The following is a 55,822-nucleotide window of genomic DNA, read 5'->3' as shown; positions in this document are numbered from 1 at the left end:
TCCAGCAACGGCAAGAACGCCTTGCAGCCCTTGACCACGCCCATCAGGTTGATTGCGATCTGCCAGTCCCAGTCTTCCAGGGACAGTTCGCTGAAGAACCCGCCCGAGGCCACGCCCGCGTTATTGACGATGATGTCGATGCCGCCGAACTTCTCTTCGCAGGCCTGGGCGAAGGCCGTCAGTTGGCTGTAGTCGCGCACATCGCAACGTTGGATGAAACCGTCGCCACCTGCCTCGCGCACCAACCTCAGGGTTTCCACCAGGCCGGGCTCACTGACATCCGACAAGGCCAGGCGCCAGCCTTCGCGGGCCCAGCGCAACGCGATTTCGCGGCCCAGGCCAGAGCCGGCCCCAGTGATCATCATGCGATTTTGCATAGCAGACAGCCTTGTTGTTCCGGGAGAGATAGGCCGAGTGTAGCGAAGGACCCGGCCGTCCCCACGCTCCATCAGATTGCTGAATGGCGAGGGCAAACCATGGCGGGATGTGAAGGGCCCCGTGGCGGCTTGCACACTTTGTAGCGGGTACTAAAAAACATTGAATTTTTTACAGGACGTTACGGTCGGACCTATTAAGCCGCCCGGATTTAATGCATGCGCGCTGGCAGTCAAAAGTTGCATCAACCCAGAACTGACCAATAAGGAAATCTACAATGGGCACAATTCTTATCATTATCCTGATCCTCCTGCTGATCGGTGGTCTGCCGGTCTTCCCGCACTCCAGAAGTTGGGGTTACGGCCCGTCCGGTATTATCGGTGTGGTGTTGGTGGTGCTGTTGGTCCTGCTACTACTGGGCAAGATATGAACCACTAAGAACAAAAAAAGAGGCCCTTACGGGCCTCTTTTTTTATGCTCGCCGATAATCAGTCCGGCTTGCCGTCGATAACACCGGCGGTGTTATCCAACAAGCTCTTGGTGGCCGTCTGCAGGAACGACTCGAGCTTGAGTTTCATCGCTGCGGTGTCCGGTGCATCCGGGACGATCTCCGCACGGGGGTTGGCACCCAGTTCATAGCGATACATCTTTGGCGGCATTTCCTTTTCCTTCGGCAGCACCAGGATCTGGTCGTCCTTGATGATCGCCGTGGTCTGTTCGCTGCCCGATGGCTTGATCACGCCAAAACCGGTATCGCCCTGCGGCAGGTTCAAAAGGTCACGCCCCCAGCACTGGTTGCGCACCTGACCGCCGATCCGGCCCATGATGGTCGGCACGATATCGACCTGGGTACCCACGGTGTGGCTGCGCTGGCCGAACTTCTCCTGGACGCCCGGGCCGATCAGCAGCAACGGCACGTTGAAGCGGCCCAGGTCCATTTCGGTGATCTGGCGTTCGTTGCCGAAGCCATGGTCGCCCACCACCACAAACAGGGTTTCCTTGAAATACGGTTCCTTGCGGGCCTTCTCGAAGAACTGGCCCAGGGCCCAGTCGGCGTAGCGCATGGCGGTCAGGTGTTCGTTCAGGCTGCCACGGTCGGTCACCCGCTCCACTGGCAACGGTGTCGGCAGCGCATACGGCGTGTGGTTCGACAGGGTCTGCAGCAAGGCGTAGAACGGCTTGCCGTTTTCCCGCGCCTTGAGCTCGATCAGGCCACGGTCGAACATGTCCTGGTCGGACACGCCCCAGGTCGGATCGGAGAACACCGGGTTGACGAAGTCGTTACGCCCGATGAAGTTGGTCATGCCCTGGCTGCTGAAGAACCCCGACTGGTTGTCCCAGGCAAAGTCGCCGTTGTAGACGTACACGTCGTCGTAGTCACGGGCACTGAGCAACTGCGGCAGGCCCGACAGCTTGTGGCTGCCTTCCGGCGTCTGCATCAGGTATTCGAAACCGGGCAGGTTCGGGAAGCACGCCATGGTGGCGAACATGCCCTGGTGGGTGTGGGTGCCGTTGGAGAAGAAGCGGTCGAACAGCAGGCCTTCCTTGGACAGCTTGTCCAGGTAAGGCGTGATGTTGCCCGATGCGCCCAGGGCGCCCACCGAGTGACCGGCCATGCTTTCCATGAGGATCACCACCACATTTTTGATGGGCAGCGTCTTGTCGGTCGGCGGCGTGTAGTCGCGGCGCACGGCGGCGGTCTCGGTGTCCACCAGCTTGTCGTCGGGCATGACCAGCATGTCGCGCACGGTCTGCTGGGCCAACGGTTGTTCGAGGGTGGCTTTCCAGATGTTGTCACGGTCTTCGGACATCCGGCTCTTGGCCGCCGCCACCAGCGACAGCGTGCCGTTGAGGCCCAGCTGGTTGGCGAAGTTCGAGTCGGTGGTGTACACGTCGCCCCAACGCAGCGGCGGGCCCTGGCGCAGAGTGCCACGGGCGGCGACCACGGCCACCAGCAGGCAGACCATGAACACCGCTACACGTCCGTACCACGGGGCGATCTGGCGCGTGCCGATGCTGCCACCGCTGAACGGGCCGCGCGGACGGGTCGCCCGGTCGGCGCCCTTGAACGCCAGGCTCAGGATGATCGTGCCGCCGACCCAGGCCAGCAGGTAGCGCACCACCGGGAAGCCGTACCAGAGCATGCTCATCACGGTCTTCGGGTCTTCCTTTACATACTGGAAGACCAGGCCGTTGAGACGCTGGTGGAATTCACGGTAGAAGTCCATCTCCATCAGGCCCAGGAACAAGGCGATGCTGGAGGTGACCGTCAGCCAGAAACGAAAGAACCCACGTGCCGCCATGGCCCTGGCGCTGAACAACGCCAGCAGCAATGGAATGCAGAGGTAGACCACCAGGCGCAGGTCGAATCGCAAGCCGTTGACGAACGCTTCGACAAAGGTAGAGGCCGGGGTGTCGAGGATCATCTCGCGGTTGTAGACCAGCAGCGCCACGCGCAGCAGGCTGAACATGACCATCATCACCAGGGCGCAAAGCAGGGTGTAGGCCAGGTGCGATTTGACGGTCGGTTGCAGCAGGCGATGCGTAGTGCGCTGCTGACTCAGGGCGTCCGGGATTGCCATGTCGTTTTAGGACCTATTGGAGTTTGAGTGACAAAAAGGAACAACGGCGCGCCCTCTGTTGGCCAATGCCTGGCCCCGGGGCTTGCGCGAGTGCGCAAATGTTTGCACGAACGGCCATGGCATTGCCATTAAATAACCGGCCGCGATAAAAGCGCGGGGGATTGTCCGCAAGGTTTTGTGAAAATTTTGTTCAATGAATATTCAGAAACACAAAATCCCCGGTGCTACGCATAGGCGAGACGAACTCATTGTGGCGAAGGAACTTGCTCGCGCGAAGCTGCGCGGCAGTCGCAAAACCGACCAAATGAGACATGCCTGATCAAGCGCGGTGACTGGATTGGGCTGCTTCGCCGCCCAGCGGGAGCAAGCTCCCTCGCCACAGAATGCACCTTTGCCTCAGAAAGCTCTCCCCAGAGGGATTCTTAGCGATTAGTGAAACTGCCGCCCCAACCCCGCCGGCACGCCTTCGATGGTGGTGTCTTCCCACGGGCCGTTCGGGCTGACGGAGCGGCTCCAGCCGTTGTTCCAGCGGTAGTAGGTGCGTTGGCGATAGAAGGTGTTGGTCTGGTTATCCAGCACATACACCCCCAGCTTGGCATCCCAATGGCTGTTGCCGCCCGGCGGCGGGGCGAAGCTGGCGGAGGTGCGTGGTACAGGCTTGGCCGGTTTGCTCGGGGTGGCCGGTTTGCCCGGCGGCGTGGACGGGCCAGGCTTGGTGGTCGGGGTCGACGGCGGAATCGGCGGCAGTGGCGTCGAAGGCTCCGGCGGACGCTGGACCGCACAAGCGCTCAGGCCCAGGACGAGCGTGAGCAAGGTGATGCGAGCGATGGCGGTCATGGTGCGAATTCCTGTTATTGGTCCGGGCTGTCGATGGTCAGGTGCTGCGACGCGGTGGTGCTGCTCGCCAGGGGTTGGCTGCGGCCGATCCATTCACCGGCGGTGGGTTGACCGGCACGGGAGATCCGCGCCACCAGTTGGACTTCAGGGAAGTTCGACAGTTTCAGCTGCGGCATCATCGCGTCCGCATCCCCCAGCTCTACGGTCACCGGCAGGTCGGCGACGGTCAGGCGCTTGGCCGCCAGCGGGGCCGGCGGGCCGGACGCGGCGCGGGCGAAGATGAACACGCTGTCGCCTGGCTGCACCTTGGCCTTGAGCGCCGGCGCCAGCTCGACACGCACCTTGAGCACGGCGGCCGCCTTGGCGGCAGGTGCCTGGGTCTGAGCCTGGGCCGGCGCAACCTGGCCGCCAGCGGCCTGAAGCTTCTCGGTGGCGCGGGCGATACCGCCCTGCAACGCCTCGCGGGACTTGTCACCCTCCGGTAGCTCCACCAACAGGCGGCTCCAGTAATCGATCGCGTCCTGGTAACGTTCGCCCTCGAACGCGGCGATGCCCAGCAGGCCGAGGCTGGTGACCTCCTTGGGATCGAGCTTCAGCGCTTCGTCGGTCAGGGCCTGGACCTGGTCCGACCATTTCTTGCCGTCGGCGAAGTACTGCGCCTGGGCCCACTGGCCCAGCAGTTCGGGTTGGCGGCCCGCCACCGCCACGGTGCGCTGGAAGATCTTCGCTGCATCCGCGGGCCGATCCTGGGCCATGTACGTACGGCCAAGGAAATACAGGCCCTCGGCGTTGTCCGGTTGCGCCGCCACCGCCCGCTCCAGGCGTTGGGTCATTTCTTCCATCGACTGCGGCGCCTGGGCGAACTCACGGGTCAGTTCGACCTTGTCGCTGGCACCGAAATGCAGGTACAGCCCCAAGCCCAGCAACGGTACCAGCACGGCGGCGAGCAACGGCAAGGGCTTGCCCAGGCGCGACTCGCGCGGCGCATCGGCGCCCTCGGTGTCGGCCAGCAGCTCACGGGCGGCTTCGGCGCGGCCGGTGTCCAACTGCGCGGCGTTGAGCACGCCCTCCTCCCGCTCGGCCTGCAGTTGAGCGACGCGCTCCTGGTACAGCGCCACGTTGAGCGCGGTACGGTCCTCTTCGCGCTGGGCACGGCGACCACGCAACACAGGAATCAACAGAAAACTCAGGGCAATCAGGAGCAGCAGACCTGCGGCGAGCCAGAAATCAATCATGCTTGGTTGTATCCAACAGTTGGTCGAGGCGCTGGCGCTCTTCGACGGAAAGCGTGTCCGGGGCGGCCGTACGCTGCACCCGACGGCGGCGAACGATCACGGCGATGACCACGAAGCCACCGAGCAACAGCCCGGCGGGGCCGAACCAGAGCAGCGCGGTCTTGGAGGACAAGGCGGGGTTGTAGCGCACGAACTCACCGTAGCGGTCCACCATGAAGTCGATGATCTGCTGGTTGTCCTTGCCCTCGCCGAGCATGCGGAAGATTTCCTTGCGCAGGTCAGCGGCAATCGGTGCGTTGGAGTCGGCGATGTCCTGGTTCTGGCACTTGGGGCAGCGCAGTTCCTTGGTCAGCTCGCGAAACCGCTCGCGCTCGCCCTCGTTGGCGAATTCGTACGTGTCGATGGCGGCGTGGGCCACCCCCACCAGGCTCAACCCGAGCATGGCGGCTGCCAGCCAGCGCCTCATGGCTTGGCCTCGTCAACCAGTGCCTGGTATTTGGCGGCCAACTTCTCGCGCCAGACCTGTTCGTCGATCACCCCGACAAACTTGTCGCGGATGATGCCCTTGGCGTCGATGAAGAAGGTTTCCGGCGCCCCATAGACCCCCAGGTTCAGGCCCAGGGAACCCTCCTCGTCGCGAATATCCAACTGGTAAGGGTTATGGAACTCGGCGAGCCATTTCAGCGCGTCGGCGTTGACGTCCTTGTAATTGACGCCGTAGATCACCACGCCGTTCTGCGCCAGTTTGTTCAGCACCGGGTGCTCGACCCGGCAAGAGATGCACCAGGTGCCCCACACATTGACCAGCGCCGGCTTGCCCAGCAGGTCGGCGCGGGTCAGGGTCTTGTCACCCTGCACCGACGGCAGGGAAAACTCCGGGAACGGCTTGCCGATCATCGCCGAGGGCAGCTCGGCCGGGTTCAGGTAAAGCCCCCGGTACAGAAACACCGCCACCACCAGGAACAGCGCCAGCGGCAACACCATCATCCAACGTCTCATGCAGTGGCTCCCGTCACGCCCAGGGCTTCGCGCACCCGGGTTTTCACCTTGACCCGATAACGCCGATCCAGCGCCGCCAGGACCCCGCCAAGACCGGTGAGCAGGCCACCGAACCAGATCCAGCGCACGAACGGCTTGACGTGCACCCGCACGGCCCAGGCGCCATCGCCCAGGGATTCACCCAGTGCCACATACAGGTCGCGGGTGAAACCGGCATCGATGCCGGCCTCGGTCATCACCGAGTTCTGCACGGTGTACAGGCGTTTTTCCGGGTGCAGGACCGTCACTTCCCGGCCGTCGCGAATGACCCGCACGGTGCCTTTGTCGGAGGTGAAGTTCGGGCCTTCGAAATGCTTGGCGCCCTCGAACACGAACTGATACCCGGCCAGCTCCATGGACTCTCCCGGGGCCAGGCGCAGGTCGCGCTCGGCGCTGTTCTGGCTGGACAGCACCACGCCCAGGGCGCAGACGGCGATGCCCAGGTGGGCGATCTGCATGCCCCAGTAGCTGCGGGTCAGGGTTGGCAGGCCCTTGACCAGGCCTTTGTGGCGGGTCTTGTCGAGAATGTCTCGGACACCGGCCAGCAGCACCCAGGCCGCCAGCACGAAAGTGGCCAGCACCGCCCAGTTGAAGTCGCCATAGGCCACCCCGGCCACCACGGCCAGGGCCGCCGTGCCCAGCAGCACCGGCGTCAGCATGCCCAGCAACCACTTGACCGGCGTGTCTTTCCAGCGCACCAGTACGCCGATGGCCATCACCACCATCAGGATCCCCATCAGCGGGATGAACAAGGCGTTGAAGTACGGCGGACCGACCGACAGCTTGGCCCCGGACAACGCATCGAGCACCAGCGGGTACAGCGTCCCCAGCAGGATCATCGACGCGGCCACCACCAGCACCAGGTTGTTGCCCAGCAACAGGGTTTCCCGCGACCAGAGGTTGAAGCCCACCTGGCTTTTCACCACCGGCGCGCGCAGGGCGAACAACGTCAGCGAACCGCCGACCACGCACAACAGGAACATCAGGATGAACACGCCGCGCTCAGGGTCCGAGGCGAAGGCATGCACCGAAGTCAGGACACCGGAGCGCACCAGAAACGTCCCGAGCAGGCTCAGGGAAAACGCCGCGATGGCCAGCAGCACGGTCCAGCTCTTGAACACGCCACGTTTTTCCGTGACGGCCAGGGAATGGATCAGTGCCGTGCCCACCAGCCAGGGCATGAACGAGGCGTTTTCCACAGGATCCCAGAACCACCAGCCGCCCCAGCCGAGTTCGTAGTAGGCCCACCACGAACCGAGGGTGATGCCGATGCCGAGGAAGGCCCAGGCGACAATGGTCCAGGGCCGCGACCAGCGAGCCCAGGCGGCATCCAGGCGTCCGCCGAGCAAGGCCGCGATGGCGAAGGCGAAGGCCACGGAGAAGCCGACGTACCCCATGTACAGCATGGGTGGGTGCACGATCAGGCCGATGTCTTGCAACAGCGGATTGAGGTCGCGGCCATCGCTGGGCATCTGCGGCAGGATGCGCTCGAACGGGTTGGAGGTGACGATCAGGAACAGCAGGAAGCCGGTACTGATCATGCCCATCACCGCCAGTACCCGGGCCAGCATCACCTGGGGCAACTGCCGGGAGAACACCGAGACGGCGAAGGTCCAGCCGGCCAGGATCAATGCCCAGAGCAGCAGCGAACCTTCATGGGCACCCCACACCGCACTGAACTTGTAATACCAGGGCAACGCGCTGTTGGAGTTGCTGGCGACGTAGGCCACGGAAAAATCGTCGGTCATGAAGGCGTAGGTCAGGCAACCGAAGGCGAACACCATGAAGGCGAACTGGCCCCACGCCGCCGGCTGGGCCAGGCTCATCCACAGGCGGTCGCCGCGCCAGGCACCGAGCAACGGCACCACGGCCTGCACTAGGGCAAAGCAGAGGGCCAGGATCATCGCCAGGTGGCCCAACTCGGGAATAAAGATACCGGTGCTCATCGATCAGCCCTCCTTCACGGGAGCAGGCGCCGACTGACCGCTGTCTTTCAGGGCCTTGGTCACTTCCGGCGGCATGTATTTTTCATCGTGCTTGGCCAGCACTTCATCGGCCACCACCACGCCACTGGCGTTGAGCTTGCCCAGGGCGACGATGCCCTGCCCCTCGCGGAACAGATCCGGGAGGATGCCGCGATAGGTGATGGTGACGGTCTTGTTGAAATCAGTGACGTTGAAGGTCACGTCCAGCGAATCCCCGGAACGCACCAGCGACCCCTTTTCCACCATGCCACCGGCGCGGATGCGTGTGTCATGGGGCGCTTCGCCGTTGGCAATCTGGGTCGGGGTGTAGAACAGGTTGATGTTCTGCTGCAAGGCACTGAGCGCCAGGCCGACCGCGGCACCGACACCCACCAGGATCGCCAGAATGATGACAAGACGTTTTTTGCGCAGCGGATTCACTGACCGTTCTCCCGGCGCAGACGACGCGCCTCCTGTTGCAGATACCGCTTGCGGGCCAGGATCGGCACCGCCACGTTGAGGGCCAGTACCGCCAGGCAAATGCCATAGGCTGACCAGACATACAGGCCATGATGGCCCATGGCGAGGAAATCGCCGAATGAAGCGAAACTCATCGAGCGGCCTCCAGGCTGTTCTGTACTTCGGCCTTCACCCAACTGGCGCGGGCTTCGCGCTTGAGCACTTCGAGGCGCATGCGCAGCAGCAGCACCGCGCCGAAGAAACAATAGAACCCCAGCACCGTCAGCAGCAGCGGCAGCCACATTTCCACCGGCATCGCCGGCTTTTCGGTGAGGGTGAACGTCGCGCCCTGGTGCAGGGTGTTCCACCACTCCACCGAGTACTTGATGATCGGGATGTTGATCACGCCGACGATCGCCAGCACCGCGCACGCCTTGGCGGCGCTGTCACGATTGCTGATGGCGTTGCCCAGCGCAATAAGACCGAAGTACAGGAACAGCAGGATCAGCATCGACGTCAGTCGGGCATCCCAGACCCACCATGAACCCCAGGTCGGCTTGCCCCAGATGGCACCGGTGACCAGCGCAACGGCGGTCATCCAGGCGCCGATGGGCGCCGCGCATTGCAGGGCCACGTCGGCCAGCTTCATCTTCCACACCAGCCCGACCACCCCGCACACCGCCAGCATCACGTAGACGGACTGGGCCAGCATCGCCGTGGGCACATGAATGTAGATGATGCGGAAGCTGTTGCCCTGCTGGTAATCCGGCGGGGCGAAGGCCAGGCCCCAGACGATGCCGGAACCGATCAGCAGCAGAGCGGCGATGCTCAGCCAGGGCAGCAGCCTGCCGCTGATGCCATAGAACCACTTGGGTGAGCCGAGCTTGTGAAACCAGGTCCAGTTCATTGCTGTTTCCATCACGGTTGCGGCTCGCCATCACGAACCGCCGGGGCGGCCTTGACTTCCAGGGAAGTGGTCAGTTTTTGACCAGGCCTCATTATTATTCGCCGACGCTGATCTTCAGGCCAGCGGCTATTGCAAAGGGTGTCAGGGTTATCGCCAGGGCGGTCAGGCTCCCAAGCCACAGCAGATAACCCGTCGCCGGCATGCCCTGCAAAGCCGCCTGCAAGGCGCCACTGCCGAGGATCAACACCGGGATATACAGCGGCAGGATCAACAATGCCAGCAGCAGGCCGCCGCGCTTCAAACCCACCGTCAACGCCGCGCCCACCGCACCGAGCAAGCTCAGCACCGGCGTACCCAGCAGCAGCGACACCAGCAGCACCGGCATGCACGCGCTGGGCAAGCCAAGCATCATGGCCAGCAGCGGCGAGAGCAGCACCAGCGCCAACCCGGAAAAAACCCAGTGTGCCAGTACCTTGGCCAAAACCAGAAGGGCCAGGGGGTGCGACGAAAGGACCCACTGCTCGAGGGAACCGTCCTCGAAATCACTGCGGAAAAGCCCGTCCAGCGAGAGCAGGACCGATAAAAGCGCCGCCACCCAGACCAGTCCTGGCGACAAGGTTTGCAACAATTGAGTCTCCGGGCCGACGGCCAACGGGAACAATGCAATCACGATCGCGAAGAACACCAGCGGATTGGCCAATTCGGCCGGACGACGAAACAACAGCCGAGCCTCGCGGGCCAACAACAAACCGAACACACTCATACCGCCCAGGTCCCCAGGTCAATGCTGCGATAACCGGATGGCATCCGCGCCAGCGTGTGGTGAGTGGTCAACAGCACCGTGCCACCGCGCTCGCAGTGTCCGGCCAGGTGTTCCTCGAGCTGCGCCACGCCCTGCTTGTCCAGGGCGGTGAAGGGTTCGTCGAGGATCCACAGCGGCGGGCTGTCCAGATACAGCCGGGCCAGGGCCACGCGACGCTGCTGGCCGGCGGACAGGGTGTGACACGGTACGTCTTCAAAACCGCGCAAGCCCACCGTGGCCAACGCCTGCCAGATCGCCTCGCGTCCGGCCGGGCGATGCAAGGCGCAGAGCCAACTGAGGTTTTCTTCCGGGGTGAGCAGATCCTTGATCCCGGCGGCATGGCCGATCCAGAGCAGGTTGCGCGCCAGTTCGCTGCGCTGGCTCTGCAACGGCTGGCCATTGAGCAGCACCTGGCCGGCGGTGGGCTGCATCAACCCGGCCAGCAGCCGCAGCAAGCTGGTCTTGCCGCTGCCGTTGGGGCCACTGACCTGCACCATATCGCCGGGCGAGAGTCTCAATTCGAGATGTTCGAACAGCAGCCGCAAGTCTCGCTCACAAGCGAGGCCGACGGTTTGCAAAAGAGGACTGGTCAAGGGATCGCGGGCCTTATACGGTTCAAGTCGGCGGTGCAGCGGCCGTTAAAGAGATGCAGCATAGATGCATTGACGGCCTGTTCCACAGAGCTGCGTCAAACAATTGCAAGGTTTTCGCCACTCCCTGTAAGACGGGCGGCATTATACATGTCGTGCCCTGCGCGAAAGAGGGCTTTTTCCCAAGGTAAGACTGCTGATGACAGGTGACATGAACATTCAGCCGCTGCCTCAGCCCACGGCGACGACGCGTACGCCCGTGGTCAGTGGCGAGCTGCTCAAACTGCTGACGCCGGTCGAGGGCCTGATCGGTGCCGGCCAGACGGCGAGTGCCGAAGTCCTTTCGCTCAAGCAGGCCGACCAGACATTCCAGCTATTGCTCAAGGTCACCCTGGAAAGCGGCCGCCAGACCACGGTCCAGGCCACCAGCATGCAGCCGCTGCCCCAGGGCACCAGCCTGGCCGTGACCCAGCCCTCGGCCACCAACCTGGCCGTGACGGTGCAACAGGCCATCGCCTCCAGCGTCGCCACACTGACCCGCATCGACACCGCGCAAATGCCGGTCGGGACCCTGCTGCAAGGCAAGGTGCTGACCAGCCAGGCCCTGCCGCAACTGCCGGGGCAGCCGGTGGTGTACCGGTCGTTGGTGAGCCTGCTCAACACCGCCCAGGCAGGGGCCACCCTCGACATCGACAGCTCGCAGCCGCTGCGCATCGGCACATTGTTGAGCGCCCAGGTGCAAGACGCCCAGACCCTGAAGTTCGTGCCATTGAGCAACCACCAGGAGCAACTGGCGGTAAGCCAGCAACTGGCCACCCAAGTGAGCCGCCAAGGCTCGCTGGACAGCCTGATCAGCGCCTTGCAGAACCTCCCGGCCACTGACGACACCGGTGCCGAGCTGCGCGCAGCCGTGACGCGGCTGTTGGCCGGCCTGCCGGATGTCCAACAATTGAGCACGCCCAAAGGCCTGGCCCAGGCCATGGTGGCCAGCGGGGTGTTCCTGGAAAGCAAACTGCTTGCCGGGCCTGCGCTGGGTCCGGCGGCAGACATGAAAGGCGACCTGTTGAAGCTGATCGCCCAACTGACCCCGTCGCTGCCCGCCTCCACCAACCTGGGCGCCATCATCGCCGCCAACACCTTGGCCCAGGCCTTGCCCACCTTTGTGCGCAGCGCCCTGGGGATGCTCGGCCAGGTCAGCGCCAAGCCGCAACCGACCAATTTCCCCCTGCCCTCGCGGCTGCTGAAGGAGCAGGATGACGAAGGCGACCTCGAGCACCTGCTGCGCCTGGCCGCCGCTGCCGTGTCGCGCCTGCAAAGCCATCAGCTGTCGAGCCTGGAACAAACGGGGCTGACCCCCGACGGCAGGCTGATGAGCACCTGGCAACTGGAGATCCCCATGCGCAACCTGCAGGACATCGTGCCCTTGCAGGTCAAGTTTCAGCGCGAGGAAACCCCGCCTCGGGAACAACCTGACGAGCGCCGGGAAGAACGTGAACCGAAGCAGCAACTCTGGCGGGTCGAACTGGCGTTCGACATGGAGCCGCTGGGCCCCTTGCAGGTCCAGGCCCAACTGCTCAGCGGTAGCCTGTCGAGCCAGTTGTGGGCGCAGCGGCCGTACACCGCGAGCCTGATCGAGAGCAACCTGGCGACCTTGCGTGAACGCCTGCTGGACTGCGGCTTGAACGTCAGCGACCTGGACTGCCACCTCGGCATCCCGCCCCAAGGGCCCAAGACCCGACTCGAACAACGCTGGGTGGATGAAACCGCATGACAACCCACACCGAACCGCGCCAGGCCATCGCCCTCAAATACGACGGCCACCACGCCCCGACCCTCACCGCCAAGGGCGACGAAGCCCTGGCCGAGGAAATCCTGCGGATCGCCCGGGACAGCGAAGTACCGATCTATGAAAATGCCGAATTGGTGAAACTGCTGGCCAGGCTGGAACTGGGCGACAGCATCCCGGAGGAGCTGTACCGCACGATCGCCGAGATCATCGCGTTCGCCTGGAACCTGAAAGGCAAGTTCCCCAAGGGCTACGACCCGAATGCGCCGAGCCTCGAGAAAGATGTGACGGAGCGCGGGGACGACTACTGATCGACCGTGGCGAGGGAGCTTGCTCCCGCTCCGCCGGGCTGGCGCTCCAGTGCGCAGCAGCCGCAAAAAAGCGAGGGCCGCTGCGCTGCCCTGCGGCAACGATCGCCCTCGCCATGGTGATGGTGCTGGGCGCCGAACGGCTCAGCCGCCCTTGTGCAACTTGCTCATCAACTCCGCTTCGGCCTGGGTCAGGCCGCAGGCTTGGGTCAGTTCGTCGATGCTGGCACCCATGCCTACCAGGCGGGCGGCTTGGGCGAACGAGAGGGTGGAAGGGTCACGCTGCTCCAGCTGGGCGAGTTTGTCCGGCAACGGCGCGACCACGGCCCGCAGCTCATGGAGCGCTTCGCCCATGCGCACGGTGCCGTTCTGATAGTCGTCGACGCGCTTGGCCAGCTCCTTGATGCGCTGGTCACGCAGCGCATCGCCTTGGGCCTGCTGAGCAGCAACTTGTCGCTGGTCGCGTATGTACGCCACGAACATTGCCAGCGTGCCTGCCCAAAACAGGAACAGGACAATGACTGCTACCTCAAGAATCAAATCAGATACTCTCCAGTTCCGACCACTCTTCTTCGCTCATCATTTTTTCCAGCTCGACCAGGATTAGCAACTCATTGTTCTTGTTGCAGACGCCCTGGATGAACTTGGCCGACTCTTCGTTACCGACGTTAGGCGCGGTTTCGATTTCCGACTGACGCAAGTAAACCACTTCGGCCACGCTGTCGACCAGGATACCGACCACTTGCTTGTCAGCCTCGATGATCACGATACGGGTGTTGTCGTTGACCTCGGTGGAATTCAGGCCGAAACGCTGGCGGGTGTCGATCACCGTGACCACGTTGCCGCGCAGGTTGATGATCCCCAGCACGTAGCTTGGCGCACCCGGAACCGGAGCGATCTCGGTATAGCGCAGCACTTCCTGGACCCGCATCACGTTGATGCCATAGGTTTCGTTATCGAGCTTGAAGGTCACCCATTGCAAAATCGGATCTTCGGAACCCTTGAGAGACGACGCCTTATCATTCATACCCTGACCCCTCGAAAAACCGCCTTGTGGCGGCGTGTATTCTGTCCAGCGACGCTGTGCGCCACCGGTTGTGTTATTTCGGTTTCTGGACCGGCAGGCTGCCATCCAGGTGTTTTGCCCCGCCGCTGGCGATCAGCTCTGCCAGCTCGGAAACGTCCAGCAAGGCGCACATGTGCTCGATCACCGTACCGGCCAGCCATGGCCGTTGCCCTCGATGGCTGCGCCACTTGATCTCGTTCGGATCCAGGCGCAGCGAACGGCTGACCTGGTGAACCGCCAATCCCCACTCGTACCCCTGCACCGAAATCACGTATTGCAGGCCCTGGCGAAAATCGTCGCGATAACGGTCCGGCATCACCCAGCGCGCGGTATCGAGCACCTTCAGGTTACCGGCCTGGCTCGGCAGGATCCCAAGGAACCATTGCGGCTGGCCAAACAACGGCGTCAATTCCTGCCCGGCCAGGGAGTAGATCGACCCCAGGCACACCAGCGGCACCGCCAGGGTCAACCCGGCCACATCGAACAACAGGCACTCGAACGGCTCGGCGGCCCAGCTCGGGCGGTCATCGGTCGGCTCCGGCGGCGGCGGGCTGCTCGGCGGCAGGTGGACTTCCACCACCGGCGTCACCAGCCCCTGCAACAGCGGTGCAACCGTCGACACCGGCGCAAGGATCGGCGCGGGTGCGTCCATGACCTTCAGCGACGGCTTGACGAACGGTGCCTCGACCGCTGCGGCAACCACCGACGTACGGGCGTCACGAGCCTGCTCTTCGAGCACGGCCGCTTGAAACTCATCCAGCACACCTTCGGCTTCGACAGGCTCGGGCTCGGGCAACGCCTCGATCACACTCGGCGACGGTGGTAATTCTTCGGTCGCTTCCTGCAACAGCCCGTCCAGGTAGGACTGCAGGGCCAGTTGGGGACGCGAGGTCGTCTTTATCGGGCGGTTCATTGGAAAAGTCCGCCACTTGAAAAGGTTATCGGCATGAATGCTGTAGGACTTGAGCGCTCACGAGTCGGCGCAATGCCTGTAGGAAACCTCGTCACGTTAAGCCACCTGCTGCGAAACGAGTTGCTGGGCCAACAAGTGCTTGAGCAGCGCCCGGTAAGCCAGCACACCGCGGCTCTTGCCATCGAACTGCGACGGGGTCACGCCGACGCGGCTGGCGTCCCGCAAGCGCGTATCGACGGGGATGTAGCCTTGCCAGATGTCATCCGGGTACTTGTCCCGCAGAACGCGCAGCGTCCCCAGGGACGCCTGGGTACGGCGGTCGAACAGGGTCGGCACGATGTTGAACGCCAGCGATTGCTTGCGTGAGCGGTTGACCATCGCCAACGTATTGACCATGCGCTCCAGGCCCTTGACCGCCAGGTGCTCGGTTTGCACCGGGATCACCAATTGCTGGCTCGCGGCCAAGGCGTTGACCATCAACAGGCCCAGCAACGGCGGGCTGTCGATGATGGCGTAATCGAAATCCTGCCACAGCTGCGCCAGACTCTTGGCGATCACCAGGCCCAGGCCACTCTGGCCCGGCGACTGGCGCTCCAGCGTGGCCAGGGCGGTGCTCGATGGCAACAGCGAGATGCTTTCGTGGCTGGTGGACAACAGCAACTGCCCCGGCAAGCCCTCGGGCACGGTGCCCTTGTGCAGGAACAGGTCGAAGTTGCTGTGCTCCAGGCTATCGGGATCGTAGCCGAAATAGCTGGTCATCGAGCCATGGGGGTCCAGGTCGACGATGACCACGCGCTTGCCCGCCTCGGCCAGCAAGCCAGCTAGAGCGATGGAAGATGTGGTTTTACCCACACCACCTTTTTGATTGGCGACTGCCCAGACTCTCATTCGGATCGTTCCTCCCGGCCGAAACAGGCTCGACCGAGAAATAGCTCGGTTATAAAGCGGGTGACGGAGAATTGACGGCGCTCCGCTGTCCCGGCGACTTGACCGCAGCCGGTGCAGTTTGTGTGCCAGCACGCTTCAACGCCGCATCCGGTGTTGCGTTGGCCGTCCCTGTACCGGTCAGGCTACGGCGCACATCAAGGTTGCGCGACACCACCAGCACCACGCGACGGTTGCGCGCACGGCCTTCGGCGGTGGCGTTGTTGGCCACCGGCTGGAACTCGCCATAGCCCACCGACGCCAGGCGACCGGGGTTCACGCCCTGCATCGCCAGCATGCGGACAATGCTGGCCGAACGGGCCGAGGACAGCTCCCAGTTGGTCGGGTACTGCGCGGTCCGGATCGGCTGGTCGTCCGTAAAGCCTTCGACATGGACCGGGTTGTCGAACGGCTTCAGGATCGCCGCCACCTTGTCGATGATGTTGAAGGCCATGTCGCTGGGCATTGCGTCGCCGCTGCCGAACAACAGGCTGGAATTGAGTTCGATCTCGACCCACAACTCGTTGCCGCGCACGGTCATCTGATTGGAATTGATCAGGTCACCGAATGCCGCGCTGATGTCGTCGGCAATGCTTTTCAATGGATCGCTGCCACCGGCGATGCCGGCATCGACCTGCTCGGAATCCTTGACCAGCGGCTGGGCCGGGGTCGTGGTCTTGGGCCGCTCTTCGCCAATGGGGATGGGCTTGAGGGCGCGATCAGAGTCGGTGAAGACGCCGATCAGGGCCTCGGAAATGACCTTGTACTTGCCTTCGTTGACCGACGAGATCGAATACATGACCACGAAAAAGGCGAACAGCAGCGTGATGAAGTCAGCGTAGGAAACCAGCCAGCGTTCATGGTTGACGTGTTCTTCAGTGTGCCTGCGACGGGCCATGGTCCATTACCCCCATTAATCCATGAAGCCCTGGAGCTTCAACTCAATGGAGCGTGGGTTTTCACCCTCGGCGATCGACAGGATCCCTTCCAGCAGCATTTCGCGGTAGCGCGACTGGCGCAATGCGATGGACTTGAGCTTGGCGGCAATCGGCAGCAACACCAGGTTGGCGCTCGCCACGCCGTAGATCGTGGCAACGAAGGCCACGGCGATGCCGCTGCCCAGTTGCGATGGGTCGGCCAGATTGCCCATCACGTGGATCAAGCCCATCACCGCACCGATGATGCCGATGGTCGGCGCGTAGCCGCCCATGCTTTCGAACACCTTGGCCGCTTCGATGTCGCGGGCTTCCTGGGTGTAGAAATCCACCTCCAGGATGCTGCGGATGGCTTCCGGCTCGGCACCGTCCACCAGCAATTGCAGGCCTTTGCGCGAGTAGCTGTCGGGTTCGGCGTCGGCCACCCCTTCCAGGCCCAGCAAGCCTTCCTTGCGCGCGGTCAGGCTCCAGTTCACCACCCGGTCGATGCCGCCGGCCAGGTCGACACGCGGCGGAAACAGGATCCAGACCAGCACCTGAATCGCCCGTTTGAATGCACTCATGGGCGATTGCAGCAGCGCCGCGCCAATGGTGCCACCGAGCACGATCAACGCAGCCGGGCCATTGGCCAGGGCACCGAGATGCCCGCCTTCCAGGTAGTTGCCACCGATGATGGCGACGAACGCCATGATGATGCCGATCAGGCTGAGCACATCCATTACAGGCATGCCTCGACCAGGTGTCGACCTATGTCATCCAGGCTGTACACCGCGTCGGCGAGATCGGCTTTCACGATGGCCATCGGCATGCCGTAGATCACGCAACTGGCTTCGTCCTGGGCCCAGATCGCACTGCCGCCCTGTTTGAGCAGGCGTGCGCCCTCGCGCCCGTCGGCGCCCATGCCGGTGAGCACCACCGCCAGAACTTTGTCACCGTAGGACTTGGCCGCCGAACCGAAGGTAATGTCCACGCACGGCTTGTAGTTCAGCCGCTCGTCGCCCGGCAGGATTTTCACCGCGCCACGCCCGTCGACCATCATCTGTTTGCCACCCGGCGCCAGCAACGCCAGGCCTGGACGCAGGATGTCACCATCCTCGGCTTCCTTGACGCTGATGTTGCACAGCTTGTCCAGGCGCTCCGCGAAGGCCTTGGTGAACGCCGCGGGCATGTGCTGGATCAGCACGATGGGGGCCGGGAAATTGGCCGGCAATTGGGTCAGGACCCGTTGCAGCGCCACCGGGCCGCCCGTAGACGTACCGATCGCGACCAGCTTGTAGGCTTTGCGCTTGGGCGCCGCCGAAGAGGCGCTGGCCGGGGCCGAACGAGTGGGGGCCGGTGCCGGTGCACTGCGCACCGGTGGCGGGTTGAAGCTGCTCGAAGCGCTTGGCGTCGGCGCAGGGCTTGGCGCGGCGACAGCGGCCGGTGCCGGGGCGCTGTAGCCACCGACGCGGCGGTTGCTGCGCGAAATGCTGTGGACCTTCTCGCACAGCAACTGCCGGACCTTGTCGGGGTTGCGCGAGATGTCTTCGAAGTTTTTCGGCAGGAAATCCACGGCCCCGGCGTCCAGCGCATCGAGGGTCACCCGGGCGCCTTCGTGGGTCAGGGACGAGAACATCAATACCGGAGTCGGGCAGCGCTGCATGATGTGGCGCACGGCCGTGATGCCATCCATCATCGGCATCTCGTAGTCCATGGTGATCACATCCGGCTTGAGTGCCAGGGCCTGATCGATCGCCTCTTTGCCGTTGGTTGCCGTACCGACAACCTGGATACTCGTATCAGCCGAAAGAATTTCCGAGACGCGGCGGCGAAAAAAACCCGAATCGTCCACCACCAGGACTTTAACTACCATAAACACTCCGTTAGACGAGGCGCGGCCATGGACCGCCCTCCTCCAGAATCAAATACGCCGGGCGGCGTAGCGCTTGAGCATGCTGGGCACATCGAGAATCAGTGCGATACGGCCGTCGCCGGTGATGGTGGCGCCGGACATGCCCGGGGTGCCCTGGAGCATCTTGCCCAACGGCTTGATGACCACTTCTTCCTGGCCCACCAACTGATCGACGACGAAGCCGATCCGCTGGGTGCCCACCGAAAGGATCACCACGTGGCCTTCGCCCTGCTCCTCGTGCGCCGCCGAACTGACCAGCCAGCGCTTGAGGTAGAACAGCGGCAATGCCTTGTCCCGTACGATCACCACTTCCTGGCCGTCCACCACGTTGGTGCGCGACAGGTCGAGGTGGAAGATTTCGTTGACGTTCACCAGCGGGAAGGCGAACGCCTGGTTGCCCAGCATCACCATCAGGGTCGGCATGATCGCCAGGGTCAACGGGACCTTGATGACGATCTTCGAGCCCTGGCCCTTGGTCGAGTAGATATTGATCGAACCGTTGAGCTGGGAAATCTTGGTTTTCACCACGTCCATGCCCACGCCACGGCCCGACACGTCGGAGATCTCGGTCTTGGTGGAGAAGCCCGGGGCAAAGATCAGGTTGTAGCACTCGGTGTCGCTGAGGCGGTCGGCGGCATCCTTGTCCATCACGCCGCGTTTCACCGCGATGGAGCGCAACACGTTCGGGTCCATGCCCTTGCCGTCGTCGGAGATCGACAACAGGATGTGGTCGCCCTCCTGCTCGGCGGCCAGGATCACCCTGCCACTGCGGACCTTGCCCGCTTCTTCTCGCTCCTGCGGCGACTCGATACCGTGGTCGACCGCGTTGCGCACCAAGTGAACCAGCGGGTCGGCCAGGGCCTCGACAAGGTTCTTGTCGAGGTCGGTTTCTTCACCCACCAGTTCCAGGTTGATTTCTTTCTTGAGCTGTCGCGCCAGGTCGCGAACCAGGCGCGGGAAGCGCCCGAAGACTTTCTTGATCGGCTGCATCCGGGTCTTCATGACCGCGGTCTGCAGGTCGGCCGTGACCACGTCGAGGTTCGACACGGCCTTGGACATGGCTTCGTCCTGGCTGTTGAGGCCCAGGCGCACCAGGCGGTTACGCACCAGCACCAGTTCGCCGACCATGTTCATGATCTCGTCCAGGCGTGCGGTGTCGACCCGAACGGTGGTCTCGGCTTCGCTGGCTGGTTTTTCCGCTGGCGGCGCCGACGCGGCACGAGCCGGTGCTGGCGCGGCCGCAGCGGCTGGCTTGGCCGCGGGCGCAGGTGTCTCGGCCTTTGGCTCCGGCGCCTTGGCAGCCGGTTTCGGCGCGGCCTTGGCCACCGGTGCAGCCGTCGCAGCGCCAGCCCCCGTAGCGGAAGCCGTGCCGACTTCGGTGAATTTGCCTTTGCCGTGCAACTCGTCCAGCAGCGACTCGAATTCGTGGTCGCTGATCAGGTCGCTGCCGGCCGCAGCGGCGGCAGGTTGCGCCGGGCTTGGCGCCGAAGCGATGGCCGAATCCAGGGCGTCGACGGCAAAGGTACCCTTGCCATGCAACTGATCGAGCAAGGCTTCGAATTCGTCGTCGGTGATGTCCGAGTTGTCGCCCGCCGCTTTCGGGGCGGCCGGGGCCGCCGCAGGCGCGACGGCATCGACGGCGAACTGGCCCTTGCCATGCAACTGGTCGAGCAACGACTCGAACTCGGCGTCGGTGATTTCATCGCTGGCAGCGGCATCGCCCGCCGGTGCGGCAGCCGGAGCCGCCGGCGCCTCGGCCTGGGCCTTGGCGGCGCTCAGGGAGTCCAGCAGTTGTTCGAATTCGTTATCGGTGATGTCGCCCGATTCCTCGGCGACGGGTTCCTCGACGGCCGGTTCTTCAATGACCGGCTCGGCCACGGCAGCGGTTTCATCCGCCGACTGAGGCTCGGCCAGGCGCGACAGCGCAGCGAGCAGCTCAGGCGTGGCAGGGGTAATCGGCGAGCGCTCGCGCACTTCGCTGAACATGCTGTTGACCGCATCCAGCGCTTCAAGCACCACGTCCATCAGCTCCGAATCAACGCGACGCTCACCCTTGCGCAGGATGTCGAACACGTTTTCGGCAATGTGACAGCACTCCACCAGCTCGTTGAGCTGGAGGAAGCCGGCGCCTCCTTTTACAGTGTGGAAACCGCGAAAAATTGCGTTGAGCAGATCCGCATCATCCGGCCGGCTTTCCAGCTCGACCAATTGCTCGGACAGTTGCTCAAGAATCTCGCCAGCCTCAACCAGGAAATCCTGAAGGATCTCTTCATCGGCGCCGAAGCTCATTAATGGGGTGCTCCTAAAACAGGCTAAAATCCAAGGCTGGACAGCAAATCGTCCACATCGTCCTGACCGGACACAACGTCTTCTCTTTTATCGGCATGAATTTGCGGACCTTCACCCTGAGAGAGATGTTTTTGTGGATCTTTTTCAGCAAGCATCGCTTCACGGTCGTGTTCGATGCCCGCAAAGCGGTCGACTTGGCTGGCCATCAACACCAGCTTGAGCAAATTGCTTTCCACTTCGGTAACCAGTTGGGTCACGCGCTTGATCACCTGGCCGGTCAGGTCCTGATAGTCCTGGGCCAACAAGATGTCGTTGAGGTTGCTGGCGACGGCGCGGTTTTCGCTGCTGCTGCGCGTCAGGAAACCGTCGACCCGGCGGGCCAACTCGCGAAACTCCTCGGCCCCCACCTCGCGACGCATGAACCGACCCCAGTCGGTGCTCAAGGCCTGGGCTTCCTCGCTCAGGCCATTGACCAGCGGCGTGGCGCTCTCCACCAAATCCATGGTGCGGTTGGCCGCCGCTTCGGTCAGCTTGACCACATACCCCAGGCGCTCGGTGGCGTCGGTGATCTGCGAGACTTCCTCGGCCTGCGGCATGCGCGGGTCGATCTGGAAATTGACAATCGCGCTGTGCAATTCACGCGTGAGCTTGCCCACTTCCAGATACAGACCACGGTCACGGGTCTGGTTGAGCTCATGGATCATTTGAACCGCATCGCCAAAACGGCCTTTTTCGAGGCTTTCGACCAGTTCACGGGCATGTTTTTTCAGGGTCGATTCGAAATCGCCCATTGAAGATTCGTTATCCATAGCTCCCCCCGGGGCGCCGTTAGCCGATGCGTTCGAAGATTTTTTCGATCTTCTCTTTCAACGCCTGGGCCGTGAAGGGTTTGACCACGTAGCCGTTCACACCGGCCTGGGCCGCTTCGATGATCTGCTCGCGCTTGGCTTCGGCGGTGACCATCAGCACGGGAAGGTGCTTGAGTTTTTCATCAGCGCGCACCTGGCGCAGCAGGTCGATGCCGGTCATGCCGGGCATGTTCCAGTCGGTGACCAGAAAATCGAAGTTGCCACTGTGCAACATCGGGAGCGCAGTGGTCCCGTCATCTGCTTCGGCCGTGTTGGTGAACCCAAGGTCACGCAACAGGTTTTTAATGATCCGCCGCATCGTTGAGAAGTCATCAACGATGAGGATTTTCATGTTCTTGTCCAATTCGACCTCCAAGCAGTCTTAAACGCGTCCAGCACCTGAACGCGCCATTTCAATCAATCCGGCACAACGCTCGACAACAGCGCGCAGCACAACGGGTGAGACCGTGCAGTACCTGCCAGCCTCGTTCGCAGCGCCCCCGCACTGCGTATCAGCGCGCTCGCCATTCCCCCAAACGCCCCCGCAAACGGGCTGCGCACTGGCTGTGTAACTGGCTGACCCGCGATTCGCTGACCCCCAGGACCTCACCGATTTCCTTGAGGTTCAGCTCTTCGTCGTAGTACAGCGCCAAGACCAGTCGCTCACGCTCCGGCAAATTGGCAATCGCTTCGGCCAGCGCGCTCTGGAAGCGTTCATCTTCCAGGTCACGCGATGGCTCCATGTGAGCACTCGCGCCATCCTCGTGCAGCCCTTCATGCTCGCCGTCCTGCAACAGGTCGTCGAAACTGAACAGGCGGCTGCCCAAGGTATCGTTCAAAATCCCGTAATAATCATCGAGACTCAACTGGAGTTCGGCCGCAACCTCGTGATCTTTAGCGTCACGCCCGGTTTTAGCTTCAATCGCACGGATCGCATCGCTCACCATGCGGGTGTTGCGGTGCACCGAACGCGGTGCCCAATCGCCCTTGCGGACCTCATCGAGCATCGCGCCGCGGATACGGATACCGGCGTAGGTCTCGAAACTGGCGCCCTTGCTCGCGTCGTATTTGTTCGACACTTCGAGCAGGCCGATCATGCCGGCCTGGATCAGGTCCTCGACCTGGACACTGGCCGGCAGCCGCGCCAGCAAGTGATAGGCGATACGCTTGACCAGGGGCGCGTAACGCTCGATCAACTCGTACTGGGCGTCCCGTGCCGATTTCTTGTAGAGGTGGTTGTAACTGCTGGCTGTCATAGCACGGGCCCTGCTGTTTGTTGCACGAGACGCTCGACGAAAAATTCCAGATGCCCGCGCGGGTTGGCCGGCAGCGGCCAGCTATCGACCTTCTGGGCGATTGCCTTGAACGCCAGCGCACATTTGGAACGTGGAAAAGCTTCATAGACGGCACGTTGCTTCTGGACGGCCTTGCGGACACTTTCGTCGTAGGGCACGGCGCCGACGTATTGTAGGGCGACATCCAGGAAGCGATCCGTGACCTTGGTCAGCTTGGCGAACAGATTGCGTCCCTCCTGCGGGCTCTGCGCCATGTTGGCCAGGACGCGGAAGCGGTTCATGCCGTAGTCGCGGTTCAGCAGCTTGATCAGGGCATAGGCGTCGGTGATGGAAGTCGGTTCATCGCAGACCACCAGCAGCACTTCCTGGGCGGCCCGCACGAAACTGACGACCGAGTCACCGATGCCGGCCGCGGTGTCGATTACCAGCACATCGAGGTTGTCGCCGATGTCGCTGAACGCCTGGATCAGGCCCGCGTGCTGGGCCGGGGTCAGGTGAACCATGCTCTGGGTGCCGGAGGCGGCCGGCACGATGCGAATCCCGCCAGGCCCTTGCAACAGTACGTCGCGCAGTTCACAGCGGCCTTCGATCACGTCCGCCAGCGTGCGCTTTGGGGTTAGCCCCAGCAACACGTCGACGTTCGCCAGGCCCAGGTCGGCGTCCAGCAGCATGACCCGTCGGCCAAGCTCTGCCAGAGCCAGGGACAAGTTCACTGACACGTTAGTCTTCCCGACGCCACCTTTGCCGCCGGTCACCGCGATCACCTGTACGGGATGCATGCTGCCCATGTTCGTTCTTTACCTTGTCTTACTTAGACGGAGGCCACATTACTGGCTGCGCGTTCACACGGAACAATGCATGGCAGACCATCGATGTAGGTACAAAAAATACTCATGATAACCTCAGCCGACCTGTTTGGATGGGCTGTGGTAGATATCAGCGAACATGTCAGCCATGGCTTCTTCGCTGGGTTCTTCCTGCATTTGCACACTCACGGCACGACTGACCAGTTGATGACGGCGCGGCAGATGCAGATCATCCGGGATCCGCGGCCCGTCGGTCAGGTAGGCCACCGGCAGTTCATGACCGATCGCCAGGCTCAACACCTCGCCCAGGCTTGCCGTTTCGTCCAGCTTAGTCAGGATGCAGCCGGCCAGCCCGCAGCGCTTGTAGCTGTGGTATGCGGCGGTTAGAACCTGTTTCTGGCTGGTGGTTGCCAACACGAGATAATTTTTTGACTTGATACCGCGCCCGGCCAGGCTCTCGAGCTGCAGGCGCAGGGCCGGATCGCTGGCTTGCAGGCCGGCGGTATCGATCAGCACGACGCGCTTGCGCAGCAAAGGCTCCAGCGCCTGGGCCAGGGACTGGCCCGGGTCCACGTGGGTCACCGACACATTGAGGATACGGCCCAGGGTCTTGAGTTGCTCCTGGGCTCCGATGCGGAAGCTGTCCATGCTCACCAGCGCAATGCTCTGGGCACCGTACTTGAGTACATAACGGGCGGCGAGCTTGGCCAGGGTGGTGGTCTTGCCCATGCCGGCAGGACCGACCATGGCAATCACCCCGCCCTCTTCCAGTGGCTCGACGTCCGGCGTGGCGATCATACGCGCCAGGTGTGCCAACAGCATGCGCCAAGCCTGGCGAGGCTCTTCGATCCCATTGATCAGTGCCAGCAGGTCGCGGGACAACGGACCGGACAGACCGATGCGTTGCAGGCGACGCCACAGGTTGGCCTGGGCCGGACGGCTGCCTTGCAACTGGTTCCAGGCCAGGGAGCCGAGCTGGACTTCCATCAGTTCGCGCAGGCTGTTGAGTTCAAAGCGCATCGAGTCCAGGGCACGCGGGTCGACCCCACGGGCTGGCGCGGCGGGCGCTGGCGCCGGCCGACGCGGCTCGGCCTGGGTAGGCTCGATCAGCGGTTCAGCGGCAGTCAGCGGCAGGCCGGCGGTCAGTGGCTGACCGGCGAACAATTGACGATTGGTGCCTGGCGCGGCCTCGCCTTCGCTGCTGCGCAGGCTCAGTTCGGCCTGGGCACTGGCGATGCGCGATTGGGTCTTGCGCAGCTCGTCCTCGAGTTCCATGTTCGGAACACGCGGGGCCAGCGCCGACAATTTGTAGTCCAGAGCCGCTGTCAGCTCGACACCGCCGGCGATCCGGCGATTACCGATGATGGCTGCTTCGGCGCCCAGCTCGTCACGAACCAGCTTCATGGCCTGACGCATATCGGCGGCGAAAAAACGCTTCACTTGCATAAACCACTACCTCAGCCGTTGGGCCCTACTGTCGCAACGATGGTCACTTGCTTGTTGTCCGGTATTTCCTGGTAAGCCAGCACATGCAGCCCCGGGACCGCGAGGCGCCCGAACCGCGAGAGCATCGCGCGAATCGGACCGGCCACCAGCAGGATCACCGGTTGCCCTTGCATCTCTTGCCGCTGGGCTGCTTCGATCAACGAACGCTGCAGCTTCTCGGCCATGCTTGGCTCCAGCAGAACACCCTCTTCCGAACCTTGTCCTGCCTTCTGCAAACTATTGAGCAATATCTGTTCCAACCTTGGCTCCAAGGTGATCACAGGCAGCTCGGACTCAGTACCTACAATGCTTTGGACGATTGCGCGGGATACACCGACCCGCACCGCCGCCACCATCGCGGCGGTATCTTGACTCTTGGAAGCGTTATTGGCGATGGCTTCGGCGATGCTGCGAATGTCGCGCACTGGCACTTGCTCGGCCAGGAGCGCCTGCAGGATCTTGAGCAGTTGCGACAGCGAAACCACCCCCGGCACCAACTCTTCGGCCAGCTTCGGCGAGCCCTTGGCCAGCACTTGCAGCAATTGCTGGACTTCTTCGTGACCGATCAGCTCGCTGGAGTGCTTGTACAGAATCTGGTTCAAGTGGGTGGCAACCACGGTGCTGGCGTCCACCACGGTATAGCCGAGAGACTGCGCTTGCGCCCGCTGGCTGATTTCGATCCACACCGCTTCCAGGCCGAAAGCCGGATCTTTGGCGGTGATGCCGTTGAGCGAACCGTAGACCTGTCCCGGATTGATCGCCAGCTCGCGATCCGGGTAGATCTCGGCTTCGGCCAGGATCACCCCCATCAGTGTCAGGCGATAGGCACTCGGCGCCAGGTCGAGGTTGTCACGGATATGCACGGTCGGCATCAGGAAGCCCAAATCCTGGGACAGCTTCTTGCGCACGCCCTTGATCCGCGCCAGCAACTGGCCGCCCTGGTTGCGATCGACCAATGGAATCAGGCGGTAGCCGACTTCCAGGCCGATCATGTCGATCGGGGTCACGTCGTCCCAGCCCAGTTCCTTGGTCTCCAGTGCGCGAGCCGGCGACGGCAGCAGTTCCTGCTGGCGCTTGACCTCTTGCAGGGCCTGGATTTTCTGGGCGTTCTGTTTTTTCCAGAACAGGTAGGCACCACCCGCCGCCAATGCGGCCATGCTCAGGAAGGAGACATGGGGCATGCCCGGCACCAGGCCCATCACCGCCATCAGGCCAGCGGCCACGGCCAGGGCCTTGGGCGAGGCGAACATCTGCCGACCGATCTGCTTGCCCATGTCCTCGGAACCCGATGCACGGGTCACCATGATCGCGGCCGCTGTGGATAACAACAGTGATGGCAATTGCGCCACCAAACCGTCACCGATGGTCAGCAAGGCGTAGACCCGGCCCGCATCGCCAAAGCTCATGCCGTGCTGGAAGATACCGACCGCCATGCCGCCGATCAGGTTGATGAACAGGATCAGCAGGCCGGCGATGGCGTCACCGCGCACGAACTTGCTGGCGCCGTCCATGGAACCGTAGAACTCGGCTTCCTGGGCCACTTCCAGGCGTCGCGTCTTGGCTTGGTTCTGATCGATCAGGCCGGCGTTGAGGTCGGCGTCGATCGCCATTTGCTTGCCGGGCATCGCGTCGAGGGTAAAACGCGCGCTCACCTCGGAAATCCGCCCGGCACCCTTGGTCACCACGACGAAGTTGATGATCATCAAGATGGCGAAAACCACGATACCCACCACGTAGTTACCGCCAATCACCACCTCGCCGAAGGCCTGGATCACCTTACCGGCGGCGGCATGACCGTCCTGGCCGTGGAGCATGACCACCCGGGTGGACGCCACGTTCAGCGCCAGGCGCAGCAACGTCGCCACCAGCAGGATGGTGGGGAACACCGCGAAATCCAGGGGGCGCAGGGCGTAGACGCAGACCAGCAACACCACGATCGACAGGGCGATGTTGAATGTGAAGAACACGTCCAGCAGGAACGGCGGCACGGGCAGCATCATCATGGCAAGCATGACCATCAGCAGCAGCGGCACCCCGAGGTTGCCTTGGCTGAGAGTCACAGCGTTGCTGCGCGCGGTGCTGAGTAGCTGAGAGCGATTCACCGATATTCCCCGTTTCTGTGAAGCAAACTTTTGACGCTGGCAGCGTCTTGGGAGCTGCTTTTGCAAAAAGCCGTCCAACTTTGGGGAGACGCGAAAATTGAGACAAAGCCAAGTGACAGGCCAGAAGTTGCGCATACCGCCAGCACCGAACGAGCGAAACGTCAACCTGGCACATCTGAGAGTGGTTAAGACTGGCAACGGGGTGTTGAATGAATGCGCAATGGATGTGGCGCTAGCGAAAACCGCAGCGCACTTGGCGGAGGCTTGTCATGATCGATAATACTTCCCTTGCCGAACAAATGGGCGTGCATCCGGACCACCTGGACGGACAGGGCGTACTGAAACCTTACGTTCAGCCTGATTTCGCGCCCTTCCCTTACGAACCATACCCCGACACCGAACAGGCGACCCACTGTGAATCCACCCCTGGTGAGGAGGAGCTTTCAGCACCCAGGGTAGGCTGGTGCCCGAACGGCAGTATCAGCGGCGGTATTTGCTCACCTTTCAATAATGTTCGCCCCAACTGGATGGGCTACTACCCCGGCGTTACCGGGAGCTTGCGCATCGATGAAATGATCCTGCCCGGCACGCACAACTCGGCGATGGATAAGCAAGCGGGTTACAGCAACAGCCTTGAGACCTGCCAAGACGTATCACCTCATAGTCAATTACATACAGGTATCCGGGTGCTCGATCTGAGGATCCAGTTTTACTGGGGACTGGCGCAGTCAGACCCTAGAAGATTTTCTATCTTCCACAGCGGCAACTCTGGCAGGACCGTCTCAGGCGACTGCCTGCAAGCGGCTATCAACCTCTATACCGCCCACGATAAAGAAGTGATGATCCTCGATTTCCATGGATTCAAAGACTTTACCGACGCAGCACATCGGGAGTTAGCCACGATCATAAAAAACCGGCTGGGCAACCGATTGATCGAACCCAGGTGGAACATGCTGGTACTCAGGCAGTTGTGGGCCTTGCAGAAGAATGTGGTGATCGCCTACAACAGCAGCCAGCGCGATCCGCTGTTCTGGCCAGGGGTCAATCAACGCTGGATAGGCAAGGACCGGCCTTCCAGCAGCGAACTGAAGAACTTCATCGATCAGGTGGGTAACGAACCCAAACCCGACTATGAGCTACGCGCCATCCAGGCACACAAATACACTCAGGTCTTTCAACCTGACGACATGTCCTCGGACGTCATGAACTGGTTCGCAGCGGGCGCTGCAAATTCACCGATCATGAAGTATCACATCATCAATACGGATTGGTCCCTGCGACATCGGCATATCGACAACTGCATTCATGCCAACAGCTTCAGAAGCAAGCAATGGAGCGCCCTTTCGCTAACCCCTCTGGAACTTACCAACGGCTTCATACCTCCTGGACACCGGGCAATCGTCCTGGACATATACGACGGCAATTGGCGGGACACGCTGCACCTGCCTTCCTATGCGACGCCCGATGGCACGGTGCTCATCATCCATAAGGCTGCATGGAATACAACCCTGAAGGTAGACACAAGTAATATTCCAACCGATCACATAATTCTAACGAAAGGTGATGTAGTGCTATTCACCTACAACGCCGAGCAAACCAAATGGACCGTGCACCCCGAGATTGTCCACTCCCCCAATACCTCAGGCGATACGGTCCCGGACATAGGTGCCGAAGAGAAATTCGTCCGTTACAGGACCGCGGATTACAACTGGACAGACCATATCTACCTGCCAGGCACCGCACCCGCCTATAGGTATCTCGAGATAGCGTCCGAAATAACGGCCGCCGAAGGCTGGCACAGCCATATCCATCGTCGTTCCGGCGACAGGGTCTATCGCTGCCAGCGGGGCGATCAGTATCTCTTCATGTTCAACCAAGGCACCTGGCAGTTGGTAAAGGCGGCCATACACAGCTATGGCGCGGCCCAGGCGGGCGCCCAGATGGCAGATACCGGCACCGAAGAAACCCAGGTGCATTTCAGGAACGGGGACTTTGTCCGGCAGATCACACTTCCCGCCAATGCCTGGAACAACGACAAGGTCACCCTGACCTCCAGTGCAACCTACACCGCTACCGTCATGGGTACCAACCTGGCATCAGGGGTCGACCTGCAGCTTAAAACAGGCGATACCCTCCACTTTCGCTATGCCGCTTCAACCAACAAGTGGAACAGAACTCCGTAGCCCAGGAGGCGACTGGCCCGATGCCGCCCAACCCACGAGCAGCTCAGGAATCACGCCGCAAATCCGGCGGAATCGGCAGGTCTTTCAGCGGCTCGGGACGCTTGCCCTTGCCGGCGCGGTGCTGGCGGATCTGGTAGACGTAGGCCAACACCTGGGCCACGGCCAGGTACAAGCCGCCGGGGATTTCTTCTTCGAGTTCGGTGGAGTAGTAGATCGACCGTGCCAGGGCCGGGGATTCGAGCAGCATCACCTGGTTGGCGACGGCGATCTCGCGGATCTTCAAGGCCAGGAAGTCGCTGCCCTTGGCCAGCAACACTGGCGCATTGCCTTTTTCGGGGTCGTACTTGAGCGCCACGGCGTAGTGGGTCGGGTTGGTGATGACCACATCGGCCTCCGGAATGGCCGCCATCATCCGGCGCTGGGAGACTTCGCGCTGCAGCTGACGGATCTTTTGCTTGACCTCCGGCTTGCCCTCCTGCTCCTTGTACTCGTCGCGCACCTCCTGCTTGGTCATCATCAGCTTCTGCTTGCTCTGATAAAGCTGGATCGGTACGTCGATGGCGGCGATCAGGATCAGCCCGCAAGCCATCCACAACGTGCTCCACCCCACCAGTTGCACACTGTGGATGATGGCCTGCTCCAACGGCTCGTGGGCAATGCTCAGAAGGTCGTCGATGTCGCCCTGCAACACCGTCAACGCCACGGACAGGACCAACAGGAACTTGCCGAAGGCCTTCAGCAGTTCCATCAGCGCCGAAGTGGAAAACATCCGCTTGAGGCCCGACAGCGGGTTCATTCGGCTGAACTTGGGCGCCAGGCTGCCGGCGGCGAACAGCCAGCCGCCCAGGGAAATCGGCCCGATAAAGGCCGCCAGCAGCAGGAAAATCAGAATCGGCTGCACCGCCAGGATCGCGATCTTGCCCGAGTGCAACAGGTACTGCGTCATTGCGCCGGGCGTGAGCAGTATTTCGCGAGGCAGGGAAAAGTTAAGGCGCATGATTTCCAGCAGGTCCAGGGCCAACCCACCCCCGTAGATCAACAGGCCACCCGCCCCGGCCAGCATGATCGCCAGGGTGTTGAGCTCCTTGGAGCGGGCAATCTCGCCCTTTTCCCGGGATTCGCGCTTGCGCTTCTCCGTGGGGTCTTCTGTCTTGTCCTGGCCACTCTCGCTTTCAGCCATGGTCAGCGCGCCTGTGCCATGTCACGTAGCAGCTGCAGGGCCTGGGTCGCCAGCGGCTGATACTGGTTGAGAATATCCCCCAGGCTGATCCAGAAGATCACCATGCCCAGCACCAGGGTCAGCGGGAAACCGATCGAGAAGATGTTCAGTTGCGGCGCCGCCCGGGTCATGACGCCGAAAGCGATGTTCACTACCAGCAGTGCGGTGATCGCCGGCAATACCAGCACCATCGCCGCACCCAGGACCCAACCGAGCTTGCCGGCAATCTCCCAGAAATGATTGACCAGCAGCGCGCTGCCCACAGGCATCGTGGTGAAACTTTCGGTCAGTACCTCGAACACCACCAGGTGCCCGTTCATGGCGAGGAACAGCAAGGTCACCAGCATGGTCAGGAACTGCCCGATCACCGCACTGTTGACCCCGTTGGTGGGGTCGACCATGGAGGCGAAGGCCATGCCCATCTGGATCGAAATGATTTGCCCGGCCACGACGAATGCCTGGAAAAACAGCTGCAACGAGAACCCCATCAGGGCACCGATGAGGATCTGCTCGGCCACCAGCATCAACGCACTGAGGTCCAATGCATGGACCGGCGGCATCGGCGGCAGGCCGGGGGCGATGACCACCGTGATCGCCAGGGCGAAATACAAGCGCACGCGTCGCGGCAACAGGGTCGTGCCGAAGACCGGCATGCTCATCAGCACGGCGGTGACGCGAAACAGCGGCAGGACGAACGCCGCCACCCAGGAACTGATCTGGGTGTCGGTCAGCGCAAGCATCGACATCAGGTCAGCCGATCAACTGCGGAATACTGCCGTACAAACGCAGGATGTATTCCATAAAGGTTTGCACGATCCAGGGGCCGCCCACGATCAGCGTGACCAGCATCACCAGCAGACGCGGCAGGAAGCTCAGGGTCTGTTCGTTGATCTGGGTCGCGGCCTGGAACATCGCCACCAGCAAGCCCACCAGCAGGCTGGGGATCACCAGGATGGCGACCATCATGGTGGTCAGCCAGAGCGCTTCGCGAAACAGGTCTACCGCAACTTCAGGCGTCATATCTTGCTATCCGCAGGGAAGGTCTAAACACCGCCGAAACTGCCCGCCAGGGTGCCAATGATCAACGCCCAGCCATCCACCAGCACGAACAGCATGATCTTGAACGGCAAGGAAATGATCAGCGGCGACAGCATCATCATACCCATGGCCATCAGCACGCTGGCGACCACCAGGTCGATGATCAGGAACGGGATGAAGATCATGAAGCCGATCTGGAACGCGGTCTTCAGCTCGGAAGTGACGAACGCCGGCACCAGGATGGTCAGCGGCGCCTGGTCCGGACTGGCGATGTCGGTGCGCTTGGACAGGCGCATGAACAGCTCCAGGTCGCTGCTGCGAGTCTGGGCAAGCATGAAGTCCTTGATCGGCACCTGGGCCTTGGCAACCGCGTCCTGGGCGCTGAGTTTTTCCGCCAGGTAGGGTTGCAGCGCATCCTGGTTCACCCGGTCGAACACCGGGGCCATGATGAACATCGTCAGGAACAGCGCCATGCCGGTGAGGATCTGGTTCGACGGTGTCTGTTGCAGACCCAGGGCCTGGCGCAGGATCGAGAAGACAATGATGATCCGGGTAAAGCTGGTCATCAACATGACGAACGCCGGAATGAAGCTCAGCGCGGTCATGATCAGCAGGATCTGCAAGCTGACCGAATATTCCTGGGCCCCGTCGGCGTTGGTGCCCAGGGTAATCGCCGGGATTGACAGCGGATCGGCGGCAAAGACCGACGGTGCGGCCAGCATCAAGGCCAGCGCCAACAGAATGCGCAACGGCATTACTTCTTATCCTTCTGGTCTTTGCCCAGCAGTTCCATGAGGCGCTGGGCAAATTCGGGGGTAGCCTGCTCGGTGGAGGGCACCTGCACCGGCTCCTTGAGGACGTGCAAGGCGGTGATGCTTCCTGGACTCAGGCCGAGCAGGATCTGCTCGTTGCCGACCTGCACCAGCACCAGCCGGTCCCGTGGGCCGAGCGCGCGCGTGCTGACGATGTCGATGACCTGCCCCTTGCCCGCCGGCCCGGCCTGCTGCACGCGGCGCAGCAACCAGGCGAGGAAGAAGATCAGGCCCAGCACCAGCAACAGGCCGATCACCAATTGCGCCAATTGCCCGGCCACGCCGCTGCCACTGGCCGACGTAGCGGCCGCCGTGGCCACCGGCTCGGCCGCCAGCACGCTGAACGGCAGCATCAATGCAGCGCCAAGGAAACCTTTCACTCAGCGCAGCTTCTTGATGCGTTCGCTCGGACTGATCACGTCCGTCAGGCGAATGCCGAACTTCTCGTTGACCACCACCACTTCGCCATGGGCGATCAGCGTGCCGTTGACCAGGACATCCAGCGGCTCGCCCGCCAGACGGTCCAGCTCGATCACCGAACCCTGGTTCAGTTGCAGCAGGTTGCGAATGTTGATGTCGGTGCTGCCCACTTCCATGGAGATCGACACCGGGATGTCGAGGATCACGTCCAGGTTCGGACCGTCCAGGGTAACCTGCTCATTGCTCTTGGGCATGCTGCCGAACTCTTCCATCGGCAGACGGTTGGAAGCGTGGGCCCCCGTATCGGCCGCCAGCAGCGCATCGATATCGGCCTGCCCGGCGTTGCCGGTTTCTTCCAGGGCCGCAGCCCATTCGTCGGCCAGCGCCTGGTCATCCTGGGTATTCATATCGTCAGCCATCATGTGTCCTCGGCGGGCAAAAATCGGTTCAAAACGTAAAAGTCAGTAAAAAAGGCTCAGCCACTTCGACACCGGTCAGCGGCGTTCGATCGGCTCGATCACCTGCAACGCCAGGTTGCCCTTGTGGGAACCCATCTTGACCTTGAAGGCCGGCACGCCGTTGGCGCGCATGATCATGTCTTCCGGCATTTCGACGGGAATGATGTCCCCCGGCTGCATATGCAGGATGTCCCGCAGACGCAACTGGCGCCGGGCGACCGTCGCACCGATCGGCACGTCGACATCCAGCACGTCCTGGCGCAACGCGTTGATCCAGCGTTCGTCCTGGTCGTCGAGGTCCGATTGGAAACCGGCGTCGAGCATTTCTCGCACCGGCTCGATCATCGAGTACGGCATGGTCACGTGCAGGTCGCCGCCACCGCCATCGAGTTCGATGTGGAAAGTCGAGACCACGATGGCTTCGCTCGGGCCGACGATGTTGGCCATGGCCGGGTTCACTTCGGAGTTGATGTACTCGAAGTTCACTTCCATGATCGCCTGCCAGGCCTCCTTCAAGTCGACGAAGGCCTGTTCCAGCACCATGCGCACGACCCGCAGCTCGGTCGGGGTGAATTCACGCCCCTCGATCTTGGCGTGACGGCCGTCGCCACCAAAGAAGTTGTCCACCAGCTTGAACACCAGTTTGGCATCGAGGATGAACAAGGCGGTGCCACGCAACGGCTTGATCTTCACCAGGTTGAGGCTGGTGGGTACGTACAGCGAGTGTACGTATTCACCGAACTTCATCACCTGTACGCCACCGACGGCCACATCGGCCGAGCGGCGCAGCATGTTGAACATGCTGATGCGGGTGTAGCGGGCGAAACGCTCGTTGATCATTTCCAGGGTCGGCATGCGTCCACGAACGATGCGATCCTGGCTGGTCAGGTCATAGCTTTTGACGCTGCCCGGTTCAGCAGCATTTTCGGTCTGCACCAGGCCATCGTCGACACCATGCAACAGCGCATCGATTTCGTCCTGGGACAACAGGTCCTGCACGGCCATGTCGTGTTCCTACTGCAATACGAAGTTAGTGAAGAGCAATTGTTCGATCACCACTTTGCCCAGCTCTTTCTGAGCCACTTCCTGGACGCTGGCCGTGGCTTTCTGGCGCAACATTTCCTGGCCGACAGGGGTGGCCAGGGTGTCGAAATTCTGTCCGGAGAACAGCATCACCAGGTTGTTGCGGATCAGCGGCATGTGCACCCGCAGGGCCTCCAGGTCGGCCTGGTTGCGCCCCATCAGGGTGATGCTGACCTGCATGTAGCGCTGGCGGCCATTCTGGGTGTAGTTGGCGACGAACGCAGGCGCCATGGATTCGAAAATGGCCGGTTGCTTACCGACGGGGGCGGCTTCGGCCACGGGAGCCGGCTTGCTCTGGGCTCCATGCATGAAATACCAGGTAGCCCCCACGGACACCCCGATCGCCAACAGCAGGCCCACCACGATCATGATGATCATCTTGAGCTTGCCCTTGGTTGCCGGGTCTTTTACAGCTGCTGCTTCACTCTTCGCCATGCCAATAATCCGTCACTAATCGGGGGGTTCACGGTTGCCTGGCAAGGCAGGAGCAAGTGTTATGCCAGAAGCAATTTACGCCACCCGAAAACAACTGTGGGAGCGGGCTTGCTCGCGAAGGCAGTGCGTCAGATGACATGATTATCAACTGGCACACCGCCTTCGCGAGCAAGCCCGCTCCCACAAAAGGTTACCTCACCAGGTCAGGCGTAGTAATCGACCGCGCTGCTGCCGATCACACTGGTCGTACTGGCTGCAACTTCGGCCACGCCAGCCGGCAGGTGCTCATCCACCGACGCATCCGCTCGACCGCCCGATGAGGTGGTACGTCCGGCCTGGGCCTGCTGCTGGGCCGGCTGGTCCTGGTTGGGCGATCCTCGGGACTGATCGGACACGTTGACGTCGACCTGCCCCATGCCCTGCTGGGTGAAGCTGTCCCGCAGGCGGTGCAATTGGCCTTCGAGGGCTTCGCGAACGCCCGGGTGAGCACTCATGAACGTGACCTGGGTCTGCTGGTCCGGCACCATGTTCACGCGGATGTCCAGTCGACCGAGTTCGGCGGGTTGCAGTTGGATGTCGGCCGCCTTGAGATTGGCGCTCGACAGGTACATCACCCGGTTGACCACCTCTTCGGTCCAGCCATTCTGGTTCATGGCAATGGGCTGGTTGACCGGCACCGCGTTGGCTGTCTTCGGCGTCGCCGCCTGGGTCAGGGCCGCCAGGCGATTGGCGAAGTCGTCGACCCGGGTGTCGCTGGCCGCACTGGTCAGGTCCTTGAGGCCCTCGTTGATCAAGCCGCCAAAAGCCTTTTCACCGCCCTGGCTGCCAGGGCTGGTGCTGTCCTGGTCAGCCTGCACGGTGAGCATGCTCGCCATGCCGGCGGCGAAGGTTTGCGCCGACGTCGGCTCGGCATCAAGTGCTGCCGGGGCGGCAGCCTTGGGCTGGGCCTGGCTGGCGGCGGAAACATGACCACCCTGCTCCATGGCCAGCCGCAAGGCGGGCATCGCGTCGAGCGGGTCGGCTTGGGGATCGAACGCAGGGTCCGTCGCCGGGTCCGCAGGCGGCGTGGTCAGCGCCTGCGAGACGACTGGAGCCACTACCGCAGCGGCCACCTGGGGATCCGCCGCCACCACTACTGGCGCGGGCTCCGGCGCAGTCGTCACCACGGGCGTGGTGACCTCCGGCAGCAATGTCGGATCAACCGGCGCAGCGTCAGCCACTGGCGCGTCGGTCGAATCTGCGGCGTCATCGCTCGCGACCTGGTCGTCGGCATCGGCGGGTTTGTCCGCGGGCAAGGGTTTGCCGCTATCGGCAACCGTCCGCTCGGGGGCGGCAGCGGTTTCGTTGCCGGCGTCCTTTTTGACGGTGTTATCGGAAGACTTGTCGCGCATCGGTTTTACCGACGGTTCAGGGGCAGCCGATGACTTGGCGGGCGCCTGACGGGCGAAGACCTGAGCGAAGCTGGAGGCTCTATCCCCATTGTCCGGGGCCGCCGCCGGTGAATTGACGGCTGCCTGGGGCTTGGCCTGGGCAGTGGCCTGGAGCAGCGTATTAGGGGTGACAGGCATGAACATTTTCTCCGCTGCACTGGATTCATAGGTACAGTCGGACAAGACAATGCAAGGGGCGGGCCAACGCTTGAGTGGCCGGTAGATCTCAGCAGTGGAAGCCTTCGCGCTCTTCCCGGCAAAGATTGCGGACATGGGCAAATTCGCTGTCGATTTCGCTGACCAGTTTTTCGATACCCCCCAGCGAAGGCTGTTTGGCACGCTGTTCCAGCTCACCACACAACTCGGCGAGGCGAATGGCTCCCATGTTACTGCTGCTGCCTTTGAAGCTGTGGGCGGTGGCGCTCAGTTTTTCAGCGTCCCGGGCTTCATGCAGCACGCGCAAACGCGCCTCGGAGTCGTTGAGGAAGGTATCCAGCAGTTCCAGATAGCCCTCTTCCATGACTTCCTTCAACGTGCTGAGCACGTCGCGATCCAGATGAATCTCACTCACTTGTTCGCTCCCTGATCAAGAATGACCCGATTATGCCAGAGCCTCCCAGAAAAACTCCACGCGTACACTACGACCATCGTCTGACCAACGGGCCTGATGGCTCAGCTGACGCACCAGGCTTACGCCGCGCCCGGACAACCGATCACAGTCCACGGGCCGTGCCAACACCCGGGCAACATCGAAACCTTCGCCGCTGTCCTCGACCTCGATAACCAGACGGCCACCGTCGCCGTTTGGCGTGACGTGCAGATGCACCCGCACGTAACCGGCGCTCAACTCATCCAGACGCGTATTGCGATCGTTGTAATAACGTGCAAATCCTGACGCGTCGCGCTTGAGGTCCGAGTCGAGCCCCAGCACCCCGTGATCCAGAGCGTTGGAGTAGAGCTCCGACAGAACACTGTAGAGGGCGCCACTCTGCGCCCGAAGCCCATGGACCTCAAGCAGTAACTGCAGCAGATACGGCATCGGGTTGAAGCGCTTGAGCGTCTGCGCCCGGAACTCGAAGCTCACCGACCAGTCCAGCGGGCTCGATTGACCGCTATCGGAATAGACCGGTGGCGGCGGGTTGAGTTGCGTCGCGGCGACCAGGCTGACCTCGACCATGCTGAAATCGTCCCGGGCCTCACCGCGAAAGTCCCGCAGGGCCTGCTGGATGTCCTCGAACAGCAGGTCTGGCTCGCGGTTGGCCGCGAACACCTGCTGCAGACGCTCCACGCCGAACAATTGCTCGTCATCGTTAGCGGTGTCGATCACCCCGTCGGACAGCAGGAACACCCGGTCCCCCAGGGACATGGGGTGCACTTCGGTGCGGTCGTCGAACAGTTGCGGCGAGAGCACACCCAACGGCAGGTGCCGCGCCGGCAGCGGCGTGCGCGCCCCGCTCAGGCTGTCATGCAGGTAGCCATCGGGCATGCCGCCGTTCCAGACCTCCACCGTGCGCCGTTGGAAGCTCAGGCACAGCAGGGTCGCGCAACAGAACATGTCCACCGGAAGGATGCGTTTGAGCTTGGCATTCATCTCCCGCAGGATCTGCGCCAGGCCGTAGCCCTTGGCGGTCATCCCATAGAACACTTCGGCCAGCGGCATCGCACCGACCGCCGCCGGCAACCCATGCCCGGTGAAGTCCCCGAGCAGGATATGCATGTCGCCGGCGGGGTTGAACGCGGCCAGCAACAGGTCGCCGTTGAACAGGGCATAGGGCGATTGCAGGTAACGGATGTTCGGCGCGCTCAGGCAGCCGGAGTGGGCGATCTTGTCGAACACCGCCTTGGCGACGCGCTGCTCGTTGAGCAGGTAGTCATGGTGTCGGGCAATCTGGTCGCGCTGCTCTACCACTGTGGCCTGCAACCGCCGCAGACGGTCCATGGCCTTGATCTTGGCGGCCAGGATCACCTGGTTGTAGGGTTTGGCAAGAAAGTCGTCGCCGCCGGCCTCCAGGCAACGCGCCAGGCCTTCGCTTTCGGTCAACGAGGTGAGAAAAATGATCGGGACCAACTGATCCCCGGCCAACTGCTTGATTTTCTGCGCGGCCTCGAAACCATCCATGACGGGCATCATCGCATCCATCAGCACCAGGTGCGGGCGCTGCTCCAGATAGACCTCGACCGCTTCGGCGCCATCGGCGGCAGTGAGCACCTGATGCCCTTGGCGGCGGACGATGGTCGACAACAGCAGGCGGTCAGCGGCACTGTCCTCGGCAATCAGGACTGTCAGTGATTCGGCGGCGGACAACATGGCTGTATCAGGCTTTGCCCGAGGATTGCCCTGCCTGCTGCCGTCCCTCCGCCGACTTGTCTTCTTTCGGGCTGTTGATATCGAACAGCTTCTCGAAATTGGAGATCGCGAGGATCTTGCGCACATCCGCGCCGCAATTGATGACACTCACGTCGGCGTCCTCGCCGCCCGCGTAGTCGCGCAGCAACAGCAGCATGCCCAGCGCGGAGCTGTCGAGGTAAGTGGTGTCTTTCAAGTCCACGACATAGCTATCAAGCTGTGCATTGAGTGTTTCGTACTTCTCGTAAGACTGCCGAAACTCTTGATGGAGCTTGAAATCGAACCGCCCCTTGACCGAAATCGTCAGCTTTTTTCCATTGCTCGATAATTCGGTAAAGACTTGTATCGCTTGAGCTTGCATAGCTGGCTTCCCTGTCATGGACATACGTGTACAAGGTTTAGCACTTGGTCGAAGCCTGAGCAAGGTTTCACAGCATTCACTCTAAAAACTCCATGATCAGTACGGATTCTGTCGCGGCAGGCGCTGGGACAATTCATCCAGCAGCTTTTGCTCGCGCTTGTCTTCCAACTGCCGTGCTTCATCGATATAGCGTTGCACCAGCTTGCGCAGGCCTTCGACCCGGGCAAACGCCTCTTGCCAACTCTGGCGGGCCTTTTCCAGATTGTTCTGGTGCCAGACCAGGCTTTGTCGTTGCTGGTCGATCGCGGTGCCCAATTGTGCAAGAAACCCTTGGTAACCCAGCAGCCATTGCCCGGAGACACCGTGGCTGCCACGGGTGATCCACTGTTCCTGGTATTCGAGGCGAAAGTTTTCCAGGTCGGCCAGCTTACTTTCGGCAACCGCCACCTGGCCCTGGAAATAGGCCAATCGCTGGACGGCGGTTTTCTCGGCCTTCTCCGCCATCTCGACCACTGGCGCCAGACGCGCCGCACGACTCGTGGCCATGATCGGTTACCCGCCGGCGATCGGCGTGAAGATACTTTCCAGGTGCGCTTCGCTGGCGCCCAAGCCAATGTTGTCGTTCAGGCTCTGGCGCAGGTAGACGGACATTGCCGGGTAAAGATTGATGGCGATGTCGGTCTCGCGATCACCGCCGGGCACGTAGGCGCCCACGCTGATCAGGTCCCGGCTCTGCTGGTAGCGCGACCAGTACTGCTTGAACTGCTGGGCGCGCTTGAGGTGTTCGGTGCTGATGACCGACGGCATGACCCGGCTGATGGACGCCTCGATGTCGATGGCCGGGTAATGCCCTTCCTCGGCCAGGCGCCGGGACAGCACGATGTGACCGTCGAGCACACCCCGCGCCGAGTCGGCGATAGGGTCCTGCTGGTCGTCGCCTTCGGACAACACGGTGTAGAAGGCGGTGATCGAACCACCGCCCTTCTCCGCGTTACCGGCGCGCTCCACCAGTTTCGGCAGCTTGGCGAACACCGACGGTGGATACCCCTTGGTGGCCGGCGGCTCGCCGATGGCCAGGGCAATTTCCCGCTGGGCCTGGGCGAAACGGGTCAGCGAATCCATCAGCAACAGGACGTTCTTGCCCTTGTCGCGAAAATACTCGGCGATACGCGTGCAATACATGGCCGCCCGCAGGCGCATCAACGGCGCATCGTCCGCGGGCGATGCCACGACCACCGAACGCTTGAGGCCTTCCTCGCCGAGGATGTGCTCGATGAACTCCTTCACCTCGCGGCCCCGTTCGCCGATCAGCCCGACCACGATGATGTCGGCTTCGGTGAAACGGGTCATCATGCCCAACAGCACACTCTTGCCCACGCCGGTACCGGCGAACAGACCCAGGCGCTGCCCGCGTCCTACCGTCAATAAACCGTTGATGCAGCGGATGCCCACGTCCAGTGGAACGCTGATGGGGTCGCGCTTGAGCGGGTTGATCGTCGGGCCGTCCATCGGCACCCAGTCTTCAGCCTTCATGCCGCCCTTGCCGTCAAGAGCCCGTCCGGCACCGTCCAGCACGCGCCCGAGCATGCTCATGCCCATGGGCAGGCGACCGGTATCGGCCAACGGCACGACACGTGCGCCCGGAGCGATCCCGGCCACGCTGCCCACCGGCATCAGGAAAACCTTGCTGCCGGCAAAGCCCATGACTTCGGCTTCAACCTGCACCGGGTGATAACTGTCGTCGTTGATCACCATGCAGCGACTGCCCATGGCCGCGCGCAGGCCTTCGGCTTCGAGGGTCAGGCCGACCATGCGCAACAGGCGCCCTTCGAGGATCGGTTGGCCGGCCAGTTCGGTCGCCTCGGCGTAACTGCCCAGGCGCTTGCCGAAGCTGGTTCGCTCAAGGCGCATCGCGGTCGTCCGCTGTCGTTGCAACCGGTTCGACGCCTTCGAGGTCGATACCGGCGGCGCCCTTGGGTTCGTCCGGCAACTCCAGGCTCAAATCGCTGGGGGCCGGGTGCAAGGCTTGCTCGTGCAATTGGTCGAGCAACTTGGCCATGACTTGGTTGATGCGCGTCTCGACGGTCGCATCGATGCGGCTGTGCTCGGTTTCCACCCGGCAACCGCCCGGCAGCAACGACGCATCCTCGACGATGCGCCAGGTTTCTTCGTGGCGCTCGCGCAGGGCTTTGACCAGTTCGAAATCCTGGGGATTGATGTACAGCCGCACATTGCCCACGCCCAACGGCAACAGCTTGAGGGCTTCACGCATGACATGCTCGATCTGGCTCGAATCGATCGCCAGTTCGCGCTGAATCACCTGCCGGGAAATATGCTGCACCAGGTCCACCAGGGACTTCTCGATCTGGGTGTCCTGTTCGGCGATCGGCTCGAACAGGTTGACCATCAGCGATTCCAGCGCCCGGAGCTTGGCCGTCAGCGCCACATCGGCTTCCTGGCGAACCTTGAGGGTGGTGCTATGGAAGCCTTCCTTCTCGCCGACGGCAAAGCCTTCGTTATAGGCTTCCTGACGAATGCTCTCGACTTCCTCAAGGGTCAGCGGCTGGACTTCCTCCAGCGGTACTTCCTCGATTTCCGGCAGTTCTTCCACCGGCTCCGGTTCAGGCTCGGGCACATGGGGATCGAAGCTGGGCAGCGACCAGACGTCGAAACCACCGACGTCCCGGGCGCGGATCAGGTCGCTGGGTGACTCATCGCTCTTGGCAGACATAACGACCTTAGATCATCTCTTCGCCGCCCTTGCCACCGAGCACGATCTCTCCGGCTTCGGCCATGCGGCGGGCGATGGTAAGGATTTCCTTCTGCGCAGTTTCCACGTCGCTGACGCGCACCGGGCCCTTGGCCTCGAGGTCGTCGCGCAACAGTTCCGCCGCCCGTTTGGACATGTTCTTGAAAATCTTTTCCTTGACGCCTTCGTCCGACCCCTTGAGGGCCAGGACCAGCACATCGGAAGACACTTCGCGCAACAGCGCCTGGATGCCCCGATCGTCGACGTCCGCCAGGTTGTTGAACACGAACATGAGGTCTTCGATCTGGCCGGACAGGTCTTCGTCGAACTCGCGGATCGAGTCCATCAGCTGGCCTTCGATCGAGCTGTCGAGGAAGTTCATGATGTCCGCCGCACGCTTGATACCACCCAGGGTGGTGCGCGAGGCATTGGAGTTGCCCGAGAACTGCTTCTCCAGAATCTGGTTCAATTCCTTCAGGGCCGCCGGCTGCACGGTGTTGAGCGAGGACACCCGCAGGATGATGTCCAGGCGCACCTTGTGGTCGAAGTTGCCCAGTACTTCACCGGCCTGGTCCGGGTCGAGGTAAGCCACCACGATGGCCTGGATCTGCGGGTGCTCGTAGCGGATCACGTCGGCAACGGCGCGCGGTTCCATCCACTTGAGGCTGTCCAGGCCACTGGTGTTGCCACCCAGCAGGATACGGTCGATCAGGCCGTTGGCCTTGTCCTCGCCGAGAGCCTGGGTCAGCATCTTGCGCACGTAGTCGTCGGAGCCGACGCCCAGGCTGGTCTGGTCGCCGACGATGTCGACGAACTCGCTCATCACCTGTTCAACCTGCTCGCGATGCACATTGCCCATCTGCGCCATGGCCACGCCCACGCGCTGGACCTCCTTGGGCCCCATGTGGCGCAGCACCTGGGCAGCGTCGGTCGAACCCAGGGACAGCAGCAGGATCGCGGCTTTGTCGACCCGGGACAATTTGGCAACAGCGGCTCGATTATCACTCATCTGCGTTAATCCACTCTTTCACGACCTGGGCCACACGACCCGGATCTTCTGCCACCAGACTCTTGATGGCGTTCAACTGTGCGTCATAGCCTTCGCTCGGGCTTGGCAGCAGAATGCTCTGCGGCCCGCCAAGGCTGACGCGATCGTTAGCCAATTCGCCATCCAGGCCGCCCATGCCGCCCAGTTCTACGTCACCCAGGCCTGCCAACTGCTTGCTCTTGCCGCCGCCGGTAATGTTGTTGAGCACCGGACGCAGCACGCCGAACACCAGGATCAGGATGAACAGCACGCCCAATATCTGCTTGACCACATCCCAGAACCAGGGTTGCGAATAAAACGGAATATCGGCGATCACTTCCCCGCGCTCCGAAGAGAACGGCACGTTGATCACGCTGACGCTGTCGCCGCGGCTGGCGTCGAAACCGACGGCGTCCTGCACCAGGCGGGTGAAACGCGCCAATTCGTCGGCGCTCCAAGGGGCACGGCTGGTTTCGCCGTTGGCCGGATTGACCTTGACCTGGTCGTCCACCACCACGGCAACCGACAGGCGGTTCAACCGGCCCTGCTGTTGCTTGGTGTGACTGATGGAACGGTCAAGCTCGAAGTTCTTGGTCGACTGCTGACGCTTGTCGGCCGGGTACGGCGCCAGCATCGGCTGGCCAGTGGCCGGGTCCATGATCTGCTGGCCGTTGGCGTCCACCAGTGGCTGGCCTGGCTGCACCATGCCGGCGGCACCTGCGGCACCTCCCGTGGTTTGCGGCGCGCTGGCCGGCGATGGCGGCTGGTTGCTCAGGGCACCCGGCACGCCTTGCGGGCCATTGCTGGCGGTACGTTGTTCATTCACCGACTGCTCGCTGCGCAACGCCGGCTGGTCCGGGTTGAACTGCTCGGAAGTCGACTCGACTGCACTGAAGTCCACGTCGGCCGACACTTCGGCCTTGTAGCGGTCGTTACCCAGGATCGGTTGCAGGATGTTGTGCACCCGCTGGGTCAACATGCCTTCCATGCGGCGGCTGTAGTCGAATTGCTTGCCGGCCATGGTGAGTTCGGAGTTTTCCGCCTGGTCGGACAGCAGATTGCCTTTCTGGTCGACCACGGTGATCTGCGATTTGCTCAGTTCAGGGACGCTGGTGGACACCAGGTTGACGATGGCCAGGACCTGGCCAGGCTCGAGGGAGCGGCCGGCGTACAGCTCAACCAATACCGACGCACTCGGCTTGCGCTCATCGCGCACGAACACCGAGCTTTTCGGGATCGCCAAGTGCACACGGGCGGCCTTGACGTTGTTCAGGCTGGAAATGGTCCGTGCCAGCTCACCTTCCAGGCCGCGACGATAACGGGTCGCTTCCATGAACTGGCTGGTGCCCAGGCCCTGGTCCTTGTCGAGGATCTCGAAACCGATGTTGCCGTCTTTTGGCGTCACGCCCGCCGCGGCAAGCTTGAGGCGCGCACGGGCGACATCGTCGGCCTTGACCAGCAAGGCACCGGAATTGGGTTCGACGGTATAAGGAATGTCGGCGGAAGACAGCGTCTCCATGACTTGCTTGGCATCCATGCCCTCCAGACTGCCATAGAGGGGACGGTAGTCCGGCTGCTGGGACCACAACACCACGGCAAAACCAATCGCCACGCTGGCAGCCAGGCCGACCAACAGGCCAACCTGACGCAACATGGTCATCTCGGAGAGATTTTCCAGGAAGGACAAGCCGAACAGCGGCGGTTTGCCGTCTGGTGCGGTGGCCTTGGCTGGAACGTTATCTACGGCTGCTTCTGCCATGACTCAATAGTTTCCTTAAACCGGCATCTGCATGATGTCTTGATAGGCTTGAACCAGTTTGTTGCGAACCTGGGTCAACGCCTGGAACGAGACACTGGCTTTCTGCGAAGAGATCATCACGTCTGTGAGGTCGACACCACTTTTGCCCATTTCAAAAGCACTGGCTAATTGGTTCGACGCCTGCTGGGTATCGTTCACTTTATTGACGGCCTGACCGAGCATGTCGGAAAAGCTGCTGCCACCCACCTGGGGGACCGCGACCGACTTGGGCTGCGCCATGGCGTCCATTTGCATGGCCCGCATGTCCAACATCAATCGATTAAATTCAATACCTTGGCTCATGGTCTACTCTCTTTGGCGGCCCGCATTTTTTTGACACTTACTCAGCGGGTACCCAGGTAGTAGCAACAAGGGTGCCAGCTCGATGACCGCAATAAACAAATGAGTGGGAGCAAGCCTGCTCGCGGAAGGGGTGGGCCAGACAACATCTGTATTGTTTGACCGAGCGCTTTCGCGAGCAGGCTCGCTCCCACAAGTGAATGACTGGTTTACACGCCTCAACTGGCGAACAGGTAGGCCTCTACGTCCATGCCGGCGTCGCGCATTTGCGCCAGCTTGTAGCGCAGTGTGCGAGGGCTGATGCCCAGGCGCTCGGCGGCTTCCTTGCGGCGGCCGCGCTCGGCCCGAAGGGTGTCGATGATCATCTGGAATTCACGCCGGCGCAGGTCATCTCCCAGGGCGCCGGCCGACTCGCCTTCCACTTCGACCGCAGGCGCCGCAGCCACGGTTGAAACCACTGACAAGGCCGGCAATGGCGCGCAGGCCACCGGGCCGGCCAGGCAGAAATCTTCCGGCTGGATCACACCACCCTGCTGCAGGATCAACGCCCGCTGAATGGCGTTATCCAATTCGCGGACATTGCCCGGCCATGGATAAGCGATCAGGCAAGCCTGGGCCTGCGGAGAAAACCTGGCGGCCGCGTGCTTCATTTTATTGACGTGCCTGGCCAACAGCCGCTCGGCCAGCGGCAGGATATCGGCGGTGCGCTCGCGCAGCGGGCGCCAGGCCAGCGGAAAGACCGACAGGCGGTAATACAGGTCCTCACGAAAACGCCCCGCCGCCACTTCGCCGGCCAGGTCGCGGTTGGTGGTCGCCACCACGCGGATATCCAGGCTGATGGGCTTGCGTGCCCCCACCCGCTCCACTTCCCGCTCCTGCAACACCCGCAATAACTTGGCTTGCAGCCCCATGGGCATCTCGGAAATTTCATCGAGCAGGATCGTGCCGCCGTCGGCCTGCTCGAACTTGCCCGCCTGGGCAGCGATGGCGCCGGTGAACGAACCCTTTTCATGACCGAACAGCGTAGCTTCGAGCATGTTGTCGGGAATCGCCGCGCAGTTGATGGCGATGAACGGCTCGTTGGCGCGGTGCGATTGCTGGTGGATATAGCGCGCCAGCACCTCCTTGCCGGTACCGGACTCCCCGGAAATCAACACGGTCGAATCACTGCGCGCCACCCGCGCGGCCAGCTCCAGCAACTGGGCACTGGCCGGCTCGATGGCCACCGGCCCTTCGCGTTCGGGCCCGAGACTGCCCAGCGCATGGCGAGCCACCAGGTCCAGCAGCGCCTTGGGCTCGAATGGCTTGACCAGATAATCGGCGGCCCCCTGGCGCATGGCATCCACCGCGCGCTCGACAGCACCGTGGGCCGTCATCAGCAGCACCGGCAGTTGCGGCTGGCGGACACGTAACAGGCCCAACAATTGATGGCCGTCCATGCCCGGCATATTGACGTCGCTGACCACCAGGCTGAACGCCTCCCGTCCCACGGCCAGCAACGCCTCTTCCGCCGACCCGACGGAAACATGATCATGCCCGGCCAGCATCAGCGTATCGGCCAGCGCTTCGCGCAGGGCTCGATCGTCTTCAACCAGCAGTACTTTGGTCGCCATGGCTCTCACTCCATTCCTGGCGCGCTGGAAAACAGCGGCAGGAGCACCGTCGCGCAAGTGCCGCGCCCCAACCGCGAGCGCAACTGCAATTCTCCCTGATGAGCACGGGCCACAGCCTTGACCACAGTCAGGCCAAGGCCTGTCCCGGTGGTCTTGGTGGTGAAGAATGGTTCACCCAACCGCGCCAGCACGGCCGGCTCGATGCCACTGCCGCTGTCACTGACGCACAGGCGCAAGGTGTTGTCGCGGGTATAGAGGTGCACTTTCAGCCGGACATCGCTGCCACTGGCCTGGATCGCATTTTCAATGAGGTTCAATACCGCGCCCACCAGCGTGTCGCGGTTGCACAATATGTCCCCGGCATGGCTGTCGCACTGCCAGCGGATCGACAGGCCCTGCACATGGGTCAACGCGGCAGCCTGCAATGATTGAAGCAGCGCCTTGGGAGTCACGCGGTCGGTCAGCGGCAGCTCGCCGCGGGCGAACACCAGCATGTCACGCACCTGGTGCTCCAGCTCATGCAGGCGTTCCTTCAAGCGCCCGGCGAACCGTTGCTGGGTTTCCATCGGCAGGGGCTGTTCTGTCAGATGACTGGCGTAGAGCAGCGCGGCCGACAGCGGCGTGCGAATCTGGTGCGCCAACGACGCCACCATCCGCCCCAAGGAAGACAGGCGCTCATGGCGGGCCAGCTGATCTTGCAGGTGACGGGTTTCGGTCAAGTCGTTAAGCAACACCAGTTGGCCAGGCTCGGCGTCCAGCGAACGGGTCGAGATGGACAACCGTCGGCCGTCCTTGAGGGACACTTCGTGGCCGTCATCCTCGCGGGGCGCGAAGCAGCGGGCGATGACGTGGCGCCACAGCTCACCTTCCAACGGCAGGCCGAGCAACTCGCAGGCGGCCGGGTTGGCTTCGCGCACGCGACCATGGGCATCGATGACGATGACGCCCCCCGGTAGCAAGTCGAGAAGATTCTGCAAGCGATTCGCCAGACGCTCTTTTTCCGCCAACTCCTGCATGCGCTGGGCACTGACCACGGCCAGCTCCCCCTTGAGCTCGGTCACCCGGGCTTCCAGCAGGCTGTAGGAGTCCGTCAGTTGGCTGGACATCTGATTGAACAGCGAAAAGGCCTGCTCGAGTCCAAGCCGGCTCGCCTGTTCGGCGCTCGGCAGGTGTCCCGGATCAGGGACAGGAGACATCTGGGCTTGGGCGGCTTGGCTCATCGGGCTCTCTCGCTTGGCTGACCGTCAGTTAAACGGAACGTTGCGAGGGGTGTAGCAATACCCGTGCCGAGACAAAGAGCAAAGAAAAAGTGCATGTGTAGCGAGGGCGCTTGCTCCCGCCAGGACGTGCAGCGGCACTGTTTAGAGCCTGTCAGGCGAACCAGCAGGGACAAACGCCCCCACCTTCAACAGTCAGGCGCGTGGAAAACAGGCGTCAATCATCCGCCTGTTCATCACCTTCGCGTCGGCTCATGCCGTACTTGCGCATTTTTTCCACCAGGGTGGTCCGGCGAATGCGCAGGCGTTCCGCAGCACGGGCGACAATTCCGTTGGCGTCGTCCAGGGCCTGCTGGATCAGCCCTTGCTCCAGGCCGCCAAGGTAGTCCTTGAGGTCCAGGCCTTCGGGTGGCAGCAGGGCATTGGCGGTGAAGTCCGGCGTGTGGCCGTTGATCGCCACCCGCTCTTCCAGATCACTGCGCAGGCTGTCGACCATCTGCTCGTCTTCATCGTCGACATAGCGGAATTTTTTCGGCAGTTCGTTCACACCGATCACCCCGTACGGGTGCATGATCGCCATGCGCTCCACCAGGTTGGCCAGCTCGCGGACGTTGCCCGGCCAGCCATGCCGGCACAAGGACATGATCGCTGCCGAGTTGAAGCGGATCGAACCGCGCTTCTCGTGCTCCATGCGCGAAATCAATTCATTCATCAGCAGCGGAATGTCTTCGACCCGCTCACGCAGCGGCGCCATTTCGATCGGGAATACGTTGAGGCGGTAATAGAGGTCTTCGCGGAAACTGCCGATCTCGATCATGCTCTCGAGATTCTTGTGGGTCGCGGCAATGATCCGTACATCGACGCTTTGGGTCTTGTTGCTGCCCACGCGCTCGAATGTACGCTCCTGCAAGACCCGCAGCAGCTTGACCTGCATCGGCAGGGGCATGTCGCCGATTTCATCGAGAAACAGCGTGCCACCATTGGCCAGCTCGAAACGCCCGGCGCGGCTGGTGATGGCACCGGTGAAGGCGCCCTTCTCATGGCCGAACAGTTCGCTTTCCAGCAACTCGGCCGGAATCGCTCCGCAATTGACCGGCACGAACGGCGCTTCGCGGCGCTTGGAATGGTAATGCAGGTTGCGCGCGACCACTTCCTTGCCGGTGCCCGACTCGCCCAGGATCAGCACGCTGGCATCGGTATCGGCGACCTGCTGCATCATCTGGCGGACGTGCTGGATGGCCCGGCTGGTGCCGACGAGGCTGCGGAAAAGATTGGGTTCGCGGTGCCGGCCACGCTCGCGGGCCTGGTCGTACATCTCGCGATAGACCTGCGCACGGTGCAGCGAATCCAGCAACTTGCTGTAGCTGGGCGGCATTTCGAGCGTGGAAAGCACACGGCGACGCTGGTCTTCTGGCAAGTCAAGGGAAGAATTTTCGCCCATCAACAAAACCGGAAGGAACTCATCCCAGGTTGAGAGTGTCTTTAGCAAGCCCAATAGCGTAGCGGGAGCATTTACGGTCCCGATAAGGACACAAATGACTTCACGGCTGGACGACAAGGAGCCGACGGCCTGCTGCCAATCATGGCTGCCGCAGGGCAGATTTTCTTCGCCAAGAAAATTCAGGATCACCGCCAGGTCACGGCGGCGAACGCTATCGTCATCGATCAGGAGAATTTTGGTTTCACGCCACATGCAATAGCAACTTCCCTAGTCAACCCAATGCCCGAAATTAGGGGGCAAGCTAGACGCTTGCAGACTTGTCATGCCTGTAGACGCCTCAAATCTGTAAACAGATACTAGTTAAGTCAAAAAACCGTGCACAGTCAAATTTATGGCGCAGCGGCGTTGGATTAACTGAGCATTAACCGAACAGATGGTAAACCTTTGCAGCGTTCTGTGCTTGATGGACTTGCGACATCTCGTCGACGATTGCCTGGCGCTCCCCTGTCGCCGCCTCGAGCAACTGCTTGTAGACCCCCAGCAATTCCTCAAGATTGTTACGCAACGTCGCCTCGTCCACCCCGGATTCACTCAGGACGTCTTCCATGCACGAACGGCACGTCAAGTCCAACTGACCGATTGCCTCCCAGTTGCGCTGGGCCAGGGCATCGACCAACGCATCACGGGTTTGTTCTATTCGCTGCAAGACAAGACTCATGAGAGTGCTCCTTAGAATTGCGGACCAGGCGCGGCGATGCCATCCCAGCCTTCTTTGACCGTGCGCAGCAGATCGGCGACTTCGTCGAGGATCTTCGGATCGGTCTGGATGTTGGCGTCGGTCAGACGCTTGATCATGTAGGCATACAGGTTGTCCAGCTCCGTCACCGACTCGGCCTGGTTCTCCAGGTCCAGCCCTTCACGCAGGCCGCCGATGATGCCGATGGCCTTGCTGATCAGGATGCCTTTGCTGGCGATGTCCTTGCGCTCCATCGCGCCCTTGGCCTGGGCAATACGGTCCAGCCCACCTTCCATGAGCATCTGCACCAGACGATGGGGACTTGCCTCGGAGGTTTGCGCCTGGGCGCCAATCTTCTGGTATTGGCGAAGGGCCAACATCGGATTCATGTTCTACCTCATCAAAAATCTTCGGTTCGTATAAACAGCGTATCGACGCTGCGTCAAAAAACTTTAGACCGAAAAGCCGAAAGCCCGGAACGTTGTCAAAACGTTGCCGGGCTTTTTTGCATCGGTCGAAATCAGCTGTTTCGCTGTTGCGCCGTCAGAGCCTCGAACATCGAAGTGATGTTACTGGCCGTGGCCTTCAGCTTACCGACCAAGGTGTCCATGTCGTTGTACTTCTTGGTCAACGAGGCCGTCAAGGTCTCGACCCGGCGATCCAGGGCCGCCTGATCGCTCTTGAGGCGGGTCTGGGTCTTGGTCAGCGCAGAGGTCCGCTGGTCGAGAATGCCGCCGGTCTGGGTGAAGGGCTCGATCGCCTTGCCCATGCGCTCCAGCAAGCCGTTGGTACCGGTGAACATCGTCTGGACTTCACCGCTGAGTTTCTTGTCATTCATGGCCGTGTTGAACTTGGCGGTATCGAAGTTCAACGCACCCGTCTTCTGGTCGGTGGTAATACCCAGCTGGGCCAGCACCGTCAGCTTGTCGCCGGCGCCCGTCTGGGACAACGGTTCGCGGATCGTCGCCAGGAGCGAGCGAGGCAAAGAGTCACCGGTCAGCTTGGCCGGTATTGTCGGGTTGCCATCATCGTCCAGGGACGGCTTGGTCAGCGCAGTGACACTGTTGGCGACCGCGTTGTAGGCGTCGACAAATTTCTGGATCGAGGCTTTCAGGCCATCATTGTTCGGCGCGACGGTAACGGTTGACGTTCCGTCTCCTGGCACTCCGACCAGATTCAGGGTCAATCCGGAAATCGCCGTGCTCACCGTGTTGCTTGCGCTGGTCAGCTTCATGCCGTCGACGGAAAACACGGCGTCCTGGGCCAGGGCACCGATAGCGCCCGCCGAGGTGGCCGTCAGCGCAGCACCGTTGGCACCCACGACGTTCGTCCCATCGATCTCCAGCCCGGCGATGCCGCTGACCGAGATGTCGGAACCTGCGCCGGTGGTGGTGGAACCCAGCACCAGCCGCGAACCAAAGGAGTCGGTCACGATGTTGGCGCTCAAACCGGCGGCCTTCATGGACGAGTCGGCGTTGATCGCGTCACGCACCGATTGCAGGGTCGAACCATCCGGCACAGTGAGGTTGTAGTTGACCCCCTTCTGCGCGATGGTCAGCGTGCCGGAAGGGATCGCACTGGTCGTACCGCCGGCGAAAGCCGCCGAGGTGACCTTGGACGCCGTGGCGAGGTTGGTGACCTTGATGGCGTAAGTGCCGTTCACCGCCGTGTTGCTGGCGGTAGCCGTGAGGACACCGGGGACGGAAGAGGTTGCGGCAAAACCCGCGAATTGCGGGGTCCTGGTGTTGCCCAAGTCCTTCATGGCGGTGTTGAAGGCTGCCAGCAACGACTTCAGGGTTCCGACCCCCGAGATACTGTTGCTAGTCGTGGTGGTGGCTCGGGTGATCTGACCTTGCTTGGCAGCCTTGTCGGAATCGACCAGCGCCTTGACGATCTCAGTCGTATTAAGGCCAGAACCCAGCCCCAGGCCAGGTAGAATTGGACTTGCCATGAGGAACTCCCTTCAGTGTGTCGCCGGCCTTTTGACCCCTACAACGCCCAAAAGTACATAGCAACGAAATTCGTGCCGATTGTCAGGCTTCAGCGCTGAACAACAAGCTGTTTGCATCATTCAAACTGTTCGCCAGTTTCAGAACTTCTTCGTTCGGGATCTGGCGAATCACTTCACCGGAACCGCTGGCGATGACTTTGACCACTACTTTGCCTGAAGGCTCATCAATAGAGAACTCCAGATTACGCTTGACCGACTGGACGAACTTCTCGATTTCCTGAACGGCCTTCTTGAGTTTGTCTTGCTCGGCAGCAGCGTCCTTGGGAGTTTCCTTGACCGGTGCCACGGAAACAACATCGGCTTGAGGCTTCTCCACTGGCTTGTCGGCCACTGTAGGCGTCGGCTTCGCCGCTGGATAAGACAAGTTCAGCTTCACGCTCATATCCATGTCCATCACCTCTTGAACGGAAAAAGCGAGAGAGCACGCATGCGCACTCCCCCGCTAAAACTCATCCAGCTATTACTGAAGCAGCTTCAGTACAGCGGATGGCAGTTGGTTGGCCTGGGCCAGAACCGAAGTCGACGCTTGCTGCAGAGTCTGCTGCTTGGTCAGTTGTGCAGTTTCAGCAGCGAAGTCGGTATCTTGTACGCGACCCAGTGCAGCACTGGCGTTTTCGTTGATGTTCTGCAGGTTGGAGATGGTGCTGGCGAAACGGTTCTGAGCAGCACCGAGGTCGGCACGAGCACTGTTGATGGTGTCGATCGCGCTGGTGATTGCGTCCATTGCGGCCGAGAAGTTGGTTTCAGCAGTAGCGCTGTCGGAACCAACGATGGTGATTGCCGAGTCAACACCCAGGGCCGCGGCGTCGAAGCTGGCGCTCAGGGTCAGGGAGATCTGGTTGTCGGAACCGGTGTTCGAACCAACCTGGAAGGTCATGGTGCTAGCAGTACCGTCGAGCAGGTTCTTGCCGTTCAGGTTGGTGCTGTTGGCGATACGGGTCAGTTCGTCGCTCATCTGCGAGAACTCTTTGTTCAGAGCGATACGGTCATCTGCGCTGTTGCTATCGTTACGGGACTGGATGGCCAGTTCACGCATACGCTGCAGAATGTTGGTTTGCTCTTGCATCGCGCCTTCAGCGGTCTGCGCCATGGAGATACCGTCGTTGGCGTTTTTGATTGCCATGGTCTGACCGCGGATTTGCGAGGTCATACGGGTAGCGATCTGCAGGCCGGCGGCGTCGTCTTTGGCGCTGTTGATTTTCAGGCCGGAAGACAGACGAGTCATCGAAGTGGAGAGAGCGTCGGAAGCACGGTTCAAGTTCTTCTGAACGTTCAGCGAAGTAGTGTTGGTGTTTACTGTTAAAGCCATGACGAATTCCTCGTTGGTTGGGTACTGCGGCTTCCGGCCCTTTGGCAACCGCCGGGGTGTGGCCTAGAGAACCTTCGTAATAGTTATCGTCGGGTTGGGAACTTGCTTGAGGGCTTTTTTCAAAAAATTTGCTAGCAGACTGCCACCCCTTGATAAACAAGGGCTTAGCGTGGAGCGAAGCGCTGAAAAATGGCGTCAAAAACCTGAGCCATGAAATCGCAGGCAAAAAAAGAGGGAGCGGGCTTGCTCGCGAAGGCGGTGGATCAGCTTGTATCTGTGCTGAAGTACCGACGCCTTCGCGGGCAAGCCCGCTCCCACACTTATGTTCCGGTGTGAATCAGTCGCGATAGAGAATCGCCGATCCCCACGACAGGCCCACGCCGAAACCGCTGATCGCCACGCGCTTCCAGTCGGCATCCAGCACGTGCTTCTCCAGCAGCAACGGAATGCTCGACGATACGGTGTTGCCGGTCTCGACCATGTCCTTGATGAATTTCTCGGGCTCACCCTCGAAACGGCGCGCCACGGCATCGACAATCGCCGCGCTGCCCTGGTGGATGCAGAAGGCATCGATGTCGCTGGCTTGCAGCGAGGATTCATCGAGCAGCTCGTGCAAATGGGCCGGCACTTTCAACAAGGCAAAATTGAACACCTGGCGGCCGTTCATGAAAAACACGCCGTCGCTGACCTTCAAGTGCGGCGCGCCGGAGCCGTCGGTGCCGAACTTGGACTTGCCCAACTGCCAGTTGGCCCCTTCGGCCATCCAGGTGGCCGTGGCGGCATCGCCGAACAGCATGGTGGTGTTGCGGTCTTCAGGGTCGACGATCTTCGAATAAGGGTCAGCCGTCACCAACAGGCCGTTCTTCAGCCCAGCGGCCTCCATGAAGCCTTTGAGAGCGTAGATACCGTAGACGTAGCCCGAGCAGCCCAGCGAGATATCGAATGCCGCCACGTGAGTCGGCAGCCCCAGCTTGTCCTGCACGATGGCCGCGGTATGGGGCAGCCCTTCTTCGTCACCGTTCTGGGTGACCACGATCAGCGCGTCGATGGACTCGCGCGACAGCTGCGGGTTGTTGGCGAACAAGGCGTTCACGGCTTCGACACACAGGTCCGAGGTTTCCTGGTCGGCGTCTTTGCGCGGCAGGAACGCCGAACCGATCTTGCCAAGGATGAACTCCTCATCCTTCTCGAATTTGGCACCCTGAGCGTAGTTATCCACGCCAGCGGTCGGCACGTAACTCGCTATGCTTTTTATGCCAATCATCATGGCTTCCCGATCATAAACTGCGACTAGGTTCCACCCCCAAAAGCTCAGGGGCGCTTCAAAATGGTTGATTTCCAAGGGCGCAGGCCATTGCCAGGCAAACGAACGGGCCTCCACTCCGCGGAATACAATACAGTGAAGATGCACTTTATGACCTATGCGTCACGCCGTTTTGTCCCGCAGAGGCATTTTTTCATGACAAACGAAGCCGTGTCATTGCCCGCGTCCGTCAGAGACTGCGGGCAGGCATCGGGTGATGAGTGGGGTACTTCGGCAAGTGCGCCGGCAGGTTCACCCTGCCGACGCTGAGCAGCGAGGTCAGGCGGCAGGTTCGTCGAGCAGGTCGGTCCACGGTACGTTGCGCACCGGTCCCAGGGCGAAACCCGCACCTTGCAGCGACAGGTTGGCGTTGTAGAAACGGTCCTGAGCGAACGCCTCGGACCACTTGCCACGCAGCGCCGCAAGCGCCTCGGGCGTACTGGCCAGCACGCCGGACTGGATGACCTGCACATGGGGCGTCCAGACCGTCAGGTAACCCGCCTGGCCCACCCTGAGGCACAGGTCGACATCCCCCAGGGCCTCGTCGAACAGTCCGCTGTCGATGCCGTCGGCCGCGTTGAACAACTGCCGGGAAATCATCAGGCAGGCGAACGACACCGCCGAACAGTTCTGCTCGACAACCAGCCTGTTCATGTAGCCCTTGGCGGTTTTCGATTCGCCGATGAAAGGCGAGCCCACCTCGTCATTCAAGCCCAGGATCAAGCCAGCCTGGCTGATACGCCCATCGCGCTCGATCAGCCTGGCGCCGACCACACCGACTTCCGGACGCAAGGCCTGGTTGAGCAACGACTCGATCCAGTTGACGTTGAGCACCTCGCTGTCGGCCGCCAGGGTCACCAGATAGTCACCCTTGGCCTCCTGGCTGACGGCGTTGATCAACGACCCTGTCGCGACGCCGGGTTCGATCTCCAGCAACCGCACCCGACTGGCCTGATGCCCCTGGCCACCGAGCCAGGTGCGCAGCGTCGCGTGCTCGGCCGCCACGAGCGGGACCAACACCTCGTAGCGCTGATACCGGGTGCGTTGCAGCACGCTGAGCAAGCAGCGCTGCAGCGGCGTCAGGTCGGTGATGCC

The 55,822-nt window shown here is 61.8% G+C and carries 57 protein-coding genes and 1 pseudogene (2 of these 58 only partly in view); 4 read left to right on the top strand and 54 right to left on the bottom strand.

Going from position 1 to position 55,822, the window contains the following annotated elements; genetic code table 11:
- Positions 1-377, bottom strand: the start of a protein-coding gene (locus tag KI241_RS07645) for an SDR family oxidoreductase (RefSeq protein WP_212803522.1). It extends 439 nt beyond the left edge of the window; only the first 377 of its 816 coding nucleotides appear in the window; the start codon lies at positions 375-377; the stop codon falls past the left edge of the window.
- A gap of 275 nt (positions 378-652) precedes the next feature.
- Here KI241_RS07645 and KI241_RS07640 point away from each other — a divergent pair, with 275 nt between their 5' ends.
- The gene (locus KI241_RS07640) at positions 653-805 is read left to right on the top strand and encodes a DUF3309 family protein (protein WP_003183939.1); all 153 of its coding nucleotides are present in this window, start codon (positions 653-655) and stop codon (positions 803-805) included.
- Positions 806-863: 58 nt separating this feature from the next.
- On the opposite strand, the gene KI241_RS07635 is transcribed toward KI241_RS07640, so the two are convergent.
- The 11 genes from KI241_RS07635 to ccmA all read right to left on the bottom strand — a co-directional run bounded on the left by KI241_RS07635 (position 864) and on the right by ccmA (position 10,792).
- On the bottom strand, positions 864-2,957 hold the full coding sequence (locus KI241_RS07635) for an LTA synthase family protein (RefSeq protein WP_123578563.1): 2,094 nt from the start codon (positions 2,955-2,957) through the stop codon (positions 864-866).
- Between the two features lie 429 nt (positions 2,958-3,386).
- On the bottom strand, positions 3,387-3,794 hold the full coding sequence (locus tag KI241_RS07630) for a hypothetical protein (protein WP_042730425.1): 408 nt from the start codon (positions 3,792-3,794) through the stop codon (positions 3,387-3,389).
- Between the two features lie 14 nt (positions 3,795-3,808).
- Positions 3,809-5,029, bottom strand: a complete 1,221-nt coding sequence (gene ccmI / locus KI241_RS07625; protein WP_053146502.1) for a c-type cytochrome biogenesis protein CcmI — start codon at positions 5,027-5,029, stop codon at positions 3,809-3,811.
- Positions 5,022-5,495 (bottom strand): cytochrome c-type biogenesis protein, encoded by a 474-nt coding sequence (locus tag KI241_RS07620; protein WP_013973856.1) that lies wholly within the window; start codon positions 5,493-5,495, stop codon positions 5,022-5,024. The genes ccmI and KI241_RS07620 overlap by 8 nt, the downstream gene beginning before the upstream one ends.
- A complete protein-coding gene (locus KI241_RS07615) occupies positions 5,492-6,028 on the bottom strand; it encodes a DsbE family thiol:disulfide interchange protein (protein ID WP_053146500.1) in 537 nt (178 codons plus the stop codon). The genes KI241_RS07620 and KI241_RS07615 overlap by 4 nt, the downstream gene beginning before the upstream one ends.
- Positions 6,025-8,013: a heme lyase CcmF/NrfE family subunit gene (locus KI241_RS07610; RefSeq protein WP_123578562.1), complete on the bottom strand. Its 1,989-nt coding sequence runs from the start codon at positions 8,011-8,013 to the stop codon at positions 6,025-6,027. The genes KI241_RS07615 and KI241_RS07610 overlap by 4 nt, the downstream gene beginning before the upstream one ends.
- Positions 8,014-8,016: 3 nt before the next feature.
- Positions 8,017-8,472, bottom strand: coding sequence for a cytochrome c maturation protein CcmE (gene ccmE / locus KI241_RS07605; RefSeq protein ID WP_042729136.1), 456 nt, complete (start codon positions 8,470-8,472; stop codon positions 8,017-8,019).
- On the bottom strand, positions 8,469-8,645 hold the full coding sequence (gene ccmD / locus KI241_RS07600; protein WP_042729135.1) for a heme exporter protein CcmD: 177 nt from the start codon (positions 8,643-8,645) through the stop codon (positions 8,469-8,471). The genes ccmE and ccmD overlap by 4 nt, the downstream gene beginning before the upstream one ends.
- Complete coding sequence (locus KI241_RS07595) at positions 8,642-9,397, bottom strand: heme ABC transporter permease (RefSeq protein WP_042729134.1); 756 nt, start codon at positions 9,395-9,397, stop codon at positions 8,642-8,644. Before KI241_RS07595 ends, ccmD begins: the two co-directional genes overlap by 4 nt.
- A 94-nt stretch (positions 9,398-9,491) precedes the next feature.
- On the bottom strand, positions 9,492-10,160 hold the full coding sequence (ccmB, locus tag KI241_RS07590; RefSeq protein ID WP_042729133.1) for a heme exporter protein CcmB: 669 nt from the start codon (positions 10,158-10,160) through the stop codon (positions 9,492-9,494).
- Positions 10,157-10,792, bottom strand: a complete 636-nt coding sequence (ccmA, locus tag KI241_RS07585; protein WP_047737618.1) for a cytochrome c biogenesis heme-transporting ATPase CcmA — start codon at positions 10,790-10,792, stop codon at positions 10,157-10,159. The genes ccmB and ccmA overlap by 4 nt, the downstream gene beginning before the upstream one ends.
- Before the next feature lie 196 nt (positions 10,793-10,988).
- Here ccmA and KI241_RS07580 point away from each other — a divergent pair, with 196 nt between their 5' ends.
- Together KI241_RS07580 and KI241_RS07575 are read left to right on the top strand one after the other, a co-directional pair.
- The gene (locus KI241_RS07580) at positions 10,989-12,560 is read left to right on the top strand and encodes a flagellar hook-length control protein FliK (RefSeq protein ID WP_212803521.1); all 1,572 of its coding nucleotides are present in this window, start codon (positions 10,989-10,991) and stop codon (positions 12,558-12,560) included.
- A complete protein-coding gene (locus tag KI241_RS07575) occupies positions 12,557-12,886 on the top strand; it encodes an EscU/YscU/HrcU family type III secretion system export apparatus switch protein (RefSeq protein WP_042729130.1) in 330 nt (109 codons plus the stop codon). The genes KI241_RS07580 and KI241_RS07575 overlap by 4 nt, the downstream gene beginning before the upstream one ends.
- A gap of 141 nt (positions 12,887-13,027) precedes the next feature.
- Here KI241_RS07575 and KI241_RS07570 read toward each other — a convergent pair whose 3' ends face one another.
- From KI241_RS07570 to flhA, 14 genes are all read right to left on the bottom strand, one after another.
- A complete protein-coding gene (locus KI241_RS07570; RefSeq protein ID WP_042729129.1) occupies positions 13,028-13,423 on the bottom strand; it encodes a DUF2802 domain-containing protein in 396 nt (131 codons plus the stop codon).
- Between the two features lies 1 nt (position 13,424).
- Positions 13,425-13,910, bottom strand: a complete 486-nt coding sequence (locus KI241_RS07565; RefSeq protein ID WP_024778681.1) for a chemotaxis protein CheW — start codon at positions 13,908-13,910, stop codon at positions 13,425-13,427.
- Positions 13,911-13,983: 73 nt separating this feature from the next.
- A complete protein-coding gene (locus KI241_RS07560) occupies positions 13,984-14,862 on the bottom strand; it encodes a CheW domain-containing protein (protein WP_042729128.1) in 879 nt (292 codons plus the stop codon).
- 96 nt (positions 14,863-14,958) lie between these two features.
- Positions 14,959-15,750 carry a ParA family protein gene (locus KI241_RS07555; RefSeq protein ID WP_042729127.1) on the bottom strand — a complete coding sequence of 264 codons (792 nt, stop codon included), beginning with the start codon at positions 15,748-15,750 and terminating at the stop codon, positions 14,959-14,961.
- A 49-nt stretch (positions 15,751-15,799) separates the two neighbouring features.
- Positions 15,800-16,684: a flagellar motor protein MotD gene (motD, locus tag KI241_RS07550; RefSeq protein ID WP_042729126.1), complete on the bottom strand. Its 885-nt coding sequence runs from the start codon at positions 16,682-16,684 to the stop codon at positions 15,800-15,802.
- 15 nt (positions 16,685-16,699) lie between these two features.
- Complete coding sequence (locus KI241_RS07545) at positions 16,700-17,440, bottom strand: flagellar motor protein (protein WP_042729125.1); 741 nt, start codon at positions 17,438-17,440, stop codon at positions 16,700-16,702.
- Positions 17,440-18,573 carry a chemotaxis response regulator protein-glutamate methylesterase gene (locus KI241_RS07540; RefSeq protein ID WP_123578560.1) on the bottom strand — a complete coding sequence of 378 codons (1,134 nt, stop codon included), beginning with the start codon at positions 18,571-18,573 and terminating at the stop codon, positions 17,440-17,442. The genes KI241_RS07545 and KI241_RS07540 overlap by 1 nt, the downstream gene beginning before the upstream one ends.
- Positions 18,574-18,621: 48 nt before the next feature.
- Complete coding sequence (locus tag KI241_RS07535; protein ID WP_042729123.1) at positions 18,622-20,901, bottom strand: chemotaxis protein CheA; 2,280 nt, start codon at positions 20,899-20,901, stop codon at positions 18,622-18,624.
- Positions 20,902-20,924: 23 nt separating this feature from the next.
- A complete protein-coding gene (locus KI241_RS07530) occupies positions 20,925-21,710 on the bottom strand; it encodes a protein phosphatase CheZ (RefSeq protein WP_042729122.1) in 786 nt (261 codons plus the stop codon).
- Between the two features lie 19 nt (positions 21,711-21,729).
- Positions 21,730-22,101, bottom strand: coding sequence for a chemotaxis response regulator CheY (locus KI241_RS07525; protein ID WP_003199125.1), 372 nt, complete (start codon positions 22,099-22,101; stop codon positions 21,730-21,732).
- A gap of 160 nt (positions 22,102-22,261) precedes the next feature.
- A complete protein-coding gene (fliA, locus tag KI241_RS07520; protein ID WP_042729121.1) occupies positions 22,262-23,005 on the bottom strand; it encodes an RNA polymerase sigma factor FliA in 744 nt (247 codons plus the stop codon).
- On the bottom strand, positions 23,002-23,832 hold the full coding sequence (fleN, locus tag KI241_RS07515) for a flagellar synthesis regulator FleN (RefSeq protein WP_042729120.1): 831 nt from the start codon (positions 23,830-23,832) through the stop codon (positions 23,002-23,004). Before fleN ends, fliA begins: the two co-directional genes overlap by 4 nt.
- 114 nt (positions 23,833-23,946) lie before the next feature.
- Positions 23,947-25,296, bottom strand: coding sequence for a flagellar biosynthesis protein FlhF (gene flhF, locus KI241_RS07510; protein ID WP_042729119.1), 1,350 nt, complete (start codon positions 25,294-25,296; stop codon positions 23,947-23,949).
- 11 nt (positions 25,297-25,307) lie between these two features.
- Positions 25,308-27,437, bottom strand: coding sequence for a flagellar biosynthesis protein FlhA (gene flhA, locus KI241_RS07505; RefSeq protein WP_042729118.1), 2,130 nt, complete (start codon positions 27,435-27,437; stop codon positions 25,308-25,310).
- Between the two features lie 269 nt (positions 27,438-27,706).
- Here flhA and KI241_RS07500 point away from each other — a divergent pair, with 269 nt between their 5' ends.
- Entirely contained in the window at positions 27,707-29,620 is a 1,914-nt protein-coding gene (locus KI241_RS07500) for a hypothetical protein (protein WP_212803520.1), read from the top strand.
- 43 nt (positions 29,621-29,663) lie between these two features.
- Here the strand turns inward: KI241_RS07500 and flhB are convergent, their stop codons facing one another.
- The 28 genes and pseudogenes from flhB to KI241_RS07360 form a co-directional block, all read right to left on the bottom strand.
- Positions 29,664-30,800, bottom strand: a complete 1,137-nt coding sequence (gene flhB, locus KI241_RS07495) for a flagellar biosynthesis protein FlhB (protein WP_042729117.1) — start codon at positions 30,798-30,800, stop codon at positions 29,664-29,666.
- 2 nt (positions 30,801-30,802) lie between these two features.
- On the bottom strand, positions 30,803-31,585 hold the full coding sequence (gene fliR, locus KI241_RS07490; protein WP_047737628.1) for a flagellar biosynthetic protein FliR: 783 nt from the start codon (positions 31,583-31,585) through the stop codon (positions 30,803-30,805).
- Positions 31,586-31,589: 4 nt separating this feature from the next.
- On the bottom strand, positions 31,590-31,859 hold the full coding sequence (fliQ, locus tag KI241_RS07485; protein WP_042729115.1) for a flagellar biosynthesis protein FliQ: 270 nt from the start codon (positions 31,857-31,859) through the stop codon (positions 31,590-31,592).
- A 23-nt stretch (positions 31,860-31,882) separates the two neighbouring features.
- On the bottom strand, positions 31,883-32,632 hold the full coding sequence (fliP, locus tag KI241_RS07480; RefSeq protein WP_042729114.1) for a flagellar type III secretion system pore protein FliP: 750 nt from the start codon (positions 32,630-32,632) through the stop codon (positions 31,883-31,885).
- Positions 32,632-33,069 carry a flagellar biosynthetic protein FliO gene (gene fliO / locus KI241_RS07475; protein ID WP_047737631.1) on the bottom strand — a complete coding sequence of 146 codons (438 nt, stop codon included), beginning with the start codon at positions 33,067-33,069 and terminating at the stop codon, positions 32,632-32,634. Before fliO ends, fliP begins: the two co-directional genes overlap by 1 nt.
- On the bottom strand, positions 33,070-33,528 hold the full coding sequence (gene fliN / locus KI241_RS07470; protein ID WP_042729112.1) for a flagellar motor switch protein FliN: 459 nt from the start codon (positions 33,526-33,528) through the stop codon (positions 33,070-33,072). It abuts the gene before it with no gap.
- Positions 33,529-33,603: 75 nt separating this feature from the next.
- Entirely contained in the window at positions 33,604-34,572 is a 969-nt protein-coding gene (gene fliM, locus KI241_RS07465) for a flagellar motor switch protein FliM (RefSeq protein WP_003184019.1), read from the bottom strand.
- A gap of 9 nt (positions 34,573-34,581) precedes the next feature.
- On the bottom strand, positions 34,582-35,085 hold the full coding sequence (fliL, locus tag KI241_RS07460; protein WP_042729111.1) for a flagellar basal body-associated protein FliL: 504 nt from the start codon (positions 35,083-35,085) through the stop codon (positions 34,582-34,584).
- A gap of 203 nt (positions 35,086-35,288) precedes the next feature.
- A complete protein-coding gene (locus KI241_RS07455) occupies positions 35,289-36,653 on the bottom strand; it encodes a flagellar hook-length control protein FliK (RefSeq protein WP_123578862.1) in 1,365 nt (454 codons plus the stop codon).
- Between the two features lie 88 nt (positions 36,654-36,741).
- Positions 36,742-37,086: an Hpt domain-containing protein gene (locus KI241_RS07450; RefSeq protein WP_042731736.1), complete on the bottom strand. Its 345-nt coding sequence runs from the start codon at positions 37,084-37,086 to the stop codon at positions 36,742-36,744.
- 30 nt (positions 37,087-37,116) lie between these two features.
- Positions 37,117-38,823: a fused response regulator/phosphatase gene (locus KI241_RS07445; protein WP_042731735.1), complete on the bottom strand. Its 1,707-nt coding sequence runs from the start codon at positions 38,821-38,823 to the stop codon at positions 37,117-37,119.
- Between the two features lie 73 nt (positions 38,824-38,896).
- Positions 38,897-39,208, bottom strand: a pseudogene (locus KI241_RS07440) (STAS domain-containing protein); the annotation flags it as partial.
- A gap of 111 nt (positions 39,209-39,319) precedes the next feature.
- Positions 39,320-39,769, bottom strand: a complete 450-nt coding sequence (gene fliJ / locus KI241_RS07435; protein WP_042731734.1) for a flagellar export protein FliJ — start codon at positions 39,767-39,769, stop codon at positions 39,320-39,322.
- 6 nt (positions 39,770-39,775) lie between these two features.
- On the bottom strand, positions 39,776-41,134 hold the full coding sequence (fliI, locus tag KI241_RS07430) for a flagellar protein export ATPase FliI (RefSeq protein WP_042731733.1): 1,359 nt from the start codon (positions 41,132-41,134) through the stop codon (positions 39,776-39,778).
- Positions 41,124-41,954 (bottom strand): flagellar assembly protein FliH, encoded by an 831-nt coding sequence (fliH, locus tag KI241_RS07425; protein WP_123578557.1) that lies wholly within the window; start codon positions 41,952-41,954, stop codon positions 41,124-41,126. The genes fliI and fliH overlap by 11 nt, the downstream gene beginning before the upstream one ends.
- Before the next feature lie 7 nt (positions 41,955-41,961).
- On the bottom strand, positions 41,962-42,981 hold the full coding sequence (gene fliG, locus KI241_RS07420) for a flagellar motor switch protein FliG (RefSeq protein WP_024778656.1): 1,020 nt from the start codon (positions 42,979-42,981) through the stop codon (positions 41,962-41,964).
- Positions 42,974-44,758, bottom strand: coding sequence for a flagellar basal-body MS-ring/collar protein FliF (gene fliF / locus KI241_RS07415; RefSeq protein ID WP_042731731.1), 1,785 nt, complete (start codon positions 44,756-44,758; stop codon positions 42,974-42,976). Before fliF ends, fliG begins: the two co-directional genes overlap by 8 nt.
- Before the next feature lie 15 nt (positions 44,759-44,773).
- Positions 44,774-45,100: a flagellar hook-basal body complex protein FliE gene (fliE, locus tag KI241_RS07410; protein WP_042731730.1), complete on the bottom strand. Its 327-nt coding sequence runs from the start codon at positions 45,098-45,100 to the stop codon at positions 44,774-44,776.
- 215 nt (positions 45,101-45,315) lie between these two features.
- Positions 45,316-46,710: a sigma-54 dependent transcriptional regulator gene (locus KI241_RS07405; protein ID WP_047737636.1), complete on the bottom strand. Its 1,395-nt coding sequence runs from the start codon at positions 46,708-46,710 to the stop codon at positions 45,316-45,318.
- 5 nt (positions 46,711-46,715) lie between these two features.
- The gene (locus tag KI241_RS07400; RefSeq protein ID WP_185057655.1) at positions 46,716-47,906 is read right to left on the bottom strand and encodes an ATP-binding protein; all 1,191 of its coding nucleotides are present in this window, start codon (positions 47,904-47,906) and stop codon (positions 46,716-46,718) included.
- Between the two features lie 238 nt (positions 47,907-48,144).
- Positions 48,145-49,620, bottom strand: a complete 1,476-nt coding sequence (locus KI241_RS07395; RefSeq protein WP_042732558.1) for a sigma-54 dependent transcriptional regulator — start codon at positions 49,618-49,620, stop codon at positions 48,145-48,147.
- Between the two features lie 169 nt (positions 49,621-49,789).
- Entirely contained in the window at positions 49,790-50,086 is a 297-nt protein-coding gene (locus KI241_RS07390) for a hypothetical protein (RefSeq protein WP_042732557.1), read from the bottom strand.
- An 11-nt stretch (positions 50,087-50,097) separates the two neighbouring features.
- Positions 50,098-50,493: a flagellar export chaperone FliS gene (gene fliS / locus KI241_RS07385; protein ID WP_042732556.1), complete on the bottom strand. Its 396-nt coding sequence runs from the start codon at positions 50,491-50,493 to the stop codon at positions 50,098-50,100.
- A 131-nt stretch (positions 50,494-50,624) separates the two neighbouring features.
- Positions 50,625-52,055: a flagellar filament capping protein FliD gene (fliD, locus tag KI241_RS07380; RefSeq protein ID WP_047737639.1), complete on the bottom strand. Its 1,431-nt coding sequence runs from the start codon at positions 52,053-52,055 to the stop codon at positions 50,625-50,627.
- A gap of 82 nt (positions 52,056-52,137) precedes the next feature.
- The gene (locus tag KI241_RS07375) at positions 52,138-52,503 is read right to left on the bottom strand and encodes a flagellar protein FlaG (RefSeq protein WP_047737641.1); all 366 of its coding nucleotides are present in this window, start codon (positions 52,501-52,503) and stop codon (positions 52,138-52,140) included.
- Between the two features lie 72 nt (positions 52,504-52,575).
- Positions 52,576-53,424, bottom strand: coding sequence for a flagellin domain-containing protein (locus tag KI241_RS07370; RefSeq protein WP_042729463.1), 849 nt, complete (start codon positions 53,422-53,424; stop codon positions 52,576-52,578).
- A gap of 337 nt (positions 53,425-53,761) precedes the next feature.
- Positions 53,762-54,688: a ketoacyl-ACP synthase III gene (locus KI241_RS07365; RefSeq protein ID WP_042729478.1), complete on the bottom strand. Its 927-nt coding sequence runs from the start codon at positions 54,686-54,688 to the stop codon at positions 53,762-53,764.
- 318 nt (positions 54,689-55,006) lie between these two features.
- Positions 55,007-55,822 carry the end of a TIGR00180 family glycosyltransferase gene (locus KI241_RS07360; RefSeq protein ID WP_212803519.1) on the bottom strand. The gene runs 2,088 nt beyond the window's last position, so 816 of the gene's 2,904 nt are visible here — the last part of the coding sequence; the start codon falls outside the window, past its right edge; the stop codon is at positions 55,007-55,009.

The organism is Pseudomonas sp. Cab53, assembly GCF_018325965.1.
GTDB classification, from domain to species: domain Bacteria; phylum Pseudomonadota; class Gammaproteobacteria; order Pseudomonadales; family Pseudomonadaceae; genus Aquipseudomonas; species Aquipseudomonas chlororaphis_E.
Note: the sequence above shows the minus strand (reverse complement) of the source record. Positions and strands in the feature narration are given on the sequence as shown.

What these genes read in the sequence shown, in the direction of transcription:
- KI241_RS07640 (WP_003183939.1), top strand. Translation starts at nt 653, where the DNA reads ATGGGCACAATTCTTATCATTATCCTGATCCTCCTGCTGATCGGTGGT.
- KI241_RS07635 (WP_123578563.1), bottom strand. Translation starts at nt 2,957, where the DNA reads ATGGCAATCCCGGACGCCCTGAGTCAGCAGCGCACTACGCATCGCCTG.
- KI241_RS07630 (WP_042730425.1), bottom strand. Translation starts at nt 3,794, where the DNA reads ATGACCGCCATCGCTCGCATCACCTTGCTCACGCTCGTCCTGGGCCTG.
- ccmI (WP_053146502.1), bottom strand. Translation starts at nt 5,029, where the DNA reads ATGATTGATTTCTGGCTCGCCGCAGGTCTGCTGCTCCTGATTGCCCTG.
- KI241_RS07620 (WP_013973856.1), bottom strand. Translation starts at nt 5,495, where the DNA reads ATGAGGCGCTGGCTGGCAGCCGCCATGCTCGGGTTGAGCCTGGTGGGG.
- KI241_RS07615 (WP_053146500.1), bottom strand. Translation starts at nt 6,028, where the DNA reads ATGAGACGTTGGATGATGGTGTTGCCGCTGGCGCTGTTCCTGGTGGTG.
- KI241_RS07610 (WP_123578562.1), bottom strand. Translation starts at nt 8,013, where the DNA reads ATGAGCACCGGTATCTTTATTCCCGAGTTGGGCCACCTGGCGATGATC.
- ccmD (WP_042729135.1), bottom strand. Translation starts at nt 8,645, where the DNA reads ATGAGTTTCGCTTCATTCGGCGATTTCCTCGCCATGGGCCATCATGGC.
- KI241_RS07595 (WP_042729134.1), bottom strand. Translation starts at nt 9,397, where the DNA reads ATGAACTGGACCTGGTTTCACAAGCTCGGCTCACCCAAGTGGTTCTAT.
- ccmB (WP_042729133.1), bottom strand. Translation starts at nt 10,160, where the DNA reads ATGAGTGTGTTCGGTTTGTTGTTGGCCCGCGAGGCTCGGCTGTTGTTT.
- KI241_RS07580 (WP_212803521.1), top strand. Translation starts at nt 10,989, where the DNA reads ATGACAGGTGACATGAACATTCAGCCGCTGCCTCAGCCCACGGCGACG.
- KI241_RS07575 (WP_042729130.1), top strand. Translation starts at nt 12,557, where the DNA reads ATGACAACCCACACCGAACCGCGCCAGGCCATCGCCCTCAAATACGAC.
- KI241_RS07565 (WP_024778681.1), bottom strand. Translation starts at nt 13,910, where the DNA reads ATGAATGATAAGGCGTCGTCTCTCAAGGGTTCCGAAGATCCGATTTTG.
- KI241_RS07560 (WP_042729128.1), bottom strand. Translation starts at nt 14,862, where the DNA reads ATGAACCGCCCGATAAAGACGACCTCGCGTCCCCAACTGGCCCTGCAG.
- KI241_RS07555 (WP_042729127.1), bottom strand. Translation starts at nt 15,750, where the DNA reads ATGAGAGTCTGGGCAGTCGCCAATCAAAAAGGTGGTGTGGGTAAAACC.
- motD (WP_042729126.1), bottom strand. Translation starts at nt 16,684, where the DNA reads ATGGCCCGTCGCAGGCACACTGAAGAACACGTCAACCATGAACGCTGG.
- KI241_RS07545 (WP_042729125.1), bottom strand. Translation starts at nt 17,440, where the DNA reads ATGGATGTGCTCAGCCTGATCGGCATCATCATGGCGTTCGTCGCCATC.
- KI241_RS07540 (WP_123578560.1), bottom strand. Translation starts at nt 18,573, where the DNA reads ATGGTAGTTAAAGTCCTGGTGGTGGACGATTCGGGTTTTTTTCGCCGC.
- KI241_RS07535 (WP_042729123.1), bottom strand. Translation starts at nt 20,901, where the DNA reads ATGAGCTTCGGCGCCGATGAAGAGATCCTTCAGGATTTCCTGGTTGAG.
- KI241_RS07530 (WP_042729122.1), bottom strand. Translation starts at nt 21,710, where the DNA reads ATGGATAACGAATCTTCAATGGGCGATTTCGAATCGACCCTGAAAAAA.
- KI241_RS07525 (WP_003199125.1), bottom strand. Translation starts at nt 22,101, where the DNA reads ATGAAAATCCTCATCGTTGATGACTTCTCAACGATGCGGCGGATCATT.
- fliA (WP_042729121.1), bottom strand. Translation starts at nt 23,005, where the DNA reads ATGACAGCCAGCAGTTACAACCACCTCTACAAGAAATCGGCACGGGAC.
- fleN (WP_042729120.1), bottom strand. Translation starts at nt 23,832, where the DNA reads ATGGGCAGCATGCATCCCGTACAGGTGATCGCGGTGACCGGCGGCAAA.
- flhF (WP_042729119.1), bottom strand. Translation starts at nt 25,296, where the DNA reads ATGCAAGTGAAGCGTTTTTTCGCCGCCGATATGCGTCAGGCCATGAAG.
- KI241_RS07500 (WP_212803520.1), top strand. Translation starts at nt 27,707, where the DNA reads ATGATCGATAATACTTCCCTTGCCGAACAAATGGGCGTGCATCCGGAC.
- flhB (WP_042729117.1), bottom strand. Translation starts at nt 30,800, where the DNA reads ATGGCTGAAAGCGAGAGTGGCCAGGACAAGACAGAAGACCCCACGGAG.
- fliR (WP_047737628.1), bottom strand. Translation starts at nt 31,585, where the DNA reads ATGTCGATGCTTGCGCTGACCGACACCCAGATCAGTTCCTGGGTGGCG.
- fliQ (WP_042729115.1), bottom strand. Translation starts at nt 31,859, where the DNA reads ATGACGCCTGAAGTTGCGGTAGACCTGTTTCGCGAAGCGCTCTGGCTG.
- fliP (WP_042729114.1), bottom strand. Translation starts at nt 32,632, where the DNA reads ATGCCGTTGCGCATTCTGTTGGCGCTGGCCTTGATGCTGGCCGCACCG.
- fliN (WP_042729112.1), bottom strand. Translation starts at nt 33,528, where the DNA reads ATGGCTGACGATATGAATACCCAGGATGACCAGGCGCTGGCCGACGAA.
- fliM (WP_003184019.1), bottom strand. Translation starts at nt 34,572, where the DNA reads ATGGCCGTGCAGGACCTGTTGTCCCAGGACGAAATCGATGCGCTGTTG.
- fliL (WP_042729111.1), bottom strand. Translation starts at nt 35,085, where the DNA reads ATGGCGAAGAGTGAAGCAGCAGCTGTAAAAGACCCGGCAACCAAGGGC.
- KI241_RS07455 (WP_123578862.1), bottom strand. Translation starts at nt 36,653, where the DNA reads ATGCCTGTCACCCCTAATACGCTGCTCCAGGCCACTGCCCAGGCCAAG.
- KI241_RS07445 (WP_042731735.1), bottom strand. Translation starts at nt 38,823, where the DNA reads ATGTTGTCCGCCGCCGAATCACTGACAGTCCTGATTGCCGAGGACAGT.
- fliJ (WP_042731734.1), bottom strand. Translation starts at nt 39,769, where the DNA reads ATGGCCACGAGTCGTGCGGCGCGTCTGGCGCCAGTGGTCGAGATGGCG.
- fliI (WP_042731733.1), bottom strand. Translation starts at nt 41,134, where the DNA reads ATGCGCCTTGAGCGAACCAGCTTCGGCAAGCGCCTGGGCAGTTACGCC.
- fliH (WP_123578557.1), bottom strand. Translation starts at nt 41,954, where the DNA reads ATGTCTGCCAAGAGCGATGAGTCACCCAGCGACCTGATCCGCGCCCGG.
- fliG (WP_024778656.1), bottom strand. Translation starts at nt 42,981, where the DNA reads ATGAGTGATAATCGAGCCGCTGTTGCCAAATTGTCCCGGGTCGACAAA.
- fliF (WP_042731731.1), bottom strand. Translation starts at nt 44,758, where the DNA reads ATGGCAGAAGCAGCCGTAGATAACGTTCCAGCCAAGGCCACCGCACCA.
- fliE (WP_042731730.1), bottom strand. Translation starts at nt 45,100, where the DNA reads ATGAGCCAAGGTATTGAATTTAATCGATTGATGTTGGACATGCGGGCC.
- KI241_RS07405 (WP_047737636.1), bottom strand. Translation starts at nt 46,710, where the DNA reads ATGGCGACCAAAGTACTGCTGGTTGAAGACGATCGAGCCCTGCGCGAA.
- KI241_RS07400 (WP_185057655.1), bottom strand. Translation starts at nt 47,906, where the DNA reads ATGTCTCCTGTCCCTGATCCGGGACACCTGCCGAGCGCCGAACAGGCG.
- KI241_RS07395 (WP_042732558.1), bottom strand. Translation starts at nt 49,620, where the DNA reads ATGTGGCGTGAAACCAAAATTCTCCTGATCGATGACGATAGCGTTCGC.
- KI241_RS07390 (WP_042732557.1), bottom strand. Translation starts at nt 50,086, where the DNA reads ATGAGTCTTGTCTTGCAGCGAATAGAACAAACCCGTGATGCGTTGGTC.
- fliS (WP_042732556.1), bottom strand. Translation starts at nt 50,493, where the DNA reads ATGAATCCGATGTTGGCCCTTCGCCAATACCAGAAGATTGGCGCCCAG.
- fliD (WP_047737639.1), bottom strand. Translation starts at nt 52,055, where the DNA reads ATGGCAAGTCCAATTCTACCTGGCCTGGGGCTGGGTTCTGGCCTTAAT.
- KI241_RS07375 (WP_047737641.1), bottom strand. Translation starts at nt 52,503, where the DNA reads ATGGATATGAGCGTGAAGCTGAACTTGTCTTATCCAGCGGCGAAGCCG.
- KI241_RS07370 (WP_042729463.1), bottom strand. Translation starts at nt 53,424, where the DNA reads ATGGCTTTAACAGTAAACACCAACACTACTTCGCTGAACGTTCAGAAG.
- KI241_RS07365 (WP_042729478.1), bottom strand. Translation starts at nt 54,688, where the DNA reads ATGATTGGCATAAAAAGCATAGCGAGTTACGTGCCGACCGCTGGCGTG.